This is a genomic window from Methylobacter sp. (assembly GCF_004322395.1).
GTDB lineage: Bacteria > Pseudomonadota > Gammaproteobacteria > Methylococcales > Methylomonadaceae > Methylobacter_A.
In genome coordinates, this window is record NZ_SCTW01000008.1 from 1 (window position 1) to 57,671 (window position 57,671).

Consider the following 57,671-nt stretch of genomic DNA (forward strand, 5'->3'; position numbering starts at 1 on the left):
TTTTCCAGCATTAATTTTAAATAAGGTGTCAGGCTCATGAATGTTCCCTTTATATATTCTTGTGAAAAACGCCCATGCCGTCCTCGTCACTGCCGTCATCTTTCGATTGCAGCGAAAGTCCGCCGGTCGACCGGTCTTCGCCGGATGCCAACTTAATCTGCAAGCGCAACTCATTTTGAGAGTCGGCATTTCTTAAGGCCTCTTCATAATCTATTTTGCCCGCCTGATAAAGTTCCAATAAGGCTTGATCAAAGGTTTGCATACCTAACTCACGAGATTTGGCCATCAGCGGCTTGATACTGGAGGCTTCGCCTTTGGCAATATAATCTGAAATCAACGGTGTATTTAATAAAATCTCAATAGCTGCACAACGTCCGCCATCCACAGTTTTAACCAGACGCTGAGAAATAATGGCGCGTAAATTGACCGAAATATCCTGCATCAATTTTGTCTGAGCCTCCATGGGGAAAAAACCCAAAATCCGGTCGATTGCTTGATTCGCATTGTTTGCATGCAAAGTAGCCAACGCTAAATGGCCGGTCTGGGAAAACTCCAGTCCATAATCCATAATCTCGGCGCTACGAATTTCGCCCAACACGATAACATCAGGGGCTTGCCGTAAAGTGTTGTGTAGCCCTGCCTCCCAGCTCTTGGTATCGACACCGACTTCTCGTTGCATGACAATGCAATTTTTATGAGCATGCACATATTCAATGGGATCTTCCAGAGTGATAATATGCCCGTAACTGTTCGCATTACGGTGGTCGATCATTGCCGCCATAGACGTTGATTTACCTGAACCTGTACCGCCGACCATGATAATCAGGCCATTTTTGTTCATCATCACGTCTTTTAAAATAGGCGGCAGACCCAGCTTATCAAAATTGGGTATTTCTGCGGCAATTACCCGGATAACTAAACCCTGGCAACCTTGCTGAACATAGGCATTGACCCGGAACCGGCATAAGCCTGCAGGCGAAATAGCAAAATTGCATTCTTGAGTTTCTTCAAACTCCTTGAGCTGCTTATCATTCATAATGCATTGCGTCAGGGCCTTGGAATCATTAGCTGATAATGCTTGCTGCGAAACCGGCGACATCTTGCCTTTGACTTTTATTGCAGGTGGAAAACCAGCGGTAATAAATAAATCAGACCCTTCTTTATGTAACATAAGTTTGAGTAACTTAATCATAAAGTCCATCGCTTCTTTTCTTTCCATTGACTTCCCCCTGTATTAGTAGCTATATAAAGTTTTATCCGAAATGAGATAAGACTTAATTGATTATAATTTTAATTTTTAAAGTTACCTAAAAAAACACTTTCAAATTGGGTTTCCCAAATGGCATAGGAGCATAGCATAACCGGCAAGGTATTCTTGCAAAGCGCAGGAATTAATCCGGCAGCCAGTGGAAACCCAGCCATAGCCTATTTTAAATTGCGGTTACTCTTACTTTTTTTAATACTCCTGAATTGTCAGTCAAAAGCCAACATTCCGAAGATAGACTAATAACTCGTTTACTGGTACCGTGAATACCGCATAGTATTCATTTTGTGGCGCTATGCACTAAAATGGCTACAAAAAACCTATGGCGTGCTGTGTTTTTTATGGCTGAATACTAAAACCGTTAAAATTACTTGTTTATAAAAGGACAATAGTTAGATGTTTATAGAAGAGACTCAAGACGATTCAGATGACTGGATGTCGGCATTATTGAGATCACCTATTTTTCAACGCCTACCACCTACCAACTTACAAAAAATCTTAATGAGTCTGGAAGCAGTCCATTTTAATAAGGGTGAAGTGATTGTCGATCAAGGTACAATGGGAGATTACTACTACTTAATAAAAAACGGCCACTGCGAGTTAACGCGTAAGCCATCGCCTAACGCAAAAGAAATTAAATTAGCCCGGATGTCTGCCGGCGATACCTTTGGCGAAGACTCGCTGCTTTCCGATGCACCCAGAAACGGATCGATTAGAGCGCTAACCGATATCTCTTTATTACGGCTTAACAAGCCACAATTTGTTTCTCTAATAAAAGAGCCGTCGCTTGCGTTTGTTAACTATACAGAGATGCAGGAGGTTGTGAAGCAGGGCGCTATATTGCTGGATGTACGCACACCTGACGAATATGAGAGCAACCATATTGATGGCAGTATTAATGAGCCTTTTTTTTCATTAAGAATGCAGCTTAAAACATTAGATAAGGAAAAGCCTATCATTGTAGTTTGCAGTGACGGCAAAACCAGTGAGGCAGCGGTATTTTTATTGCTCAGGAATAAAATCAACGCAATGATCTTGAAAGGCGGAATGGCAGGCATTAACCCCGAGCCGAAGCATGATGCCACCCCCTCCGGTACAACTGATGATATTGAGGTTGTTCTTGATCGTCCCGAAATGATTCATCAGGAATGTGCAGTAAAACAACCCGATAATAACGTCAGTGCCTCCAACAACGCTCAGGACGAACACATAAGATTGCTTCAATTAGAAATTGAGGCACTTAAAATGACAAACCAGCAGCTCAATGATAAGTGCATGAAACTGGAGTTTGACAAGCAAAATGCCGAAAAACAAGCCCGGTTAATGCATAAACAATTGGAAAAATTAACCCAGGTGTTGGATAAACTTAAAGCAGGGGAATAACTTGCATAAAAACTGCCCTCGAGCTACCGCCTTCAGCTTATAATCAACCTTTAGGATTAAGAAAACACCACACAGCCTTGTATGACGACATCGAAAAATAAACAATGATGAAGAGCGCTAACCTTATACTCAGATTAATGTTGCTTGGCATTCTTGGGCTTGGGATGGGAACTACAGTTGCGGCCTCGGACCGAACTTACATGAACAAAGCAACTTTCGCCGGCGGCTGTTTTTGGTGTATGGTGTCGGCCTTCGATAATTTACCTGGAGTAGTTGAAGTTATTTCCGGCTACACAGGCGGGCATACGAAAAATCCGACTTACGAAGAAGTCTCAGCAGAGGAAACAGGCCACGCCGAAGCCGTGCAAATATTCTACGATCCAGCTAAAATCAGTTATGCACAATTGCTGGATGTCTTTTGGCACAACATTGACCCTACCGTGAGTGATCGTCAATTCTGCGATGTCGGTTCCTCGTACCGTGCAGAGATTTTTTACCATGACGAAGAGCAGCAGCGCTTAGCCGAACAATCAAAGGCCGAACTGACGCTATCCAAACCGTTCAAGGAACCTATCGTCACCAAAATCACAGCCGCTTCTGTATTTTATCCAGCAGAAGAATATCACCAACATTACTATCTAAAAAATCCGGTGCGTTACAAGTTTTACTATTACAGCTGCGGCAGGGCTCAACGTTTAGAAGAACTATGGGGGGATACGCTCGAACACTAAGCGCTTAAAGACCAAGCCGCTCTCTAGTTAATCTGTTCCCCAAAACAATAGACGATTCTGGTTTTTGACATCTAACGCATTGCTTATGCTTCCAGACAAATCCCGCCATTTCTGTTTTAGATTATTCCTGACCTGTTCCTCGCCGTAAACCAATCTGATTATTTCACTTTTTGCTTCCAGCCAATCCCGAAGCTCATTACCTGGCCTAAAACCGCGTTTTTCAGCTTTGTAATAGGCCGCTTCAGCGATCATTACCTCAAGATTAACAGGGTGGACGGATGGACTGCTCGTAAAACCGCCTTTCACCAAACTTAACAGGTCTTGCGGAGAGCTTCCGTTAAGGCCTATTGCGGCTGGTTTCAGCTCTGCCAGAGTGCCAAACAGGCGATCCCATATTGACAAAACTGCGCCATAATTACGGTCATGTTCATGACGTTGAGTCGAATGGTGAACTCGGTGCAAATACGGCGTAATAATTACCCGGCCAAGAAATTTTTCACCTCGAAATGAGATATTAGAGTGATGCATCATGGTGAAGGAAGTAATTATCATCTCATTCACGAATAGCAATGACCCTTTTATTCCTAAAGCGATAATCAGCATCGCCTTCATAGCGTTGATAATTAATATTTCCAGAAAATGTATCCGAAATGCCGTAGAAACATTTAAATATGGATCATTGTGATGCACCTTGTGAAACACCCACAAGCAATCGAAGCTGTGACTGGCTTTATGCAAAACATACAGCAACAAATCGATCGCTAAAAACGAAAGAACCGGTTTCCATATCGGATTCGGGATATAGTTGAGCAGCCCATTATCAGCATATTTTTCAGCCAAAACCAGTAATGATGGAATTGACAATAACGATATCAAAACACTGTTAAATACAAACAATTCGATGTTTATTCGATAGGACTGCCGCAACTGTTTTGTGAGCAGCTTTTCTCTGGGATCGCAAAACTCAAAAATCACGAACAGGACAAAAAACAGGATCAGAACATAGGCGGCCATCCCTTCTGACGGCATGTTTATGAGCCACATTAGATAGGATTGAAGTAGAGTAGTTAAAGATTTAAGTTCGTTTAACATTGTCATCTCCTCATTACAAAACTGGCGTAAATAATTAGAGCAAAGTTATCTTAACTAGAGATTATTAACTGATGTTACGCAGTTAACTGAATTTAGATCGTTTTAATATAAAGGTGCCGCTAGCGCGACGCTTAATTGAATCAGCTTCTCGCATCTGAAGGCGAGATACTTTCTTTTGCGTCGCCTCGGCAATAGCTCCTGCATTGCTCTACTTCCTGCGTCCATGCAGTCATAAAGCACCTACTGTTGGTGCTCTCGGCAACCGCTCCCTGCGTCGCCTAAAGCGCCTACTGTTGGTGCTCTACCTCCCTATCCGTGGGGTCGTACCTCCTGCATGACCCACAGGGATGTGGGGGCCGCGATTGTTCCATACAATCTTGCGGTATTTCCTCCATCCATGGAGGTCAATGCAGAGAAATAACTGGATCATTTCCTGTCCATGCAATCTTAGAGGCGTTTACTTTGGGCATTCACGTTCTATTTTTCTAAATGCCGAATAAAATCTAAAAAAATCCCAGCGGATTAATATCGTAGCTGACCAGCATATTTTTAGTTTGTTGATAATGATTTAACATCATCTTGTGGGTTTCACGACCCACGCCCGATTTCTTATAGCCGCCGAAAGCCGCATGAGCCGGATAATGGTGATAACAGTTAACCCATACGCGACCGGTCTGAATGCCCCGCCCCATACGATAAGCGCGATTCATATCATGCGTCCAAACACCCGCGCCCAAACCAAACTGAGTGTCGTTGGCAATTTCTAACGCTTCGGCCTCATCTTTAAATGTGGTGACCGATATGACCGGACCGAAAATCTCTTCCTGAAAAATACGCATCTTATTGCCGCCTTTCATGATCGTCGGTTCGATATAGTAACCTTCAGAGAACCCGCCGCCTAAAGACTCGGCCTTGCCCCCGATTAAAACTTCAGCACCCTCGTCTTTACCAATTTGCAGATAACCCAGAATCTTATCAAACTGTTGTTTAGAGGCTTGCGCGCCGACCATTGTCTCGGTATCCAGCGGATTGCCGCGTTTAATCTGCTTAGCACGTGCAATAACTTTAGCGATAAAAGCATCATAGATGGATTCTTGAACCAACAGCCGCGACGGACAGGTACAAACCTCGCCCTGATTGAAGAATGCCAGCACCGCCCCTTCTATGCATTTGCTGACAAAATCATCTTCTTGATTTAATACGTCTTCAAAAAAGATATTCGGTGATTTTCCGCCCAGCTCAACGGTTGACGGAATGATGTTCTCTGCCGCGCATTTTAAAATATGCGAACCGACAGGAGTTGAGCCGGTAAAGGCTATTTTTGCAATCCGCGTGCTGGTCGCCAACGCTTGGCCCGCTTCCGCACCAAAACCATTAACAATATTAACTACGCCTGCGGGCAGTAAATCGCCGATTAATTCCATCAGTACCAAAATAGACGCGGGAGTTTGTTCAGCCGGCTTCATGACCACGCAATTGCCTGCGGCCAACGCCGGAGCTAATTTCCAACAGGCCATCAGCAGCGGAAAGTTCCACGGAATGATCTGCCCGACCACACCCAATGGTTCGTGAAAGTGATAAGCGACGGTATTTTTGTCGATTTCACCGATTGAGCCTTCCTGAGCGCGAATGCATCCGGCGAAGTAACGAAAATGATCGACGCACAGCGGAATATCCGCTGCCAACGTTTCGCGCACTGCTTTGCCGTTATCCCAGGTTTCGGCAACAGCCAACGTTTCAAGATTCGCTTCAATCCGTTCGGCTATCTTTAATAATATATTTGATCGTTCAGTGACCGAGGTTTCTCCCCAAGCCGCTTTGGCAGAATGAGCCGCATCTAGGGCCAGCTCAATATCTTCGGCACTGGAGCGCGGTATTTCACAGAAAACCTTGCCGTTAATCGGGCTTGAGTTTTCAAAGTACTGACCTTTGACTGGATCGACCCAACCGCCGCCGATGAAATTTTGATAACGGGATTTAAAGTTAACTTTACTGCCTGACTGGTTTGGTTCGCTATAAAGCATGGCTTTCACCTAAATATGGATGTGGAGGTGATTGATTCTATCATTGTTACCCTATGTCGAATAACCTTACTTGTTATTACATCACGACGATATAAAAATCATAGGCCATCATAAAACTTGACCCGATAATATGATGATGACTGCGTAACGCATGGCTTTGCCAAATCCCACCAGAACTACAAAGATACCCAGATTTACTTTCATGACGCCGGCGATAAATGTTAAGGCATCTCCGCCAACCGGCAACCAAGCCAATAATAATGACCAAACGCCGAAATGCTGGTACCAGCGCTGGTAACGATGCAACTTTGAGGATGGGAATGGAAACCAGCGTCTATGTTCAAAATGCACTAGATAACGGCCTAACAGCCAGTTGACGACAGCGCCTAAAGTATTGCCTGTCGATGCAAACAACCAAAGCAGCCAAGGATCATAGCCCGCAGCCAACAAACCGACCAGCGCCACTTCCGAATAAAACGGAATCAACGTAGCGGCCAAAAAGCTCACTCCAAATAAACTCAAATAAGCGGTCATATTACCTGCCGTGCGGATTGAACCAGCGCGCGAAAAAGATTACGTTGATACGATATATAAAGTAAATATTCAGGATGCCATTGAACCCCGATCAAGAATAATCGCGACGGGTCTTCTACCGCCTGCACAATATTATCCAAATCGCGGCCGGCAATTCTTAAGCCGCTACCCAACTGATCGATGGCTTGCGAATGAAGGCTATTAATCTTGCAACGGCTGGTTCCCAGCAGTTCCTCAAGACGGCTATCCGGTTCTACCAACAGGGTTTTCACCGGCAATACCGTCCAGCGGTTACGTGTATAGCAGCGCAATTTACGTAGGTCCTGATGTAAATTGCCGCCCAGATAGGTGTTAAGCAGTTGTTCGCCGCGGCAGATAGCCAACATAGGTATGTCCTGTTTCAAGGCTTTTTCGATATAAACTAATTCGAACATATCCCTTTCCTTGTCATAACGTGTATTGGGCAATATCTCTGATTCATAAAGCGATGGATAAATATCATCGCCGCCGCCGATTACGATACCGTTTAATTTCTCATGCAGATGCGAGTTCTTTGGTGTGAGCCGTAAGGGTTTGCCTCCGGCCCAGATAATCGCATAACGAGTAAAATACCAGGCGCGATCCCCACCTTTATCGGGCCCTGTTACGCCGATTAAAGGCCGCGATAATGTTTCAGGCATATTTCAGCCGTCTCCGTCCAATCCTGAAACAGTTCGGATAAAGACCTGTTCAGGAAACTCATATACGCCAAGCATATTGCATTCAAGCATTCGGGATTACAGGCCAGCCTTTCGACCATTAGCCAGTTATGCCAATCGATATCAATATTCCAGCCGGGCTGATCAATTAGGCAGTTGGGTAACCGGTAATGCAAAGTGGGGCGGGCGTGAACACGATCATCGTTAATAACCGACAGCGTCCTGCTTTTATCGAGATAGGCAAATAACGGCAGCATATCCAGAGCCCGGTTGCGGGTAGGATTAGCTATCAGGTAATCATCAATTAACCTGTCCTGATCGGGATGGTAATCCAAATCAATCACCTGCCGGATATAGTCACTTGGAAACGGGGAAATATAACCGGTCATCGAGCGGGTCAAATCGATATTGCTACGTTGAACCAACCAATCATAAAGACAAAGAAAAGCTTTTAAATAAGAAACGATTGTTTCAGGATCCAGGCTAGGCAATTCCGGATTGAAATGCAGGCCAAAAGCATACAATGCCCCCATCTCTGTGCCTTGCGCGCCCGATTGCCGTAATCGCCGAATCAATAGCTCCAGTTCGCCGAGACGATCCATAGGAATTGGCGGCGAGACAACTTCAAAAGGCACCAGTTGCTCGGCCGCCATACGCAAAATCACCTCGGACCATTCATCAAGCTGGGCTAGGAAATCCTCAGGATTCTGCTTGTAACGGCCTTTTTCCTTCAGATATTGAAAATCCAGTTCAACTTTAAAATCGCCCAAACTCGTGTTCGTAATCGTACTTTCATAAGCAGTGTTTACTATGATGGTACCCCCGAACTGTTCGTGAATCAGCAGGGCAATGTTTTCGAGAGTCAGCCCGGAAAATTCAAGCTCTACGCCTACACGCCTCATTTCCCCTGATGTTTTGATGCTGATCGGCGGAAGAAGGAAATTGGAAGTCTGATGCATAGCTGCCTTTTTTTAATGGCTATTGATGGAACGGAAACCGAAATGCGCCAATCTTAATCGCCGAAAGAGCAGCTCATTATCTCCTGAGCTTAATAAAGATCAATAAGTCTAAATACTTAAGATGAATGGCTAAGAAAGCGGGCAATTACATTAACCATTTAAAAACTGGCCATCTTGCCGCTGCACTCGCTCTGAATCGAGGTCTCGCCGCCAAACTGGAACAACGCGACAAAGCGGGACTAAAAATTCGGCAATCATTGCGGTTATTTTTAGCGTCCGCCACATTAAAAACACTCATTTACTGCTGAATAACTGCTGATTATTCTGTTGTTTTTACGCAAAAATAGTAAGCAATCTGGATTCATCTATTCGTTTATTTATACGCGGGATCAGTGGCAAATACCCAGCACGTAAACTTGCAAAAAAACAACTTGTTGTGGACTAACCACTGGTTATTTAAAGCACCTAAAAACCGGAACCAGCTCTCATTTAATTGATAATTAAATTTCTTGTTTTACTTATTTAATGGGTGGAATATCACGCTTAAATCAAACAAATATTGGATGACTAATCATGAAAATTTTAAACATACTGGTTTTACTGGCCTCTCTTTTTGCGATAGCCGGCGCTGCTTTTTTCCAGTTTTTGGTTTTACTGACAAATGCACTATTTGCTCAGCCGGTTCATAATCGGCATTCCTCCTGGCTTGGCTAGGGAAGTGCTGAACAAATCATTTCCGTTCATGGTCCGCAAGGCTCTTCTAAGCGCATCCGTATTAGCGCTCCGATTCTTTTTTTGCGACCTTATCCCGCAAATAAACCGGCATGGCCTGTTCTACAACAACGGCCAAGCCCTGTTCAAAACCTCGCGCGCCTAATCGGGCAATCGCCCCGGCTTTGGGAAGCATATCGGCTTTATAGCGACTGACTCGCCCTGCCAAACGGTTCATCAATTCCTGAGGGTAAACGCTCCAACCTGAACCGATGCCTACGCCGGCCAGCTCGGGAAATTCTACCTGCTCAGCCGGAGTCACAACTTCTTCGCCAACCAGTTCGGCATAGCCTTGAGCCTCTCGCCGATAAACGCCCCAGAAAATCTCGCCCATCCGCGCATCCATCGCAACAAAGGCTACGTTCTCATCATTGTGATCGAAAAAATCCTGGGCTATGGCCGCCAAGGTGGATACGGGGACTACCGGCAAATCGGCGCCCAAGGCGATACCCTGAATTACGCCGGTGGCAATCCGTACGCCGGTAAACGAACCGGGGCCGCGACTGAACGCCAGCGCATCAAGCTGTTGCGGCTTTAAACCCGCCTCTGTCATCAACGAATCAATCATCGGCAAAATCAGCTTGGTATGTTCTTTGGGAGTCAGCTCAAAACGTTCTTTTATATCGCCATCAATAAACAGCGCTGCCGAGCAAGCTTCGGTCGATGTTTCTACTGCCAATAGTTTCATTATTTGGTCTCTGTGGTAATTAAGAAACGTGCGTGAATGATTTTTTTAAACCATGAAAAGCATGAAGGACATGAAGACTTAAATCCTCCATGTTCTTCATGCTCTTCATGGTAATTGCTTAAATAAATTTAGGCAGGTCCTAAGCTAATTTCATGATTTGATGCGTAGGGGGGTACCATGCGCACCTTAGTCTTCGTCCTGAAAAAACGCCCGTACATCCTCTATATCGCGGGTGCGCTTCATTGCCGGTACGCTGTCTAAAAATATTTGCCCGTACGACTTTTTTAACAAGCGAGGGTCGCAGACCATCAATACGCCTCGGTCTGTTACGTCGCGGATCAATCGGCCTATGCCCTGCCTTAACGCAATCACGGCGGTAGGCAACTGGTATTCGAAGAACGAGTTCCGCCCTTGTTTGGTCATCGCATCCAATCTCGCTTTTAATACCGGATCGCCGGGCGAGGCAAAAGGCAGTTTGTCGATAATGACGCAAGATAAGGCCTCGCCCCTGACATCTACGCCTTCCCAAAAACTTGATGTGCCCAGCAGCACGGCATTACCCGCCGCTTTAAACTGCTCCAGCAACAAAGCTTTGGGGCGGCTGCCCTGAATCAGCAACGGGAAATCGACTTTTTTCTCCAACAATTCGGCAGCCTCTTTCAGCGCGCGATGACTGGTAAACAGGAAAAACGCCCTGCCCTTGCTGGCCTGCAACACCGGCACGGCAAACTCAATAATCAGCGGGATAAACGAAGGATCATTGGGCTGTGGCAAGCCTTTAGGATGATAAAACAAGGATTGGTTAGCATAATCGAAAGGACTGCCCCAACTTTCGCTGGCTGCGTTGCTCAGCCCCAAGTTATTGGCGAAATGGTCGAACCTGTTCGCTACGCTTAAAGTCGCCGAGGTAAAAATCCACGCTGCTTGGTGTTGCTGCATGAAAGAACGGAATTCCGCAGCAATATCCAGCGGTGTCCGGCTTAAGGTAAAGGTGCTTTTATAGGTCTCATACCAGCGTATCCACTTGCCACTGTTGTCTTCGAGAATAATTTTTAACTGTTGCAGTAGTTCGTCGGCGCGCTTGAAACACGAGTCCAAGCCTTTGGTTTTAACCGATGCCAGCTCCAGTTGATCAGCCAAGCGCTGTAACTGGTCTTTAACAGCAGTCAACGATCCGGAAATTTTGGGATTGTTTTCGATGTCCTGCCAATCGCCGCGTTTAAGCTCAATGCCGAACGCCAGCCTCATGTCTTTGACCTCGTGTTCCAGGTCTTCGCAGGCGGTACGCAAGGCGGGCATGTCGGTTGCGTCTTTAAAATATTCCATCAATGCGTCTTTGGCCAGATCATTCATCTGCTTGGCGCTGACGGTAATGCCTAAAAAGTTGGAGGCGGTATCGGCCAGTTGATGCGCTTCGTCGATAATAACAACTTCGGCATCGGGCAATAATTCGCCGAAACCGCTGTCGCGTATCGACCAGTCTGCGCACAGCAAATGATGGTTAACGACCAATATTTCGCTTTCCTGGGCTTTTTTCCTGGCCTTAACCAAAAAACAATCGGCGTAATCCGGACAATCCTGTCCCAGACAATTATCCAGCGACGAAGTCGCCTGATACCAGACCGGGTCGGCTTCTGCTACTTCGGACATTTCCGAAACATCGCCTATTTTGGTTCGTTTTGACCAGGATTGGATTTTTGCCAGCGCAACGGCATCTTCCTTACTGAAACCCAGCGTGGAAGTTAATGCGTTTTTCAGCCGATAGGTGCATAAATAATTGCTGCGGCCTTTTAGCAACGCGGCGATAAACGGCATTTTGATCGCCTTGCGGATCACCGGCAAATCCTTGTTAAACAGCTGATCCTGAAGATTTTTGGTGCCGGTCGAGATAATGACTTTTTTGCCGGACAAAATGGCGGGTACCAAATAAGCAAAGGTCTTGCCGGTGCCGGTTCCGGCTTCGGCGATTAAATTCTGGTTTGCTTCAATGGCACGGGCAATCGCCTCGGCCATTTCAACCTGGGCGGCTCGTGGCTGATAGCCGGGAATGACTTCCGCCAATCCGCCGTTGCTACCGAAAAATGCTTCCAGTTCTGTTAATTGATTCTCTTGCACTGTTTTTTGTTTGCTATTTTAAAGTCGACCGGCACGAGCGGTTCACTTTTTATCCTGATTAAAATATGAAAACTTGCCGACTTGAAAGCTTGAAAATAAGGGAAAGAAAAAATCAAGGAAAGAGACATTTGAGCAATTCGTGACGAGTAAGCTTAAAGTGTGCCTCGATGTCCGTAAGAATAGCCACCAATGTACCTATTTTTAAAGGGTTATGAGCAGGAATAGTTATGTGATGTTCGCCGTTTTCAAAGGTTGTTAGTCGTATGTGGCTGCCGGTCTGACGCGTAACATGGTATCCGAGTTCCGCAAGTGCTTTTGCAAGCCCTGTTCCGGTAATGTCGCGAGGGAGTTTCAAACTGCAAGGACTTCTTCGCGAACGAAATGCAGGCGAATCATCTTTGGCGCTTTCTCTCCATCGAAGTGGCAGCGAACAGCGTCCTGGACATTGGCGTGGAGTTCTTCATGGGTATCCGCATCGATAAAAATAGATTCGCCGAGCGCCTTAGCCGTATACCCCCCTTCCGGAGCGTCTTCTACAATAAAGAAAATTTCGTTCATGGTTTACTCCTTACGGTCGGGAGTAAATACTAACAAAGTATCAGTAATCATGCAAAAACCATAAGTTAAGCGTTTTTACCAAATTTAAAGGATGGCCTGTTTTCTATAAGCCTTTGGTGAATCACTGCTCCGGCAGCCTAAAGATGAATTCACTTGCGTCAGCAGCATTGACTAATCATTGCTTATGTAGTCTGATCTCGTTGCGAACATCCTGACACAAAGCCGCATATTCCAACGTGCCAATATCAATTGAATCGAGGTAAATCCAGATGAAAAAGACTAATTTGCAACGCCGCAAGCTATTAAAATATGCCGGAATAGGCATTGCCGGAGCGGTCACTTACCCGAGCTGGACGCAGGCAGCTAGCGAACTTGTCAGGGTCAACAGGCCGTCTGCCGATTTTCTTCCCGACGTTGAAATCGAACTGACCATGAACACGGCTGACGTGGCCGTCTTACAAGGTGAAAAAACCCATATCTGGAAAATTACCGGCAAGGTCATAAAAGGCCCTTCAGGCGTACTCGACAATAATGAAGGCACCTATCTGGCTCCTACCCTGAGCTTTAAAAAAGGCCAAAAAGTCAGGCTGATTCTTAACAACAATTTGCCGGCCCAATCGATCCTGCACTGGCATGGTTTGCATGTGCCCGCCAACATGGACGGCAATCCGATGTATGCGATCGATCGAGGCGAAACCTATGTCTATGAATTCGAAATACTCAACCGGGCGGGCACCTATTTTTATCACTCCCATACCCACAGCGTCACGGCCCGGCAAGTCTATTCCGGCTTGGCAGGCCTGTTAATCGTCAGCGACGACCAGGAGCAGGCGCTGAATTTACCGAACGGCGATTTTGATGTGCCGCTGGTAATTCAGGATCGCAGCTTTGACGACCAGAACCAACTGGTTTATTCAGCCCACATGATGCAGCGTATGCAAGGTTTTCTGGGCGATCAGATTCTGGTCAACGGTAAGCCTAATTTTGTGTTGCCGGTGGCGACACGCGCCTATCGTCTCCGGCTGGTCAACGGCTCTAATTCCCGTATTTATAAACTGGCCTGGGATGACGGCACTCCTCTCACTGTAATAGGCGTTGACGGCGGCTTGCTGGAAAGTCCCGAGCAACATGCTTACGTAATGCTGTCTCCAGGAGAAAGAGTAGAAGTTTGGATGGACTTTAGCGGACGGGCGGTAGGCAACGAGCTGACCATGCGCAGCCTCCAGTTTGATACTTCCGCGCATGGCGCCATGGGTATGATGGGAGGCGGACATCGAGGTATGATGGGCGGTGGAATGATGGGGGGCCGGCATCGAGGCATGATGGGAGGTGGAATGATGGGAGGCGGTATGATGTCGGTCAGCGCCTTGCCTTCAGGATCGGACTATCCCCTCTTAAAAATCCGGGTCGCCAAAAAAGAGCAAGGCAATAATACTTTGCCAAAGATCCTAACTCCGATCACCGCACTGCATGTCAAAAATGCTGCAAACGCGGCCAATCCCAGAACCATCGCTTTATCCATGGAGCATATGTCAGCCTTGCTGAATGGCCGCTCTTATAAAATGGACGATGTTCAGCCGGATGAAATTATCCCGGTTAACAGCCTGCAATTAATCGAGTTCGATAACGGTTTCGGCGGCGGGATGCATGGCATGATGAACATGCCGCATCCAATGCATTTGCATGGCGAACAGTTTCAGATCGTCAAGCGGGAAATCAGCTCGGGTTCCAGCGATAACTACGCCACCGTCGCATCAGGATTTGTCAACAGCGGCTGGAAAGATACGGTTCTGGTGATGCCGGGCGAAAAGGTCACGATATTAAAACCGTTTAACGATTTTAAAGGCCTGTTCATGTACCACTGCCACAACCTGGAACACGAAGATATGGGCATGATGAGGGATTTTCTTATTAACTGATGTTACGCAATTAGTCGAATTAAGATCTTATATTTTAAGGTGTCGCTAGCGCGACGTTTATTTGAATCGGGTTTATCGCACCCGAAGGCGAGTTACTTTCTTTTGCGTCGCCAAAAGAAAGTAACCAAAGAAAAGGCGACCCGGTTGCCGCTTCTCTCCTGCGCTCCTTTGAGCATCCTACACCCTTACTAGCGAACGTAGCTGGGAATCTTCAACCAGAATATGTTTCACCAACCAGTCGCGCAAATAGGACAGGACGTCAAACTGCGCGACCAACGGATTGGCGTGCAACTCTTCGTAAAACTCGCGGATTTTTGCTTCAAAAGCATGATGTTGATACTGTTGGCGATAGGTACCTTCAAATTCATAGTGCGTCATCATCAGCTCTTCGGCACGAAAATGCACTTTGGCATAAGCATCCAATGCCTTGATTAGTCTTGCCACTTCGCGGATTCCGAGCTTATTGATGACAACATCGTATAAATCGTTGATCAGATCGAACAAGTAACGATGATGCTCGTCGATAATATCAATACCCACACTGAGACTCTCATTCCATGGCGCCCACACATCTTCTCTCGGTTCAATCGGAGGAAGCGTCAACACCTGTTTAGGGTCGATAATGTCATCGCGATATAACTCACGCACCCGTAAAATTTCGGGCATGGCAGTCTTAAACGCCTCCACGATTGCCGGATCAAAATGCTTTCCCGATTCAGAAATAATCCAGGCAGTCGCGTCCTCGACGGTCCAAGGTTTTTTATAAGGACGTGTGGAAGTTAATGCATCAAATACATCAGCCACAGAACAAATCCGCGCCAAAATCGGGATTTGTTCGCCCGCCAACCCCTGCGGATATCCCGCTCCATCCCAGCGTTCATGGTGTGACCCGGCAATATCCCGCGCAGCGGCAATTAATGCGTCATTACCCATCAAAATGGAAACACCGATATTGGTGTGCGTTTTCATGATTTCAAATTCTTCGTGAGTCAGCTTGCCCGGCTTAAGCAATACCGCATCTGCGATGCCGATTTTTCCCACGTCATGCATGGGGGCCGCGACATAAAGTAATTCTCGCTGATCCGTTGGCAACCCCATCGCCTTGGCAATCGCTTGCGCAAAATTGGCCATGCGCATGATGTGCCAGCCGGTTTCAGTGTCACGGTATTCCGACGCCAAACCCAAGTTGCGGATCGCATCCGCGCGCGCTTCCTCTAGTTCCAACTCCCGGATACGAAGTGTTTCATTGGTAAGTACCCGATGGACCAAGCCGGAAAGTGCATACGCCAAGTCGTTCATAAAGTCGAGATGAATTAATGACGATTGATAATCGAGCGGAACAAACAACACGGTGTAGCCAATTCCTTGACCATCAATGCAAAGCGGCAAAAGAAATAATCGTTGCGGCAGCTTCTGTTCATCACCATCGCCGGATAAGAACGAAACAGTTTCGACCTGGCATGTTTGAGTAATTGCAGCAGAAGAAAATATTCCGGAATCCCAACGCAAGTGCGACTCCCATGCCGGCTCCATGCCAAATTGCGCGACTTGAAAATAACTCCCCCGCGGATTAAGCAAAACTATCGCTCCTCGAGATTCCAACGGCAAATCGTGATAGTCGCGCAATATTGCAAGCAAGCGTTCAAGCATCAAATCCAAATTCGATGCGGTAGTGCTGGTAACAGTTAGCTCAAACACCCGTTTTCTGATGGACCGCAATTCTTCTTTGTACATAATGAATCCCGCCGATATTAATAGTTATAGGATGGAGTTACGAAGGAAGTTCATTGTTCTCTAATTGGTGAGCTTCGTCCCTAGCATCCTATCAAGCTTCGTAGTCAGGCCGAATCATAGAGGCTAATTGTTAAAATCTAACGGACTGGACATTTGTGCGGGCTGGGTCTGTGTTTGATGCGCGCGCTTAATGTAATCCTGATACGCGGGCATTGCAATTGCAGCAAGTACGCCTATTATCGCCACCATCGCCAGAAGCCCGCCCATTCCGCCACCAAAGCCAAAGCGGGGTATGAACAGCGCGAGCAGCCACGCTAATGGGTTGCGCATCGGCGAAGAATAAGCGGGATTATCGAGACGAGCAGCACGTTTGACCAGCCAAGGATAATCCGCCACCAATTCATGGAAAGACATCCAAAAACCGCTACTGTCTTTAGTTTGCTCGAGATAGGCCGGCACGCTCAGCGTGGCCCAGCGTTTTTCCCCAGCAGCCAGAGCAACCAAACCCTGCACAGCTGGTTGCGATCCATTGCAGCAGGCCAGGCCAAACTGGTCGCAAGTGTATTCACGGGCTCGAGAGTATGCTGCGCCAAGCAACGGAAGAATACTCGCCGGCCAAATATACGGCCCCCATTCAAGATGTTTTCTTTGAATATGGCCGAGTTCGTGGCCGATGTAGAAATTGATAGCCTCCGGGCTGCCTTCCATCGCGTCGACTACATTGGAATACAAAACCACAAAATGTCGACCAAGAAAACGTGTCGCAAAGGCATTTAATATTCCTCCACCATTTATCAGATAGGCATCCGGGTATGGTGTTACGCCCAGCGTTTCGCAGCAGCGTGTATAGCGGTCATGAAGGTCAGGAAACTGATCGGCGCTGATTTTCACGCCATTGCCCTTAATCCAGGCTATCAAAGCGGACTGTGCAAACAAATAACTGATGAACAAGGCGAACATGTAAAGTAACGCTACGCCCATGGTGCCAACGATCAGTAGCAGCCAGAAAATAGTCGCCAGCGCGAAATGGAGCGTAAATAATATTTTTTCGTTCTTATAGACCAGCTCACCGATATTAGCCAAGCGATTGATTGCTTGCATGTTTTTCTCCAAAAAAGGCTAATTGCCTGACGTAAAGCTAACCGGGCGCAAACCAGGTAGGCATAAAAATAGAAGAGCGGCCCTATGGACCACGCGCCGGTCGAAAGCTATAGGATACTAAGGAAGCGCACGCTATCGTGCTCTTCATTGGTTCATATGGTTATGTTTATGTGTTCCCACGTGCTCATCATTGCCATTAAATTACGGATTTAATTATTGTGGGCGCGAATTTATTCGCGCGGTAGTGTAAAACGCGAATAAATTGGCGCCCACGACATTCAACCATACTATTTTCGGCTTAGAGCTTACGGGCAGCGATACGGCGCGCGTTGCCATCAAAATAGACATAGCTTATACACTAGAAATAATACTCTAACAATAAAACTTAAGGTTTTTATTTCTAAACCGAATAGCTCATATTTTTCGTTCCCACTCGTCGAATTGAAATGCTATCAAGGCTCGCTACGCAAAATGTGCTTAAAATGAAGGACGAAGGCAATGCTCGGCACTGATAATTCCGACCCGTGTTAAACCCCATAAATCTTACGCTTACGCCAGAACGTCGCCCGGCTCATGCCCAGCGAACGGGCAGCCAAGGTAACCTTGCCATTGCTCTGCTCCAACGCCTGACGGATTGCGGCTGATTCTTCTGCTGCCGACAGCGACGTATTTTGCACAGCTTGCTGCTCAACGGTGCGCGGCTCCCTAAACTCAGGCGGTAATTCAGACCAGCGCAACGCCGTTCCTCTGCCTACAGCAAAAGCATATTCCACGACATTATGCAGCTCCCGAATATTGCCCGGCCAGGCATAGTCCAGCAATGCCCGCATGGCCTGCGGATCGATTTTTTCGATTTTCCTGAAATTGGCGGCATTATGCTGCTGGATAAAATGCCAGATCAGTAAACTTATATCTTCGCGGCGCTCCCGCAACGGCGGAATAAAGATAGGTACGACCCTGAGCCGGTACATCAGGTCTTCCCGGAAACGCCCCATTTTCACTTCTTCGCGCAATGACCGATGAGTCGCGGCGACAATACGTACATCGACATCGATTGAACGGTCGCCGCCTACAGGAATATAGTTTCTTTCTTGTATAACCCGAAGCAGTTTGGCCTGCAATTCAAGCGGCAGTTCAGCGACTTCGTCCAGAAACAAGGTTCCGCCGTGCGCGCGTTGAAACAGGCCGCTATGATCCTTGACTGCGCCGGTAAATGCGCCGCGCACATGGCCGAATAATTCGCTATCCAACAAGCTACTGGACAAGGCCGCGCAATTGATCGCCAAAAAGGGTGCGTCGCGGCGGGCGCTCAAATCGTGAATGGCCTTGGCAACCAGTTCCTTGCCGGAACCGCTCTCGCCTCTTACCAATACTGTAGCTTCCGTTTCTGCGGCATTTCGAATAATCTGAAAAACCGCCTGCATGGCCGGTGAGCGGCTTAATAATCCTTGAAAACCCTGCTTTTCAGACTCAGGCACTCCGCCTACAGGAGATAGGCGATGGGCGGTAGCGAGAGCTTCGCTTGAGTCCTTCGGCAAAATCGTATCTGCCTGTTGTGCTGAAACGAGAAGCAACAGTCCCAAGCCACCGGCAAAAATGCCCTCTTGATCATACAAAACCTGGGTAAACTTATTCAGCTCAATTTTATGACCATCAATCTTAAGTGATTTTATAAGTTGCTTTTTATAGTCATCGCCCTCAGTAATAGCGTATTCTTGCAAACAAAGTTTGCCTGTGATATTCGTAGCTTTTAATCCCGATAACTGCTCTGCACCTTGGCTCCAATGAATAACCTGTTGATCCCGGTCAACAATGTACAGGCCAACAACATCGCAAAGAGCTAACAGTTTTAAAAATAAAGGCTGCAATGGCTGCCGCGTCAGCCAACTTGATAAGAGCTCGGGAATCTGTTTCATTTGTTTCATGAATGTCTCACTGAATCGAATATATGTTTCAATGAAACAATATATGAAACATAAAAAAGACGCAAGGCAAAAGGCGAAAGGTGCTCACTTTAGCTATGCGCCCTTTGCCTTTGCCTTTAGCCTTTAGCCTTTAGCCTTTAGCCTTTAGCCTTTAGCCTTTAGCCTTTAGCCCTTCGCCTTAACCTTTTGGCACAGGCCTTGCTTTAACCCGGATATATTCCATAACCAAAGCCGGAGAGACATCATGCTATTCAAACAATTATTCGATCAGGAAACCTGGACTTACACTTATTTAATTGCTGATCCGATCAGCAAAGACGCTGTCCTGATTGATCCGGTCAACACCCATATCGATGAGTATATTGAGCTGCTGGCAGCACACGGCCTGCAACTGAAATATTCCCTGGAAACGCATGTTCATGCCGACCACATCACAGCAAGCGGCCTATTACGCCAACGCTTGGGCGCGCAAACCGCGGTGAGCGGACTGTGCGGGGCCGAATCGGCCGACATTCAAATTCAGGACGGCGATATTTTTAAATTTGCAGTCAACGAACAAATCAAAGTAATTGCCACGCCGGGACATACGCGCGGCAGTATTTCTTTTTTATGGCGAGACCGTTTGTTTACCGGCGACTCTTTGTTAATCGGCGGTTGCGGACGCACCGATTTTCAAGGCGGCGATGCCGGTGCGCTTTATGATTGTATTACCCAACGCTTGTTTACACTGCCGGATGAAACATTGGTCTATCCGGGCCACGACTATCAACAACGCTGGGTGAGCTGCATTATGCAGGAACGCACGACCAATCCGCGTTTGGCAGGCAAGACTCGCGAACAGTTTATCGAAATCATGCGTAACCTGAACTTACCCAAGCCCCGGTTAATTGATCAGGCGGTGCCCGCCAACCGTTATTGCGGCCTGGATGAAAATGAGCGCCAGGATGCCGTATCGCTTAGGGACGCAACACCCCCGGTTCGCGCTACGACAAAAACCGAAGAGATGGTGGCCGCTACCAAGCAACAGATAGTCGAAATTGATGTCGCAAAATCCAAACAGCTGATTGCGGAAGGCAATATCGTGCTGATCGATACCCGCGAAGAAAGCGAATATGCGGCTGGGCACATTAACGGGGCGCTATTGGTACCGCGCGGCATGCTGGAATTCAAAATCGGCAACATGCCTGAACTGGCCGACAAGTCTAAAGCGGTGCTCATATACTGCCGCTTGGGCAATCGCTCGGCATTGGCGGCGCAGACCATGCAGCAATTGGGTTACACTAATGTATTATCTATGGCCGGCGGATTTGAAGCCTGGAAAAAAAGCCAAGAAGCAGAACAATAAAAACAGGTGGATGACAAAATGTGTGTTGCTTTACACTTTTGTCGTGTATCAGAATCTTCCACTAACTACATGCCTGAGAGGAATTTATGTCAAACCAACACCATACTTTGCTAATCATAGGAGGAGGCGCCGCCGGCGTTTCCGTTGCCAACAACATGCGTCGCCAAAACGCCGAGATTGATATTGCAATCGTTGAACCGTCCGAGGTCCACTATTACCAGCCGGGCTTCACTATTGTAGGCGGCGGCGCTTATACTTTAAAAGAAACCGCGCGCAATGAAGCCGACTTGATCCACCCGACCGTTATCTGGATCAAGGATTATGCGGAAACCTTTCAACCGGATGACAACAGCGTCACTTTACGTTCCGGCGATACGATCAGCTACGACTACCTAGTAGTCTGCCCCGGCCTGCAACTGGATTGGGACAAGATTGAAGGCTTGAAAGAAACGCTGAACAAAAATAATGTTTGCAGTAATTATTCCGCTGAGACCGTGGAATACACCTGGGAATGTATCCAGAATATCAAGGAAGGCACGGCGCTGTTCACCCAACCGCCGATGCCCATCAAATGTGCAGGTGCGCCGCAAAAAATCATGTATCTGGCGGCAGACCGCTTCCGTAAAAGAGGCACACTGGACAAATTTAATATTGAATTTTTCAATGCCGGCCCTGTCCTGTTCGGCGTGCCGTTTTTTGCCAAAGCATTAAGTAAAGTCGTCGCCGAATACGGCATTAAAACCAATTTCAACCATAATCTGGTTGCTATTGACGGCCCGGCCAAAATCGCCACTTTTGAAACTACCGACAGCGAAGGCAACAAGCAACGCGTTACCAAAGCGTTCGACATGATTCATGTCACGCCGCCGCAAAGTGCACCGGATTTCATTAAGAAAAGCCCTCTGGCTAATGCCGCCGGCTGGGTTGATGTCAATCCGAACACATTGCAGCATACTAAATACAGCAATATTTTCGGCTTAGGCGACGCTGGCTCAACACCCAATGCCAAAACAGCAGCCGCAGTGCGCAAGCAGGTGCCAGTCGTGGTCGACAATATTCTTAGCCTGAAGAACAGCAAGGATGTCCAAGGAGGCTATGACGGCTACGGCTCGTGCCCATTAACCACCTCACTGAGTAAAGTGATGCTGGCTGAGTTTGCCTATGACGGCAGGGTAACGCCTTCGTTCCCTTTGCTGGATCCAAGAAAACCTCGTTCTATCTGGTGGTGGGGTAAAACTACCGGCTTCCCATGGCTGTATTGGCATCTGATGCTTAAAGGCTATCGCATCGATATTCCTCATTTGGAATGCTATGCCAAAAAGTTTTTGAACGAAGAATAAATTATTAGGCGAAAGGCGAAAGACAAAAGGCTAAAAACTCGCTACACCCTGCGTCCTTCACCTTTCGTCTTTTGCCTTTCGTCTTTCGCCTTTTTTCCCATGCCCCACTCAAAATCCAATAACTCGCGATTAACACAGTTATTTCCGATCATAGGCTGGCTAAAATCCTACACTCGCCAGGAATTTAACAGCGACTTGTTCGCCGGCATCATCACCGCTATTTTGCTGGTTCCACAAGGTATTGCCTACGCGATTATGGCCGGCTTACCGCCTCAACTTGGGCTCTATGCCAGCATTCTGCCGCCAGTATTGTATGCCCTGTTCGGCACCAGTCGCACCTTGTCGGTCGGGCCGGTTTCAATAGCTGCTATTATGATTGCCAGCGCCTTGACCGCGCCGGAAATCAGCGTACTAGGCAACCCTGTGCAAAGTGCGCTGATCTTGTCGGCAGAAAGCGGAGCTATTATGTTGCTGATGGCACTGCTGCGCATGGGTGGACTGGTGAATTTCATCAGCCACCCGGTGCTTACCGGCTTTACCAGTGGCGCCGCGCTACTGATTATCGGCAGCCAATTACCCCAGTTGTTCGGCTTAAAAACGCCGTCATGCGGTTTTAATGTTAGCTGCTACAGCCATTATTTTTCAGGCATAGTGTCGGCTACCTTATTCATCGGCCTTATCGCGATTGGCTTATTGGTGTTTTTCGGCAAACCGCTGGTTCTTATGCTTAAAAATTCGGGTATGCAATCTTACCTGATCGCTGCAATCAGCAAATGCGGGCCATTGTTAACCATAATATTGACAACCCTGGCTGTTGATTATTTTGACCTGACAAGTCAACAGAACGTGGCGGTTGTAGGTAAAGTTCCGTCCGGCTTTCCCGTATTAAATATGGACCTTTCCCCTATCGAAAAATGGTCCGTATTACTGCCCTACTCCGGCTTTATCGCGTTAATTGCCTATGTAGAAAGCGTTGCCATTGCCAAAGTCACCGCCAATTTCAGGGGCGAGAAAATCTTTCCTAACCAGGAATTGATTGCATTGGGCGTCGCCAACGTGGCCGCCGCTATTTCCGGAGGAATGCCGGTAGCAGGTGGGTTTAGCCGTACCATGGTGAATTTTTCCGCCGGTGCGCGAACTCAAATGGCCATGCTGATCGCAGCTGGTATTCTTGCCCTGGCAGTCATTTTCTTTAGCCCGTTATTTGAAAACATTCCCAAAACGGCGCTGGCTGCGATCATTCTGGTCGCCATCGTTCCTTTGGTAAAACTGAATGACATTGCCCACACCTGGCGTTATGATCGCGGCGATGGCATAGCCGAAATCGCCACCTTGCTGGGTGTTTTAGTTTACGGCATTGAAGAAGGCATCACGCTGGGCATTATCCTCACTCTGATCAGTCATTTGCGTAAAACCAGCCAACCGCATATTGCCGTGGTCGGGCGCATCCCCGGCACTGAGCATTACCGCAATATCAAACGCCACAATGTGGAAACTTGGTCTCATCTGTTGTTACTGCGTGTCGATGAAAGCATCACCTTTGCCAACATCAATTATATCGAGGAGTTTATTAATGCCGAGTTAAGGCAGCAGCCGGACATTAAGCATGTAGTGCTTATTTTTACGTCAATCAGCGACATAGACACCACCGCCCTGGAGGTACTGGAAAACCTGAATCATACATTGCAAACAGCAAAAATGACCTTACATATCTCGGAAGCAAAAGGCCCTGTACTCGATAAACTTGAAAAAACCGATTTTCTCAAGCAACTGCAACCCGGCAAGGCATTTTTCCATACCGAAGATGCGGTTAGGGAATTGGCTAAAGGCTAAAGGCTAAAGGCTAAAGGCTAAAGGCTAAAGGCTAAAGGCTAAAAATTGAAAAAGTTCTTGATACTCAAAGCAAGCTTTTTTTGCCTTTCGCCCTTTGCCTTTCGCCTTTCGCCTTTTGTCCTATTTCGAAAACGCAATAAACCGCCGATAAGGCGAACCCTGCTTCCAGGTAAAAGCCTCGGTGTAATAATGCATTAACGCCAGATAACCCAGCAGGCCTAAGGTAACCGCTTTATTGATTTCCACGCCGAAAAAGAACTCGATGACCGCATTGACCGCACTGTCTCCGTATGACTGCAACACAAATGCCAGCGCAAAGGAACATAGCGGCAATACGACAAAAACAGGCAGATGGCAACGCGCCGCATAGCGGTACATAAAATTCTGCGGATGCTTATGATGCTTGTTGTAATCATGCACCACATAAAAAATATAGGCTGTCGCATCATGCACCAACCTGGGCATCAAAATTGCGAGAAAATAATACTGCTGAACAAAAAGATAGAAACTGCTTAATACCAATAAAACATTGGACCACAAAAAATACCTGCCTGATTGTATGGTCACATAGCGTTGGCATAACAACGCACCGCAAAACAGTCCCGCACATAAACCGCCCGCAATAAGTTTAATCCATGACAGCTGTTGCACATCCAGACTATTTTTCAGGAAGATGCCGATGTAAACGAAAAGGCCCGCCGTCACGCTCAGCCACAGCAACAAATAAAAAGCCCAATCAGGCAGGCGATACAGGCTGCGGCCCACTCCCAGCTGCTGTTTGAGTACATGATATACGGTCCAGGCCGCTACCGTTACGTAAAGTACGGTATAAGAAATAAACAAACTGCCTATACCGAAAACTATTGCAATAGCGACCGTCATCAAAATGATTTTCAGCTTATAGAATTTCAGGTATTCGGTATTGCTCACCAGTAAAATGGAACTTGCGACGATGTGCGGCGTTCCAAAAATGATTTGGAACAATAAGAACTGCTTAGGACTACTCGGTAAATTCTGCTGTAAAAACCCGTTCCAAAACCAACCATCAGATAGCTGTAGCAGCAAACACAAGGGAATGATTGCATACAGTCCCAGCAATAACCGGAACGAGACGGTCAATTGATTATTATTAGGTATGTCTTGAGCTGAGATGGCTTGGGCAGACATAAAACTATCCTCCTGTTATCGTTGTTATATTCTCAGTCAAAATATTAAGTTAAACTGATTATTCAACCATTTTCAAGCATTGCTTTTAGTTTTTTTAGGATAAACAGAATCATGACATTTCAGCTACACTCACGCCTGAAGCAGGATTGCATAATCATTGGCCGTTTTGAGTTATGCCGGTTATTAATGATGAACGACAGCCAATATCCCTGGTTTATACTGGTGCCGGAACGAGCGGATATACAGGAAATTTATCAGCTGAACAAAACAGAGCGTGAACTACTTACCGAGGAATCAAGTTATCTTGCCGAAAACCTGGCCATAATTTATGAAGCGGACAAAATGAATGTTGCTGCAATAGGCAATATGGTTCCGCAACTGCATATCCATCATATAGTCCGCTACCGGACCGATAAAGCTTGGCCTGCGCCGGTTTGGGGGAAGTTTGATGCTGTGCCTTACACTGAACAACAGATTGCGGATAACGTGATCTACATTAAAGAGAAATTAAAAATACAACCCTTAGCTTAGCCTGATCAATCAACTAAGAATTCAGTAAAATAAGCTTCTTTAAAGCCTTCTTTATGCTCGGACTTATCATCCTCGGAATGACTTTCCGCTTTATGTTTTTCGGAATGACCTTTTTCATCTGATGCATTATGCTCTTTGGCGCCTTGCATCCTTGCCAGCGTCTGACGAATCACGATAGTCGTTTCTTTCCGCAACGCTTCACGCTGTTCCATAGTTTGAAATTCATCAGACGGCCTGCCGCTGTAAAGCATGATTAATTCGTGCCTTAATGCAGGCATGTGTTTCTTTACCACTTCAATGGATTCTTCCCCATCAACCAATAATTGCACATTTACCACCAAAAGTTTTTTTGGTTCCGCCAAATTAACGGTAAACTTAGGAGACATTTCTATATATTTTGCACCTGATTCCGACTCCGACTCTTTTGCCCCCTCGTTAGCAGCAGCAACAGACATGAACAGAAGACTTAATAACACACCCCATAAACGCATAACAGACTCCGTGTAACTAAAAATAGGGACTTAGTATAGGCCCAACCTCATCAATTTTAAAACGAATCCATAATGATAACCAATCTCCCCATCGGCCCTATAATGCTTGATGTTGCAGGCTTAACCCTGACACAAGTCGAAAAGGAAAAGATAAACCATCCCAATACCGGGGCGGTCATTCTTTTTTCGCGTAATTATCAAAACCCCGAACAAGTTACCGAGCTGATTAACAGCATTCGTGCGGCGCGAAACGGCGATATATTGATTGCTGTAGATCAGGAGGGCGGCAGAGTCCAGCGATTTCAACAAGGTTTCACTCGCTTGCCGCCTGCGTCAAGCTATACACAAGAGCCCGAATTAGCAGAGTCAGCCGGCTGGCTAATGGCCGCCGAATTATTGGCAGTCGGCGTTGATTTCAGCTTTGCGCCGGTCTTGGATATCGACTGCGGCGTTAGCGAAATCATTGGCAACCGTTCATTCTCAACTGATCCGACACTTGCAACACGTCTTTCCAGTTTATTTAGAAAAGGCATGGATGAAGCGGGTATGGCCGCAACCGGCAAGCATTTCCCCGGTCATGGTGCAGTCGCGCTTGATTCACACCTGACCCTGCCGGTAGACGAAAGAGACTTGGACAGCATCAGGGCAAAAGACCTGTTACCTTTTAAACAACTAATCGCAGAAGGTTTGGAAGGCATTATGCCTGCGCATGTGGTCTATCCTAAAGTTGACCCGAATCCGGCCGGCTTTTCGCCGTTCTGGATACAGCAGATTTTGCGCAAAGAGTTAAAATTTAACGGCACGGTGTTCAGCGATGACTTAAGCATGGAAGGCGCGGCATCGGTCGGCGACTTCCCGGAACGCGCCAGACTGGCGAAGCTTGCCGGCTGCGATATGATCTTGGTTTGTAATAACCCGGCTGCCGCCGAGCAAGTACTTGATGCATTGCCGATAATCCCGGATCCAATCAGAGAACAACGGCTCAAGCGGATGCAAGGCAAACCGCAGATGGATCGCAAACAGCTGATGCAAACCGAAAAATGGCAACAACTATCCACTCTGATCAATCACACCTATAACTATGCTTGAAGAAATAAGACACGTTCAGACAACTTCAGATTTGCTGTACAGCGAGCAGGAAGTTGAAGCCGCCATTGATAAAATGGCTCAGGAAATCAACCTTGCGCTTGCCGATCGCAATCCGCTATTGCTCTGCGTCATGAACGGTGGCGTAGTCATTTTCGGCAAGTTACTGACCCGATTAACCATCCCGTTAACCATCGATGCGATCAATGCCAGCCGTTATCAAAACCAGACATCAGGCGGCAAAATCGAATGGCTGGTTAAACCGGAAACACCGCTTAAAGATCGGACGGTGCTGATCATTGACGACATCCTCGACGAAGGCATTACCCTTCAAGCCCTCTGTGAATATTGCCGGGAACAAGGTGCGGCAAACGTCTACAGCGCCGTGTTGGCGGATAAAATCCTCGACCACGAAAAACCTTTAACTGCCGACTTTGTCGGATTGAAAGTGGAAAACCGTTATTTGTTCGGCTACGGCATGGATTACAAAGGTTATTTACGTAACGCACCGGGCATTTATGCCTGCAAGGAATAAACATCATGACTCAATTAGCCATCATTGGCGGCACTGGCCTGACACAACTTAGCGACTTAAAAATCATTAAACGCGAACAGCTGAGCACGCCTTATGGTTCGCCCTCCGCTGAATTTATCACCGGCGAATTGAACACAAATAAAGTTATATTCCTGGCCAGGCACGGCAATCCGCACACCATCGCCCCACACAAAATAAATTACCGGGCCAATATCTGGGGACTTAAACAGCTGGGCGTTGAACAAATTATCGCCGTCGCCGCTGTAGGCGGCATTACCGACGAGATGGCTCCTGCACATATCGCCATCCCCGACCAGATCATTGATTACAGCTATGGCCGCTTGCATACATTTTTCGAAGATGAAGCAGTCACTCACATAGACTTTACATATCCGTACAGTCAAAAACTGCGCTCCCGCTTAATCAGCGCCGCACGCGACGCCAATATAAAAATCAGCCCACTAGGCACTTACGGTTGTACCCAAGGTCCCCGCTTGGAAAGTGCCGCAGAAATCCTGCGCATGGAAAGAGACGGCTGCGATTTGGTCGGCATGACCGGTATGCCGGAAGCGGCTCTGGCCAGAGAACTCGATATGGATTATGCTTCAATCAGCGTAGTCGCCAACTGGGCAGCAGGAAAATCGGAAGGTGAAATAACCATGGAAGAAATTGAGCGGCACCTCCATAAAGGCATGGCAAATACCGCTGAATTACTCAAAGCTTTTGTAGCAGGGTTAGCTACTTAACTTTTATTTAATGGTGACAACCTGCGCCATGGATATGTCCATGCGCAGTTTCTTCTTCAGTCGCAGGTCTAACAGCCACGACTTCCACATCAAAAGTTAAGGCTACTCCTGCCAGCGAGTGATTGCCGTCTATAGTAATATCATCGCCATCAATCTTAACGATGGTGACCTCGCCGGAGCCGGAACTAACGTCGGCATGAAACATCATGCCGACTTCAAGCTCATCTATACCTTCAAACATAGCGCGTGGAATGACCTGAATCATCGCGTCGTTTTTCTCGCCATAAGCATCTTTAGGGGCAATGCGCACATTAAATTTATCGCCGACGGTTTTACCATGCAACGCATCTTCCAGGCCGGGTATAATATTTCCTGTGCCGTGCAGATAAACCAAGGCTTCACCACCTCTCGAACTATCCAACACTTCGCCGGCATCATTCGTCAAAGTATAGTGAATTGAGACAGCCATATTGTCAGCTACTTGCATGATAAAACCTTTTTGGTAATTTAAAAGGCGACTATGATAAAGAGTTGTAGCTCTTTTGTCTGAAAATTATTTATATCTACAGGAAATCATCATGTCGCGCTGGAGACCGCCAAGCCCCAAATCATCCCCTTACATCACCCCGGAAGGCTATCAGGCGCTGGAAACTGAATTGAAAGGCCTGTGGAGCAAACGCAAAGAAGTTACCCAGGCTTTATCCGCCGCAGCAGCGGAAGGAGATCGCTCGGAAAATGCCGAATATATTTACCGCAAAAAAGAATTACGCGGCATCGACCGGCGCATCCATTATCTGCAAAAACGGCTGCCCAGCCTTAGCATCGTATCCCAACCGCCTGATGATCAGGACAGGATTTTTTTTAGCGCCTGGGTAACCTTGGAGAATGAAGCAGGTGAGGAGCTGACTTACCGCATTGTCGGAGCTGATGAGCTTGATCCTAAAAAACAATACATCAGCCTCGATTCGCCCTTGGCAAGGGCATTGCTTAAAAAAACGTTTGACGATGAAGTCGCCATTAAAAACGAGCTTAAAGAGACGCGTTATACAGTCGTTGACATTAATTACCGAAAAATCTAAAACACTATCAAAAGTTTAGAGTACTGCGACGCAAACAATGCATTTTGCTATGCAGGGGGATGAGTATTCTATAAAACACCTCATGTTCGCCTTAAATAAAGAATTAATATTGCAATAAATGCAGCACCCTATATAATACGCCGGGTGTGGAGAGGTGGCTGAGCGGCCGAAAGCGGCGGTCTTGAAAACCGTTGAGGGTTGATCCCCTCCCAGGGTTCGAATCCCTGCTTCTCCGCCATACAATAAAATTCATTAAGAATCAGCAACTCCATGATTCTCAATTCAAAAAAGTTAACAAATTTGTTAACCGTTTCCTGAGTAAAAAAATCGATAAAGCTCAAGCGTAAACATTCGCTCAGACATGCTCTTTATCGCTGCCTAGAAGCCTTTAGACGATGGCTTTACTTAGGCCGTACCAAAAAAAGCGTAAGTTCTTTAATCTTTATACCTGAAGTGCGCTTCTTGCGGAGCCCTGTTCATCTTCAAGCTTGGCTTTTTCAATTCCTGATAGTCGCCTTTCTTTTCAGATCTCAGTTTCAAACTCAGCTATGATTATAAAGTGACTAGTTGAGCGCGCCATCCTATCGAGCTTGGTTATCATCATCTTGTGGCCTTTTCTAAGATAACCCAGACGGTTTTAAGCCCTGACCTATCGGCTGTGTGCCTGATTTCTTTTCTCAGTAAATTTAGTACATCCATACTGGTTTAACTTCTCCAATTAAACCGCCAATGATTGACCTTTACGGCTTACTCTTGCGTAACCTATTGCCTGACTCATACATCACCTCAATGTCTTATTAAGTCTTAATGTTGTGAGATTTAATTACAAGCTATAAATCGAGGGCCGAGATCCTTCAAGGGCGTACCCTACCGTTGAGTAAAAAACGCTGCCTTAGTACATATGCATTATTTACACGGCTTGTTTATCGTATGTATATCTCATTTTCGTAAATATTAATTCTTTCTTAATCTATGTTTAATGCTGCACGAATTCGTTTGTTGTAATATTATGCTTACATGTCACGATTTGTTTTGTTCGAGTGTATCTATGAAAAAATTATCAATAAGCCCTATCACGTCAAAGGAATACGATAGATTAGTAATGTATGGCTCAACCGAAGTGTTCCATTATCATGATGGAACGATAAGTTCTACCTATGCGACTCATCCTGAATATGGTGATGTCATCCTTATTTCAGCTTTTCATGGCAGTTGTTTGATGATTCATCGATTAGATGCTACGTAATATAAAAGAGCTAAACAAGATGGTCGCTATTCCGGTTAAGGGTGAGCTTTATACGTGAGGAAAGAGTTACCGGATCAAGATAAGTTAACGAATTTAATCCAACCCTTGTTTGGTTTCATTCCGGTTGATTTTTTCTTTAATTAAAAGCTGGAGATTTTTAAAACAGCTAACACTCTACGTTAAAGCGGTCAGCCTTTATTTTTTCAAATTTCCCGCATGCAATCCGCATTCTTTTTTCGCTTCCGACTCCCACCACCAGCGACCGGCTCTTTCATGCTGATTGGGCAGCACAGGCCGGGTGCAAGGTTCGCAGCCTATGCTGATAAAGCCTTTCTCGTGCAATTCGTTATAAGGCACTTGATAGGCTTCAATATAATCCCAGACTTGCGCGGAACTCCAGTTGAGCAAGGGATTAAATTTAACCAATTGATGCTCGGCATTAGAAAATGCGGTGTCTAACTGCACTTCAGGAATATCTTGCCGGGTATCAAGGCTTTGATCTTTACGCTGACCGGTAATCCAGGCGTCTAAATGGACCAGTTTGCGTTTTAGCGGTTCAACCTTGCGGATGCCGCAGCATTCCTGATGCCCGTCTTCATAGAAACTGAACAGGCCCTTCTTTTTAACGAAGCTATCCAGCACGTCTCGGTCCGGCGTCAATAGTTCAATATCTATCTGGTAATGTTTCCTGACTTTTTCTATAAAACGATAAGTTTCAGGATGTAAACGCCCTGTATCCAAAGAAAAGACCTGAATGTCTTTTCTGATAGACACAGCCATATCGATCAGCACCACATCTTCCGCACCGCTGAAAGAAATGGCTATGTTATCGAACAACTCCAGCGCTTTTTTCAGGATGACGCGCGGGTTCTTATGCTCTAGCTCGGTTTGCAGTTGCTTTATATCGAAGGTTGTCATGATGTGCTTTTCCTCGTTTCTACGCCGTGCGGCTTTGTAGCTCGGCCCGCGCAGTCATTAAATTATGCTTGCAAAAAATACTGCTTCAAGAAATCGTCAAAAGGGAGCTGTTTTTTGCTTTCGATTTCCTGCTGTTTATCAAGAGACCCTGCCGCCATTTCATTAAACTGCTGCTCTTTAAGCTTATCGAGTTGATTGAGTCTGAAATATTGTTCATGCTCGGTCGAGATATTTAATGCAAAACGGGAAAACGGCTGCCGCAGTTGGGTCATCTGCTCCAGCATTCGCGCCGATGCGGTTAAATCGGGGTTTTCGACTAACACCAGCTGTTTTTCCAAGGCGGTGCTATAGGGTTTGCTCGCATTATCCTGATCGAGAATCGCACACACTGGTTCCATGGATTCAAGAATTTCAGCCGCCCAATCCTTTAGCAGAATTTTCTGATTATTTTTATTCAGTTCCAATCCCGGTTTTCGGCCAAAGTTAGCGACAGCCAGTTGATTGGCATTATTAACCTGCTGCTCCTGATCTGAAGTTTTCGGGCTGTCTTGCAACAGACACGTGAGCAGCAGCGCCTCAATAAAACGGGCTTTATCTTCGTCAATGCCGATAGGATTAAATAAATCCAAATCTAAAGAACGCATCTCTATATAACGAACACCGCGACGCTTCAGCGCCAGGGTCGGCTTTTCGCCGGACTGGGCAATTTGTTTAGGCCGCATAGTGCTGTAAAACTCGTTTTCAATTTGCAAAATATTGCTGTTCAGTTGACGGTATTCACCATCAACCAGAGTGCCGATTTTTTCGTACTCAGGATAAGGCGTGTTAATGGCCGCGCTTAAACTGCTGACATAACCGTCTATAGAGTTGTAATCGATTTTCAGATTAGCCTGATTTTTACTCTTGTAACCGATATCACTCATGCGTAATGAAGTCGCATAGGGATGATAAAGCGTACCATTGTCAAATTCTTCAAATTGCATCATCAATGCCGGACGGCTCTTGAAGAAGCTTTTGCAGATGGCCGGTGATGCGCCGAACAAGTACAGAATTAACCACCCCATACGTTGGAAGTTCCTGATTAAACCGAAATAGGCCTCGTTAGTAAACTGCTCCAGATTGAGTGAGCTGTTTTTTTCTTTGTGCAAAACTGGCCACAACGCTTTCGGCACCGAATAATTAAAATGAATCCCGGCAATAGACTGCATGGTCCTACCGTAGCGATGCCATAAACCGTGCCGATAAATGTGCTTCATCCTGCCTATATTGGACGATCCGTATTCGGCGATGGGAATACTCTCATCCCCGTCGATGCCACAAGGCATACTTGCGCCCAACAGGATTTCATTGTCCAGATGCTCATAAACAAACCGGTGTATATTGCGCAAATAGTCCAGCGAATCTTTAACGTCATCAAACGGCGGGGTAATTAATTCAATCAAGGCTTCAGAATAATCCGTGGTAATACACGGATGAGTCAGTGCTGCACCTAATGTTCGAGGATGAGGTGTTTGGGCGATGAATCCGTCTTTGGATATGCGCAGGCTTTCTTTCTCAATCCCTTTAAGCCCTCCGCAAAGCAGTTGCTGATGGCCGTTTGCATTCATTTGATCCAAACGTGTTAAAAGCGCGCTATTCAAATTAGTCATAGAATGGATACATGCCCTATAGTCCTTGTAAAATCCGACTATTATAAAGGGTTTTACTAATTGAATAAATATTATCGCTGATATGCAAATGAAGACGGAAGTTTATTTCCGCTTATTTGATGTCGAAAAAAGAATTTTCTGCACCGGCTTATACTTTATTCTTCGTTACAAATAGAGTTGGGCAAATACATCTTGTATTCTTCCGCTGAGAAAAAGATTGTTCCTCATTTGCTGAACGAAAAAGGACGTAAACATGTCGATTTTGATCGGTTTTTTATTACTAAAATTATTAATTACCTAATTCTGAATATCAAATTAAGCTACATATGGAAAACCAACCACCAAACAATCTTCTTTATAACCAATAAACCTATACGATCTATACTTAATATTTCTATTTTTAGGGTTACTCCAGAGAGATCGTCATGTTTGAATCAGCAGAGCTTGGACACAAAATAGACAAAGCCATATACGATACAGAAGTACCCCGGTTGCGCGAAGCATTACTGGAGGCACAGATGGATTTGGCAAAATTGGCCAAATTTCCAGTCATTATTTTAATCGGCGGCTTGGATGGCGCGGGACGAGGCGAAACCGTCAACTTGCTCAATGAATGGATGGATCCGCGTTTTATTCAAACCCACGGCATGGGCGACCCATCCGATGAGGAGCTTGATCGCCCGATGATGTGGCGGTTCTGGCGCGAACTTCCTCCAAAAGGCAAGATAGGCCTGTTTCTGGGTTCCTGGTATACGTGGCCAATTCTCAATCGTGCCACCGGCCACACCAATGCGGCTGAATTCGATCAGAGCATGGAACGCGCTAAACGCCTGGAAAGGATGCTAACCGACGAAGGCGCGCTGATCCTCAAATTTTGGATGCATTTATCTAAAGACAGGCAAAAAAAACGCCTTAGATTGCTTGAAGAAAATTCGAAAACCCGCTGGCGTGTGACCGATCGCGATTGGAAACATTTCAAGCAATACGATAAGTTCCGCGTTGTATATGAAAGCGTAATACGCCATACCAGCACTGCTGAGGCTCCATGGACTATCGTCGAAGGCTACGATCCGCATTACCGCGGCTTGACCGTGGGCAAGGTGATTCTCGAAGCCATACGCAAACGCTTGGACGATGCAGATACCAAAATAACGAAAGTTCATGCGCCCCCCTCGCCGCTGCCTTCGATTGACCAACTCGACATCCTAAAAACGTTGGATCTCAATCAGAAGATCGACAAGAAAGAATTTAAGGCTGAACTGGAAAAATATCAGGGCAAGCTCGCTTTGCTGACTCGCGAAGACAAATTTAAAGACATCACCGTAATAACTATTTTCGAAGGTAATGACGCCGCCGGCAAAGGCGGCGCAATTCGCCGCATCACGAGCGCCCTGGATGCTCGCTGGTACAATATCATTCCAATTGCCGCCCCTACCGAGGAAGAACGCGCTCAACCTTATTTGTGGCGTTTTTGGCGGCATATTCCGCGGCGTGGACGGTTGACTATTTTCGATCGTTCCTGGTATGGCCGCGTATTGGTCGAACGCGTTGAGAGTTTCTGCTCAGAAGTAGACTGGATGCGCGCTTATAGCGAGATCAACGATTTTGAGGCGCAACTGGTGCGTCATAATATTGTGGTGGTCAAATTCTGGCTCGCGATCAGCAATGAAGAACAACTTGCCCGCTTCAATGAACGCGAAAAAATCGGTTTTAAACGATTTAAGATTACTGAAGAAGACTGGCGCAATCGCAATAAATGGGATGAGTATGAGCACGCCGTATGCGACATGGTAGATCGTACCAGCACCGAAATTGCGCCGTGGACGCTGGTGGAAGCCAACGACAAGAACTTTGCCCGTATCAAGATATTAAAAACGTTGTGCAAACAAATTGAGGCGGCTATGGCTAAATCATAGCTTGGAAGTCCTAGATCGATATATACCTAAGCATTAAGCGTCTTCCTTAAACACTGCAATCCTTTTTAAATAGTATTGGAGTGCACTTGGATGCCTTGCGACCAAGTTAAGTTTTTGGTAGATTGGTCGGCTTTGACTCTCAATACTGTCCTTTCTCGCTTTCAAAATAATGATCAATTCAACCGCAGAAAATTCCTCGACAACCAAAACAGCAGTCACGTGCATAAACTGTAACTTGGATAATTTGTGCATTCCGAAAGGGCTGCCTCGGTCGGAAGTCGGTGAACTCGCATTATTGGTTAATCGCAACAATATCCGCCAAAAAGGCGAGGCTATATACCACAGCGGCAGCCCATTCAGAGGAATCATTGCGCTCCGCTCCGGCAGCGCAAAATTATTGAGCTTTGACCAAAATGGCAATGAGCTGGTTGTTGATTTTATTTTTCCGGGTGAACTATTGGGATTTGACGGCTTGTCCTCGCAAATCCATAACTGTACTGCGATAGCATTGGAACCGGTAAATTATTGCCATTTGCCGACCTATAAAATTGAAATATTGGCCGTCAATACCCCTGCCTTAAGTCAAGTGTTATTGCAAAGATCCTGCAACCAGTTTGATACCCAAGTACAAAAGATGATGTTAAGCCGTCGGCCGGCTGAAGAGCGTGTAGCTTGCTTCATTCTGCATATTTCAGACCGCTTGAAAATACGAGGCTACTCTGAACTGGAATTTCGCCTGAGCATGTCACGGGAAGAAATAGGAAATTATCTTGGGATCGCGCATGAAACGGTTAGCCGAATCATCCATCTCTTTCAAGAACGAAAGCTGATCGAGGTTAAATCCAAGCAACTGAAAATACTGAATAAAAAAGGGCTGTTTAGCTTCTATACAACTTAATCGCTAAACAACCCTGAGTAGAGGATAGGATTGAACATCCGCATACAACAGTATGCTATATGCGGCAAAACGAAAATTCCGGACCAGAAGGGAAAGTCTTTTATTTTCTATACGCTGAACTAGAGTAATCTTCAGCGATTTCTTTCACTGAATACCTACTTGATCATGCTCACCGATAACAATTTCGCATCTCATTAAAAAATCGATAATTGATTTGTATCAACGCATGTCTATTTAAACAAAAATGCGAAATAAAAAATTGAGCCAGATCAACAAATGTTTCTTTATGAGGCTGGTATTTCAATCGGAGCATAAATCAAAGATAAAAACCACCCAAGTAACTGGCAATGAACGGTTTCAACAGTTAATAGCTATTAATGCTGTAACGGTAATCTGCTGATAGTTTGCAAATCCCAAGGCATCGGATCAACAGCCGATTCCAGATGCGCCTCAATGTGATCATTCAGCTCACTAAAAAAGTCCAAGCCTGCTTGCGCCTCTATATTATCGATACTGGTTACGAACTGCGCCAACGGTTCTTTTCCTTTAACGGTCTGCGGTATTAAAAAGCCCAATACAATAGGCGATCCTCCTGGGGTGGGTTCTGTAATATAGATTTTGTAAAAAGCATCGGGTATTTCCACCGTCCAGTCCGAACTTAGCCGCTCGACCGTACCGCTAAAAACCGGTCCGGTGATCACCCATACTTTGCCGAACATTTTGGCAAAATGCTTTATTTCCGCCTCCTCCAAACGCTGCCACAGCTTTTGATTAAGATTGGATTTGCGGGGTGATATTGGTCATCAAAAAACTGTCTGACTGCCCTTCCCTGCCGTATAGACGGCTCATCGCATAATTTGGCGCCATATGCCCGCGGTCATAACCACTGTGCTGATAGCTGTCATGACTGACCCGATTGATGCTGCGCCAGTCGGTCTCAAAGCGATTGGGACGTTTTAAGGAGCGCCCATTTTCTTTAGCGGCAGTCAGAGCATACTCCACCCACAGCGGGTTGCCACGTAAATCAGAATAACCCAGAATAAAGCCATCATTACGTAATATGCGAAACCAGGTATCGATGTTTTTAGCATTGGAGGATTTTGGCGTCTCTTGGTAAAGCAACGCGGGACGCCCAATTTTAACTTCGTATCCATAACCGCCCAAACCCAGGACGAGAATAACCAGCAACAATACCGGATGCTTACGACTTAGACGAAACAATTCCGTCAGTAATTTAAAAAAGCTTAGTACGTTTTTTTTTGCGCATAGCGAATGACTATACAAAATCAACAGGGTTCGACAGGACGCTTTCAAGCGTAAAAGGATGGACTGAAGATTTAGTTTGAAAGAGACATTCCCAATATATTAAGCCCAAGCTTCTGTTTGCAGTATGTTAGAGCTGAACAAGTAGTCTTTTTTTAAGCAGTGATCCAACCATTTTTGCAAAAAATAATTTAATCGCCATTTGTAATTCATAATTTCACGGCTTAGTCCGGGATCTTTAAAAACCTCAGACACACCGGCACGTGCATGATCGCTCAATACTTCAGCCAAATGCGCATCCAGGTAAACCCTTATTTTTACAGCGGGCGCCAGAAATTCTTCGTTATTTTTATTGAAGCAATGGCTAAGCTCCAAAGTCATCGTGTACGGTGTGCGCTCAATGATCTCAAGGTGCAACATGGTATGGTGTGGAGCGAAGCCAATAGCGGTTGTTTCTTTAAACGCCATCAAATCCGGAATTAACTTAAAAAGCTTTTGATAGTTTGATTCACAGACTTGTTCGAGACAAATTGATTTATTGACCGGATTTACAAAACTCATAACTGCTCAGTTTTCTCGGTAGCAAGCGTGGGCGCTGGCGGTCTCCCACAACACCACCTGAACAACGTTAAAGCCGGACTGTTTGAGATGCTGATAAATCATTTTACTCAAAACCTCTGCGGTGGGATGTTCGTCAAGGGCAAGAAAGCGCTCCTTGTTCGCAGTAAGCATAGGGATGATCGGATCATCTTTATGCAACAAAAAATTGTGATCGAGATGCATATCTATAAAATCTTCAACACAGTCTCTAATATCGGAAAAATCGCAGACCATGTCTTGGTCGTTAAGTTGCTCATGTTCTATCGAAACTGAGGCCTTAACGCTATGCCCGTGCAAATTACGGCATTTGCCGGGATGATTCATTAACCGGTGCCCGTAACAAAAATACACCTCTTTGGTAATCGTATACATAATAATTCTGTGTTTAATTAAGGAGCGTCGTCTATGGCATAGCAAGGAGGAGACAAGACAACGCAGAAGAAGCCGATGAGGCTTAGTCTCCCTTTATGCTCTTTATGGTAGCGGCAACCTCGTAGCTGCCGTCGTCTTGCCGAGTGCTTCTGATAACCTCAATAAAAGCAGTCATTGAGGGAGTGATTGTATTTTTGGGAATGACATTTATTTCCATCGCTTTGCCGGCATCGAAAAAACGGTCGGAAATAAATGAAACTCCGGCGCCGCTGATTGATGAACAGCGGCCATGGTGTAATTCATCTGAATCCACAAGTCTGTAGGTGACATCACAGTCTATTTCCATTCGAATATAATTACGTTTTTCATCATATTCCAGCATGTTTTTCCCCTGTCAAGTTTACAGTTGTTACTTTTATTTGGTTGGACCGCACGGCCTTAGCTGCGAAGTTTACTATAAAAGCACAATAATAGAGCATGATTTGCAACAGCGCGCTTAAACAAGCCGGTCGCGCATAAGCTATAGTGTTTGGCAACTGATTGCCCGGTTCGAAATACAATCAAAAGAGGCTTAATACTTTTAAATTAGATTTTTGATTAAGCTAGGTTCAGTTTCAAGGCTCATTGTATAATTCAAAGCAATGTTTTTTACTGACCTCCTAAAACTTAAGGATTAATTAAAATATGCTCCCAGAAAAACACTCAACTCGCCGTCGTGGAATTTATTTGCTACCTAACTTATTTACCACGGGCGCCCTGTTTTCCGGTTTTTATGCTATTACTTCAGCGATGGGAGGGCGTTTTGAAACCGCTGTTATAGCCATTTTTGTAGCAATGATTCTGGACGGTATGGATGGACGGGTGGCAAGGCTGACTAATACGCAAAGCGAATTCGGCGCTCAATACGACAGCCTTTCCGACATGGTTTCATTTGGCGCGGCCCCCGCTTTGGTCATGTATTTATGGGCGTTTTCGAGCCTCGGTAAATTGGGCCTGTTTGCTGCATTTGTCCATGCGGCGGGCGGCGCATTACGGCTCGCGCGTTTTAATACCCAGCTTGCAACGGCCGATAAAAATTATTTCCAGGGACTTCCCAGCCCTGCCGCCGCGGCTATTCTTGCCGGATTTATATGGATTTGCCTGGAGTATAAATACGACATTGAGCTGTTCAAATATTTTGCACTCGTCTTAACGGTCAGCACCGGCTTGCTGATGGTGAGTAATTTCCGTTATTGGAGTTTCAAAAAAATCGATCTAAAAGGCAAAGTGCCTTTTATTGTCACCATTGCCGTGATGTTGGGCATCGCTTTTGTGATGGCGCAACCGCAAACAATGTTGTTCCTGTTGTTTTTAGGTTATGCGATTTCCGGCCCGGTTATCACGTTGGTCATGCGCAGACGCCGGTTGCAAGGGCGTAAAGCGTAAAATCTGCTTGAGGCAGCGCAGCCATTGGCGTATAGTCGCAACCATGTTTATTCAAGTCAGTCCTGCATTTCAAAAACCTTTTTCTGCCGCAATGTCCGCCGGAACAGCTTTGCGTGCGTGGCTATGCCTGCCTTTAAGATTCCTGCCCTGATGGGCGCATAATCTTTTTCTACTTAAAATTATTTATATTCTAATATCCCGTATCAACCTGACCGTTGATAGTTCTCCATGAATGGAGTGAGTTTTCTATGAAAGACAAATTAATAATTTTCGACACTACTTTGCGCGACGGCGAGCAAAGCCCCGGCGCATCCATGACGCGCGACGAAAAAATCAGGATTGCCAAAGCCCTGGAACGTATGAAAGTTGACGTGATCGAAGCCGGGTTTCCTGCGGCCAGTCCCGGCGATTTTGAAGCCGTTCAGGCGGTAGCCAACGTCATAAAAGACAGCGTGGTATGCGGGTTGGCCAGAGCCTTGGACAAGGACATCGATCGCGCAGGCGAAGCGCTTAAAGGCGCTAGGCAGTCACGCATTCATACCTTTATCGCCACCTCGCCGATACATATGCAAATGAAATTGCAGATGCAGCCGGACCAGGTTATCGAATATGCGGTTAAGGCGGTCAAGCGCGCACGGCAATTTACCGATAACGTCGAATTTTCTCCGGAAGATGCCGGGCGTTCGGAAGAAGACTTTTTGTGCAGGATTCTTGAAGCCGTTATCGACGCCGGAGCCACAACACTGAACATTCCAGATACCGTAGGCTACAGCGTTCCTGAGCAATTCGGCGCAACTATTGCCAACTTGATCCGGCGTATCCCCAATTCAGACAAAGCAATTTTTTCCGTGCACTGTCACAATGATTTGGGCCTTGCGGTTGCCAATTCGTTGTCGGCAGTTATGAACGGTGCACGGCAGGTTGAATGCACCATTAACGGCCTAGGCGAGCGCGCCGGTAATGCATCATTAGAAGAAGTGGTGATGGCGGTGCGTACTCGTAAAGATGTGTTTACCTGCCAAACCGGCATAGATACCCGCGAAATTTTGACCTGCTCAAAACTGGTCTCGTCAATTACCGGTTTTCCTGTGCAGCCTAACAAAGCTATCGTCGGCGCAAATGCTTTCGCGCATGAGGCGGGCATCCATCAGGACGGCGTATTAAAAAGTCGTGAGACCTACGAAATCATGCGTGCGGAAGATGTAGGCTGGACTACCAACCGTATGGTGCTGGGCAAACATTCAGGCAGGAATGCCTTTAAAAGCCGCATCGCCGAATTGGGCTTTGAGTTTGGATCGGAAGAAGAGCTGAACGAGGCTTTTTCGCGCTTTAAGCAATTGGCCGATAAAAAACATGAAATCTTTGATGAAGACTTGCAAACATTGATTTCGGAAGCCGGTTTTGAGGCGGAAGATGAGCATGTCAAACTGATAGCCCTGAAAGTGTGCTCGGAAACCGGTGAAATACCCAACGCAACCGTTACGCTACGAGTAGCCAATAAAGAAGTCACCGGCAATGCCGACGGCGGCGGCGCAGTGGATGCCAGTTTAAAAGCCATTGAAAAGCTGGTGCAGACCAACGCCACGTTGGAGCTTTATTCGGTTAACAGCATCACCAACGGCACCGATGCCCAAGGCGAAGTCACTATCCGCCTTGAACAAGCAGGCCGGATTGTTAACGGCTTAGGCGCCGATACCGACATTGTCATCGCCTCAGCCAAGGCTTATATCAATGCCGTGAATAAACTGCAAAGCCCTGACCAACGCCAGCACCCTCAGAAAGGGGATGTTTGATTAAGGTGAAAGGCGAAAGGCTCAAGACAAAAGACCCATCGTTCCCATGCTCCGGCGCGGGAACGCATCCGGCAACGCTCCAGCGTTGCGAATAACCGGCTGACTCCGCTTTGGATAACGCAACACGTCTGCAATACCTGGAAGCCATGGGCATTGATGTCTGGTTGTCCCGAACTGCTCCTGATCAAGAGCAGCCGTCGGTATCCGATCCCGATGCTATAGCTGAAAACATCCAGCCAGAACCGGAATCGATTGATACTTGGGAAGCGTTACAAGCCGAAGTTGCCCCCTGCACTAAATGCGATTTATGTAAAACGCGCACTCAAACCGTTTTTGGCTCGGGCAATAAAAAAGCCGAGTGGATGATCATCGGCGAAGGGCCGGGGCAAAACGAAGATTTACAAGGCTTACCTTTTGTCGGCAAGGCCGGTCAATTGCTAACGGAAATGCTTAGAGCCATAGGCCTTGATCGGGAAGAGGTCTTTATCGCTAATATCGTCAAATGCCGCCCTCCTTCCAACCGCGATCCCAAACCTATAGAAATCGAAACCTGCAAGCCTTACCTGCTGCGACAAATAGCGCTGATCAAACCAAAAATCATCGTAGTTTTAGGGCGTGTTGCCGCACAGGCATTGTTAAACACGGAAGAGCCGATCGGCAAATTAAGAGGAAAAATACACGCTTTAAATGACACGCCGGTTGTTGTAGTCTATCACCCTGCTTACTTGTTAAGATCATTGCTGGACAAGCGCAAAGCTTGGGCGGATTTAAAACTCGCGCTGCAAATATATAAAAAACATTAAAGGTTGATCATGTTGGAAATGATGTTAGAAAAAATAAAAGACTTTGTGGTTTACGATGCCGATAGAGAGTTTTACGCCAAAATATTTCCTGACTCAGTGGGTAGAAAAGATTTAATGCGCCTAAGAAAAATGAGAAATTCCGATTTACCCGGCGTTATGGCGATTGAAAAAGCAAGCTATCAATTTCCGTGGGAAGAAGATATTTTCAGGGATTGCTTTAAAGCCAACTATAGTTGCTGGGTCTGTGAAGAGAACGACACCGTGTTGGGCTACAGCATACTTGCCATGGGTGTAGGCGAAGCGCACATTTTAAATATCTGCGTGGCCCCTGCCGAACAGGGACAAGGAATAGGCCGCAAAATGCTGGAAAATCTTATTGGATCAGTCAGAGGAAAAGCAGAAACCATGTTCCTGGAAGTCAGGCCGTCCAATACCGTTGCAATAGCACTTTATCATGATATGGGCTTCAACGAAATCGGCGTCAGAAAAGGTTATTACCAATCGGAAAACGGCCGGGAAGACGCCATCATGCTGGCGTTGCAGATTTTCTAAAGTCATTTGAAGTAGAACGCGGATGACACGGATTAGGCTGATAATCACTGATAAAAAAGCATAACAAACTTGGCTTCAGCTTTTTAAAAATCCGCGTAAATCAGTCCAATCCGCTTCATCTGCGTTCCATTTGTCGAATCCAATAATTATTTCAAATTATCGGTCACATGCGGCTCGATCAGCTGGTACATAATTTGATGCATTTTCGGACTTGCAGCAATCAGGTTGCCTGTTTCCAGGTACTTATCATTAAAAGAAAAATCGGTAACCACGCCGCCAGCTTCTTTTATCAATAAAATACCTGCGGCCATATCCCACTCCATCAAACCAATCTCCCAAAAGCCATCCAATCGGCCGGCAGCTACATAAGCCAAATCAAGCGCCGCAGCGCCGGCACGGCGAATTCCCGCAGAATCGGTCGCCAATGCGCGGAACATGCCCAAGTAAGCATCCATATGCAGACCGGTTTTAAACGGAAAGCCGGTGCCGATTAATGCGCCTTTCAGACTGGTTTGCTGAGTCACCCGAAGACGGCGATTGTTTAGCATGGCGCCGCTACCGCGTTTGGCAGTGAATAGTTCATCGCGTAAAGGGTCGTAAATAACGCCGACCTCAATCCTGCCTTTGTGTTTTAAAGCAATGGAAACGGCGTATTGCGGAAAGCCGTGCAGAAAGTTGGTAGTGCCGTCCAGCGGATCGATAACCCAAACAAAATCATTACCTTGCTGCGCGCCGCTTTCTTCCGCCAGGATGCTGTGATCGGGATAGGCCGCCTTGATAATATTGATAATTTCCCGTTCGGCCATACGGTCGACTTCGCTGGCGTAATCGTTTTTGCCTTTTTGGTCGACCTTTAGGTGACCGATATTATCGGATGAGCGGAGGATCAAGTCGCCGGCGGCTCTCGCGGCTCGGACGGCAGTATTTAACATGGGTTGCATAGGCGGATTTCGATTTATATAAGCACAGACGACTGCATGGATGCAGGAGGTAGAGCAATGCAGGAGCAATTGCCGAAAAAGACATATAATACCAAATCTTTTGCTAAACTTAGGCTCTTTTTTTAACCAAGGACAACGTCTTGCTGTCTACTATAAAAATTGTGCTGGTCGAAACAACGCACCCGGGAAATATAGGCGCCGTTGCCCGTGCGATGAAAAACATGAAAATGCATAACCTCTGGCTGGTCGCACCTAAAATATTCCCCAGCGCCGATGCCACGTCCAGAGCTTCCGGCGCCGATGATGTGTTGGCAGGCGCAACCGTTTGCGAGACTTTGCAAGAAGCTATTGGCGACTGCCAAATTGTGTTTGGCGCCAGTGCCCGAGGCCGAACTATCAGCTGGCCGGAAATAACGCCTAGGGAATGTGCGGAAAAAGTGTTGATCAAGGAACCGGGTAACAAAGTAGCTATTGTTTTCGGCCGCGAAAATTCAGGCTTAAAAAACCACGAACTGGATCTGTGCCAGTTTTTACTGCGCATCCCCTGCAACAGCGAGTACAGTTCCCTAAATATCGCCGCCGCCGTGCAGGTAGTTTGTTATGAATTGTTCGTGGCATCCGGGCTGGCCGCCGAGGAACAAATTATTGTCGGCGACAAAGGCGAAGAGTCTTTGGCTACCGCGGCGCAAATGGAATCTTTTTATACTCATATGGCTGAAGCCTTAACCGACATAGGTTTTATGCATCCCGCTAAATCAAAATCCATCATGCGGCGTTTACGCCGGATTTATAACCGGGTACAACTGGACACTAAGGAACTGGACATACTCAGGGGCATCTTGCGGATGTCTCAAGGCCACAAGAGGAATAACGATGCTTAACCGAATAAAAGAGGATATTGCCTGCGTCTTTGACCGTGACCCGGCAGCGCAATCAGTTTTTGAAGTGATTACCACTTATCCGGGATTTCACGCCGTATTAATTCACCGCGTCAGTCATTTTTTCTGGATAGCCGAATTCAGATGGCTGGCTCGGTTTATTGCTCATATAGGCCGATGGCTGACCGGAATCGAAATCCATCCCGGCGCAGTCATAGGCAGGCGTTTTTTTATCGATCACGGCATGGGGGTGGTGATTGGAGAAACCGCTGTTATCGGCGACGATTGCACTTTGTATCACGGCGTAACCTTGGGCGGAACCAGCTGGGATAAGGGCAAGCGTCATCCGACCTTGCATAACGGCGTAGTGATAGGTGCGGGTGCAAAAGTTTTAGGACCTATCGATATAGGCGAAAACGCCCGAGTAGGTTCAAACTCGGTAGTCTTAAAACCAGTTCCGCCGGATGCAACCGCAGTTGGTATCCCTGCTCATATCGTCGACCCTAAAAGCAGAGCCGTAACAGCCGAGCGTGACAAGATTGCCTACAAAATGGGCTTTCATGCCTATGGCGCAACAACCGATGTGCCCGATCCAATCGCCTATGCGATCAACCATATGCTGGACCATATCCATGAAATGGACAGACAGATAGAAACCATGCAAAAAGCGCTCAACGATGCAGGTATAAAATACACAGAGACCCCTATCTCTAAATTGGACGGCTGTGAAATTGAAGATGGTTATGGAAAAGATAAACCGTAAGGCGCAGCTGGCAGCACTCGCTCAGTGAAAAAACGGCCTCATTCGTATAAATACCTACTTTAATTAAAGGTATAATAGTTGACTATTTTGCTGGGTTAAGTATAGTAACAATATCTTAACGGTATTTATAGAGGATACTACTTTGCGTTTAACTACTAAAGGTCGCTATGCGGTCACTGCAATGCTTGATTTGGCTTTTCATAGTCAAATCAAGCCGGTAACCTTAACCGAGATTGCAGCTCGTCAAACTATCTCCCTGTCTTATTTGGAACAGCTATTTGCCCGCCTGCGCCGTGCCGGCATGGTAAAAGGTGTGCGCGGGCCTGGAGGCGGTTACAAACTATGTCGAAAGGCCAGCGATATTCATATTGCTGAGATTATCGCTGCTGTTGATGAACCGCTTGACTCGACCAAATGCGGCGGCGAAGCCAACTGTCAAAAAGATCGCGCCTGCTTAACGCATAACCTGTGGATGGGATTGAGCGAGCAAATCAGAAATTACTTGGAGGGAATCTCTTTAGCTGACTTACTTGAAAAAAATCAGGTTCAGGAGGTTGCCAAAAGACAGTATCATGATGCACAGCAAACTATTGAAATACATCGTCATCCCGAATAACATCCGTCCTGAATGATCTATTTTGATCATAACGCGACCACGCCTATAGATGATCGCGTTCTGGATGCGATGCTTCCCTTCCTGAAAACATTCTACGGCAATCCTTCCAGTTTATATCGTCTCGGCAGAGTCGCAAGCAGCGCCATAGATGCAGCCCGCGAGCAGCTTGCAGCCCTGCTTGGCGTCCAGCTAGGGCAAATTGTTTTTACCGGCGGCGGCACAGAAGCGAATAATCAGGCTTTGGCAATACTAGCGCCGAAGGCAGGACTTGCCATCTCAGCCATTGAACATCCGTCGGTTATTGAACCCGCCCGGAATTTAAAAAACCTGGGGCATGAGCTTACCCTGCTCGATGTCGATGCAAACGGCCAAGTGACGCAGGATGCTATCGACGAGGTTATCCGGCTAAGGCCAGATCTTGTTTCGATCATGCTGGCCAATAATGAAACCGGCGTAGTGCAAAATATCTCGCACTATGCCGATCAGCTAAGAGCCCAGGATATCAAGGTCCATACCGATGCCGTACAGGCGCTGGGGAAAATCCCGGTAGACTTTAACAGTCTCGGAGTGCACTTAATGTCGCTGTCCAGCCATAAAATTTATGGACCCAAAGGCTGCGGTGCATTAGTATTTGATAAATCCGTGACGGTAAAACCCATCTTGCTGGGAGGCGGTCAGGAACAAGGTCTCAGGGCAGGGACTGAAAACGTCGCCGCTATCATAGGCTTCGGCATGGCTGCAGAACTTGCCAAAGCCGAACTTGCCGAACGCCATGCGCATCTGCTAAAACTTAGAAAACTGCTGGAGCACGGCTTAAGCACCATTCCCGGCCTGATTATTTTTGCAGAGCAGGCGGAAAGGCTGCCGAATACCGTCCAGATAGGCATCCAAGGCCTGGATGGTGAAATGCTGCTGATGCAGCTGGATCAAAAAAGCATAGCTATTTCCAGCGGCTCGGCCTGCGCCAGCGGCATGAGAGAACCCAGTCCGGTGTTGGTCGCGATGGGTATTGATCCTGCTCTGGCAAAAAGTGCAATCCGCATCAGTTTGGGAAAAGCCAACACTGAAGCTGAAATTATTGAATTTATTAAACAATTAAAATTGTTAATCGAAAAAGGATAAAGAGGTTATATGTCTGTCTCATTAACTGAAAGTGCCGCTCGGCAAATCAAAAAACAACTGGAAAAACGCGGCAAGGGTCTAGGTTTAAAGCTAGGCGTAAAACAATCCGGCTGCTCTGGGTATGCTTACACTATTGATTACGCCGATGCGCTTAATGAAAGCGATGCGGTATTTGAGAATTTCGACGTAAAAGTCATCGTCGCCGCAAACGATCTGCAATTTGTTGACGGTATAGAACTGGATTATCGCAGAGAAGGCATTAATGAAGCTTTCCAGTTCAACAACCCGAATGTAAAAGGCACCTGCGGCTGCGGCGAAAGTTTTTCGGTTTGATTAGAACTATAGGGCGCAATAGAGCTTCGTCGCGTATTGCGCCCTCTGATTGAGGCTTATCGAGTCGGATTCCGCAAGTTCTATCCAGGCCCAGCGCTTTACCTATCCTAGCGCCCTTCTTGGGAAGAAGTGTCACTCATCATTAATTTGACCGCCTCTTTTCCCTCTTTCGTCAGGAATGGCAGTAGCGTTCTATAGGGAATTTCAACGTCGTAGTCACAAGCCTGCACCACATGAGCGAAAGATGAGTGAAAAACCAAACCTTTTTTACCCAAGCTTAGTTGGTATTCGGTATTTTCCTTTATAATGCTCAGGCACTCGTCTTCTGTGTCTCCTCCCAGTTGTTTAACCGCCTCCTCAGTAATAATCTTGTTTAACTGATCAGGAGCGGAATAATTACCGTAGAATGTATCAATATCTGAAATAAGCTTGCCGTTGTTTTGTTCTATCCAAGTCCATAGCTTTACTTCTTTCCCGATAGTTAAGTCCCAAGTGGTGTAATAAAATTCACTGAAGGGATGATTGCCACCACAATCCCCCCCAGTTCTCCGCACAAATGTTATCCAGTGCGCATTCCAAAATGCCAGTTCTATGCTGGCGCTGTAGTTATGCAATACTTCATCAGATGAAGTATTGCAACCATAGTATTCCGACATTTCAACAGCCAACTCATTTTTTAGTCGCTCATTAAGTGCAATGCTAGCCTCGCTCTTGTCAATTAACTCAAGCGTATTTACCTCTTCGAGAACGCCAAAAGTCCGGTAACGCTTTCCGTCAAAAGTTAATGTCTTGCCAAAGGATATTTTTTCTTGTTGTAAACGCGCATTTATCGCCGCGTTAACTAACTTAACAACCTCAGGATTACAGCCAATAGGGGATGAAGTGGGGTCGCCCATAGATAAGGTTTTAAATCGCTTTAAACGGATGGGCAAAATATGGCTTCCTGCCGCGTCAGACCAATTGCCCTTCAGTAGATCACCATGCCGTTCATTGATCGTCCACATTCCCGTTGGGTTCTGGGAATTGCCTTCGTGCCAAATTTTCGTATTTTCTGGGCGAGGTGCAAGGGGAATGCGCTGAGAGTGCCGCAAATAAAAATAGCCAGAGTCATTTTCATAATTAGGGTTGTCGAAATGAAAAAAACATGCCATTACTTCCTGATTACCGATAGTTCCAGTCCATATTCCATTTTCTGGATTGGCAAGTTGTGCGATTCGTGACCAGAATGCATTCATGAGGCAAGCATAATCGTCGCAACGCTGTGCGTTTATTAGCCACTCGCGCTGTTGTTTTTTGATTGCCGCTGGATCGGAGGCTTCTTTTAAAGCATTGGCGTAAACCGCCGCCAAATCCTCGTCGCCTTTAGAAAGTTGCGAATTGCTACAGATCAATCTTTCCATTTTCGTCGCGGCGCGGGCGCAATCGAAGCTGGCCGCAAATGCCGATGATGGAAAGAGAATGGCCAGAAGCAGGATAATGAATTTCGGCATAATTACTCCTAAAATTTTATGATGTAGGGTAAACTTGTTCTCAGCGAAAATGTATTTTTGGTTTTTGCATTTCCGAGAAAATAGGGAGCAGATCAGCGCGTAGGATGGGTAGAGAGGTAGTACGCGGACACACTGTTATGCCCGACAGCACTAACTGGCGTCAAGTGTGCCTTACAAATCTTGCAACAAATTACTTAAAAGAGCAAACTCAGCCAGCGATATGCTTTCAGCCCTGAGCGTTGGATCAATCCCCAAAGCGACAATCTCTTCCTCGGGAATCAGTTTTTTCAATGAATTACGCAACGTTTTGCGCCGCTGCGAAAATGCCTGCGTGACTACCCGGTTGAGCTTGGCTACATCATTAACCGCAACAGGCGGTTGCCTGTGCGGCACCAATCTGACAATAGCCGACATCACCTGCGGAGCCGGATCGAAGCTTTCCGGCGGCACATCGAATAACAGCTCGGTTGCGCAATAATATTGCATCATCACGCTAAGCCTGCCGTATTTCTTGCTGCCCGGAGCCGCGCAAATCCGGTCAACCACTTCCTTTTGCAGCATGAAATGCATGTCTTCAATGCAATAAGCGTTATCCAGTAGATGAAACATCAGCGGCGTTGAAATGTTATACGGAAGATTACCGATCACGCGCAATTTTTTATTCTCTTCAGCCAGCACCGAGAAATCAAACCTTAACGCATCGGCGCTGTGAATTTGCAGATTAGGATATTGCTTGAACTTAACTTTCAGCAATGCCACCAAATCCCGATCAAGTTCAACCACATCCAGACGCACTCCTTGAGCTAACAAAGGCTCGGTCAATGCGCCCTGCCCCGGGCCAATCTCAACCCAGTGCTGATCAGGCTTGGCCTGAATGCTGGAGATTATGTTGTAAATAATATTGTGGTCATGAAGAAAATTCTGACCGAAGCGCTTACGCGGAGTATGTGCCATTTTATCTATTGTGCAGCCATTGTTAATGCGGTTTGCAACGCGAACTGTAGACTGCCTAAATCGGCTTTGCCGCTACCGGCAAGATCCAAAGCAGTACCGTGATCAACCGAAGTGCGGATAACCGGCAGCCCCAGCGTTATATTGACAGCCTGCCCAAAGCCCATATGTTTAAGCACCGGCAAGCCTTGATCATGATACATCGCCAATACCGCATCCGCAGTAGCCAAATGCTTGTCGGTGAACAGCGTATCGGCCGGTAACGGCCCATGCAGATTCAAACCCTGTTTACGGAAAGTATCGAGCACCGGCATCATAATGTCGATTTCTTCCCTGCCCAAATGGCCGTTTTCTCCAGCATGAGGATTAAGCCCGCAGACCAGTATTTTCGGGTGAGTTATGCCAAAGCGCGTTCTCAGCTCATGATCCAGTATCCGGATCACCATGCGCAGCCGGGTATGCGTAATAGCTTGGCAGACTTCCGACAACGGCAGATGGGTAGTCGCCAACGCCACTCGCAAGCCCGGCGTTGCGAGCATCATCACAGGATGCCCGCCGGTAATATCGGCAATGAATTCGGTATGCCCGCTAAAAGAAAAACCCGCATCGTTGATAACGCCTTTATGAACCGGGCCGGTGACCATCGCATCGAAAACCACGTCCATACAGCCTTTTGTCGCTTTGGTGATGGTTTTTAGCACATAGCGGCTGTTGGCCGGATTCAGCTGTCCGCATTGAACGGGTTCCGACAGTTCCACCGGCAAAACCGTCAGGTATCCGGCAGTTTGGGCGACGGCAGGCTTGGCGCTGTCAAACTCATTTATCTGAAGCGGGAGACCTAATTGCTTGGCGCGTTCTTCCAGTAATTGCGGACTGGCGATAACTATAATTTCGCAAGGTAAATCCTGCTGTGCAAGCTGAATGCAAAGATCGGGGCCTATGCCTGCCGGTTCTCCGGGTGTTAATGCGATACGCGGTACGGGTAGCCTGATGGTCATCTGAAAGCGGGGATAAAAAAAAGGCAATTTTACAGCATAACTATCGGATGATTTTAAAAAAAGCTGATCTAAAGATAGTGGGCTGATGAAACAGCAGCAATTATCGAAAAACTTAAAACAGTTTGCGGTGGATTTTTTGAGTCGACAGTAAAAATCTGCCTGAAGAAGATTGGCGGAGCGGACGGGGCTCGAACCCGCGACCACCGGCGTGACAGGCCGGTATTCTAACCAACTGAACTACCGCTCCGTAATTCGAGCCGCGTATTCTATAAGATCACACCGTTCTGTCAAGAATAAAGATCCCACAGTTTCACTTTATGCCGTAACACTAGCAAATCCAGAAATAGACTAAACTTAAAATCAGTGTTTCAGGTATAAAACTGTATTCAATACAGAGATTAAACCGGGGCAAAAAAGGCCATCAAATGTGTGACTCTCGTCTTTCCCATAGTGAAAATTAATTCGGCCCAAGCAATGCATTATATAATTTCTTCGCTTCTTTTCATTTTATTATTAAATGTTGCGGCGGCAAGTGATTTTAGCGACATAGTTTCGACCAAAAATAAACCTGATCCCGTAGTTCAGCTGACACCCCAAGAACAGGCATGGTTAGCGAATCATAACAATATCCGGATTGCTTTTGACAGTTCACTGCCACCTTATAGCTTTATCAACGATTCGGGACAACTTGAAGGCATTGCCGTCGAAGTCATGAACATCCTGAGCAAGCGGCTAGGCATTAAATTTGAGACTTATCCCAATACCAGCTGGAACAAACTATACGAAGCAGCAGTTAATCATAAAGTTGATGTTGTCGCTACAATGGTCAATCGGCCGGATCGCAGACAGTGGTTTATTTTCACACAACCCTACCTGATCAAATCATTGGTTATCATGACCAAAAGAGATAACGTCACAATTAAAAATCAAACCGACCTTGCGGGAAAAAAAGTCACGGTGGTTAAGGGTTATCAGTTTGTTGACCGGATTATCAAAGAATTGCCTTCAGTCACGCCCTATTTTGTGGATTCTATGCTCGACGGGCTAAAGACAGTCAGTACAGAAAAGGCCGATGCAGCCATTACTTTTATGGCCACTGCCAGTTATCTACAAACAAAATATCTTCTGACTGACCTGAAAATTGCGGCCTTTTACGATCTCAATAGCGCCAATGACAGCATTAACGAAAGCATCGCTGTACGTAATGACTGGCCGATTCTGGCAGACATTTTACAAAAAGCGTTGCTTACCCTAAGTGAAGAAGAAATACAGAACATCCACGCTAAATGGGTTCCCGGCATTAAACCCTTAATTGACTATGAACTGATTTGGAAAATTGTAGCTGCCTTCGTAACCGTGTTGGCCTTGTTACTATTATGGATTGCCTCGGTTCGTAGACAAAACAAAAAAATCAAACTGTCAAAATCCGAAGTTCAGACCACCAACAAAATCCTATTGGCATTGAAAGACGACCTTGAACATCTGGTCGTAAAGCGCACCGCCGAACTGAATTCCAGCGAGTATAAATTCCGCAGTCTGGTTGAAAATTTGCGTGATAAATACTTTTTTTATCAGCGTGATTGCGAAGGAATATTCACTTACATCAGCCCATCAATAACCAATATACTCGGATACACTGCGGCTGATTTTATGGCTCATTACCATGATTATCTTACTGATAACCCAATAAATCTTAAGATTGATGAGCACTTCAAATCGTGTACCCAATGCCAGCATAATCCGCCTTACCAGTTAGAAGTATATAGCGCACAAAAAGATATCTATTGGCTCGAGGTGACAGACACCCCTATCTATGACGAATACAGCAAATGCATAGGCGTTGATGGCATTGTGCATGACATCACATTACGTAAACAAACTGATGATCGCTTACTTTGGCTATCTCATTACGATGAGTTAACCGGCTTGGCTAATCGCAGGCTATTTGCCGATCAGCTTCAACATGTCATCAATATGGCGCGTCGCACCCACGAGTCGGCTGCACTTTTTTATCTGGACCTGGATCGCTTCAAGTTCGTCAACGATACTATGGGACACGCTGTTGGGGACGAGGTATTAAAAGAAACAGCCATAAGAATTTCCTCCACTTTGCGCGATTCCGATATAGCCGTCCGTCTTGGCGGCGATGAATTCGCCGTATTATTACCGGCAACCGATGCTGCTGGGGCGTCGCCTGTTGCCGAAAAAATCCTGAAAAAATTACGCGAACCTTACATTTTTGATGAGCTGGAATTTACTTTGGGCGGCAGTGTTGGTATTGCCGTTTACCCTCAAGATACCAGTAGCAGCGAAACCTTGATTCATTTTGCCGATACTGCAATGTATCATGCAAAACAGGGGAAGCTTGGTGTTTCTTTCTATTCAGAAAGCATGGAGCAAAATAAAACAATTGCATGATCAAGGGCTTGTTAAAAAATCTTATGGCGGACGTGCCGTTACCCTTTTCGGCGTGAGTGTACTCGGCATAGCCGAATTTCATGCGCAGTTTTTCCGCCTAAGCCTCTGCTTCCGCTAATATAATTGCGTCATCAAATCTTCAGCCAAGCCTTTTACTTCACCCTGGGTAATAATAACCAGCCGTCCAATACCGTCATCGGAAGTTCTTACCGGCAACCGCGTTGTAGGATAAAGCCTTCCGGCGACTCCTTGCACCAGCAATGGCTCGTTTTGCTCAGGCGTATAAACCATGCCTTTTAAGCGGACCAGCTGTTTGGAATAACGGGCAATCAGGTATTCCAACGCTTTTTGTAGCCGCTCCCACTGTAGTGGATGCTCAAGCTGCAAGGTGATGGTGTTAAATCCATGCTCAGGTAAATCGGGCAGTTTAGTATCACGCAGCCGCCAGAATTTCTTCGGACAGTTCAGTAGTGCATCGGGGTCAAGCTCGCCTTGCACAGCGGTCAGCCGGGTCGCGGCGGGAGCTAAGACCGACAAGCGTGCGTCCAGTTTTGCGATCGCGTCAGCTGTTGCCAAGTCGGTTTGCGTCATTACCACCGTATCCGCCCAGGCAATTTGAGCTTGCGCTTCAGGAAAAGAGTCGAAATGATCTTTATCCATGCTCGCCGAAACCGTGGCAATAACGCCTTGCAAGCTATAACGCGCAGCCAACCAACGTTCTCTTAACAAAATATCCAGCACCGGTTCAGGATTGGCAACGCCGCTGGTTTCGATAATCACCCGCTCGAACGATTTATCCCCGGAATCCCAAGCCATGCGTAGATTTTTAAGCAACGGTGTTAACGAACCGCGCACCTGACAGCACAAGCAACCGCCAACCAAGGTCGATAAAGGCACTTTATGCTCGCGCAGCAATTGTTGATCGATCGGCGTGGCGCCGAATTCATTGATAATCACGGCAGATTTGGGCGCATGGTTCAATAAACGATTCAGTAAAGTCGTTTTTCCGCTGCCGAGAAACCCGCTGATGATGTATACGGGTATGCGTTCAATGGCTTTAGCTGATGGGGACAAGTTGTAATGGTTCATATTGGTTATTAATGAGCGTTGCAGGCCGGACAACAGTAGGCGCTTTGGACGACATCTTTTCGTTGCCCTACATTCGAAATTCGTGAATGTCGGGCATAAATAGTATGCCCGACGGGTTATAATACAACCACTCGATCCCGCAACGCGCCCTCGGCCACATCACGCCAACCCAGATCTTGAAGAACTGGCGTGAAAAACAACCGGAATTGTGTCACTAAACGCGTTTATAATCAGGCGGGACTTGAACATTTTCCTTAAATTCGAAATCTTGTGAAAAGTACGTAGGAACACTATGACTGTCGAACTCTTGATTAACTTTGCGGTGCAGTTTCTTGGAACTGGCGCCGCATTCTTTCTCGCCTATCGGTCCTTTCAAAAACGCCGGATTCAGTTAGGCACTGAACCGACGCTACCCCAATACTTTAGCCGCAGAAGCACCTACTGGGTAGGGATCGCATCGTACTGCACACTTATAGCCGCACTTTATTGGCTGCTTACTTGGCAGTGGCTGCCCCTGGAACCGCTGGTAACGCTGATCGTGAAGAACCTCCGCTCAGGGGAATTAGTGAATCTTCTGAATGGCTTGGACGGACGCACGATCATACCTTTGATTGCCGCCGGCTTGTTTCTTTTTTTTATTGCTTGGGAAAGCAAGTTCAATCCCTTACTGATATTGAGAGACAGCATCCACGATGCTTTCGCAATTCCGACCAAAGCGGTAGAGGTTTATAACGCTCTGATTACATCAAGATTATCGGCGGTCGACGAAAGCCTAAAAGCACAAATCGACAATCGCCTGCTGGTGCCGAGCATCGACCCCGGCGATTTCGAAAAATCCAGCGCCACGGTCGAGTATAAATGGGCTCATAATTGCCTTCTTTTCGACCGGATACAGAACTACGCCAACCAACAATCCTATCGCCGTTTTTTTAACGAGCCGTCCCTGAAATGGGGAGAAATTTGTATCTCCTACAATGCGATGTCGGAAAAAGTGGCCGTCTGGAAAGAAGCGGAACCGCACTATACCAAGACCGTAAAATTGCTCAAGGAGTTGGACCAACTCACCGGCCTGCTCTGCCGCTTACTCGCCTCTTTGGTCGTGTTCGGGAGCGCAAGCGAGGATGAGATTTGGACAACCGTGAAGCAGCTCGGCGGCAACGTCCACGAGGCCCGCCTCAAACACACCTATAAATATATCCTGCTATTTACGGCTGCCACCGCCATCGGGATCATGTTGGGCCGGGAGATTTCAGTCTCGCTACACAATGCATTCCTGTTTCCCGACAAACCGCTGGCGCACTTTGAATACACCACGCTCCGCTGGGTCGCTTATGCCATCCTGATCTATGTCCTTCCGATAGCGCTGGTCTTTATTTCACGGACGTTCGCCTTCAGGTACCATCGGGAGCAATCCGATCGATACTATGGCTTCTATATGGCAGTGATGATATTGGGGTTCATCGTCAGCACCACGGCATCGGCGCTTATTCTCGAGTTAACTTACTACAAAGATCACTTCAAATTTCTGGAAAGCTTCATACAGCATATGCGCTGGGGCATTCTGCCGGCGCTGATGTGCGGTTTTGTGGCTTACCGAATGGACACGCCGGTTAGCGAATCGGAAGCGCTAGGTAAACTCATTATGGCCGCCGTGTTGCGTTTTATCGGCTGGGGATTGGTCGCCGTCATTATTATGCTTTATGCGACCGGCGACATGAGCATTCAGGAGACGAACCTGCGTTTCACCCTGGTCGGCACGGCCTTCTTCATGGTCGGCCTGCTGGGAGCGTCTGCCAGTTTCAAAACGGCTAGGACGGATGATTAGCTATTGCATCCGGTGTGATTAAATTTTGGAAAGGAATTTGCCGGTAGAGCGAGGACTGGAAACCCCTGTAGTTGTAGGTCGTGCAACGTCTTTTTGTGGCACGACATTTGATGCTCGTGAATGTGTCGGGTATAAACAGCATGTCCGGTCTACTGGCCTCAAACGTTATCACTAGTAAATTCACTATCCGGTTTGGATTAAACTCAGTTTTTCGCGAATGGCGTAGTTTGGTCAAAACCAGACGGTCAGTTAAATATACTTTAGAGTATGTTGTGTAGAAACAATTAAGAATAGATATGCCAAAAATCGGACGCAACAATCCTTGCCCCTGTGGAAGTGGGAAAAAGTACAAACGCTGTCATGGTTCATGGGAGTCATTGGAGCAAATTGAGCGCGAAACGCATGAGACAATGAAAGCCCGTACAGCGGCGAAACGTGTGCAACAGGAGCGTCAGCAGGGGCTAGGGAAACCAATCATTGCAGCCGAAGCCTTCGGGCAACGCTTTGTCGCAGTGAAGAATCGCCTCTTGCACTCACAGACGTGGCGAACGTTCCACGACTTTCTCTGCGACTATATCAAAATGGCAATTGGCCCAGACTGGGGCAATATAGAGCTAGCCAAACCTCTTGAACAGCGCCATCCAATTTTGGTCTGGTATCATTTTATTTGCGAGCATCAGCAACGTTTCATAAAGGAGGTGGGTAAGGTGCATTCAGCGCCTATGAACGGTGCTGTTGCTGCTTACATACAACTAGCCTATGACCTATACGCCCTCGATCATAACGCTGAGCTACAAGATAAACTGATTGGTCGCTTGAGAAATCATGACAACTTCCCTGGCGCTCGCTATGAGGTATACGTTGCCGCAACGTTGATTCGTGCCGGCTTCGAGATAGAATTCGAGAACGAGGACGATCGCAGAACCTCACATTGCGAATTCACTGCAACCTTCACTCGCACAGGCAAACGTTTTTCTGTTGAGGCTAAACATCGTGCAGGCTACAAGTCCAGGCTTGGTCAAAAGCTAAACCGAGCACTGGCCAAGCAAGCTAATTACACGCGAATTGTCTTCATCGACATCAACATACCTGACGACACTATCGATGATGAAATTTCCGCACACTTGAGTACTGCTGTTACTGGTTTACGAGCTTTTGAAGGC

Annotated in this window: 52 protein-coding genes, 2 tRNA genes and 2 pseudogenes (1 of these 56 running past the window's edge); 28 read left to right on the forward strand and 28 right to left on the reverse strand. The window is 46.6% G+C overall.

The window, feature by feature from the left end; genetic code table 11:
- Positions 1-49: 49 nt before the first annotated feature.
- Positions 50-1,219 carry a PilT/PilU family type 4a pilus ATPase gene (locus EPO18_RS00605; protein WP_292429066.1) on the reverse strand — a complete coding sequence of 390 codons (1,170 nt, stop codon included), beginning with the start codon at positions 1,217-1,219 and terminating at the stop codon, positions 50-52.
- 441 nt (positions 1,220-1,660) lie between these two features.
- Here EPO18_RS00605 and EPO18_RS00610 point away from each other — a divergent pair, with 441 nt between their 5' ends.
- Both EPO18_RS00610 and msrA read left to right on the forward strand, forming a co-directional pair.
- Complete coding sequence (locus tag EPO18_RS00610) at positions 1,661-2,647, forward strand: cyclic nucleotide-binding domain-containing protein (protein WP_292429069.1); 987 nt, start codon at positions 1,661-1,663, stop codon at positions 2,645-2,647.
- Between the two features lie 200 nt (positions 2,648-2,847).
- Positions 2,848-3,378, forward strand: a complete 531-nt coding sequence (msrA, locus tag EPO18_RS00615) for a peptide-methionine (S)-S-oxide reductase MsrA (protein WP_292429072.1) — start codon at positions 2,848-2,850, stop codon at positions 3,376-3,378.
- A gap of 27 nt (positions 3,379-3,405) precedes the next feature.
- On the opposite strand, the gene EPO18_RS00620 is transcribed toward msrA, so the two are convergent.
- From EPO18_RS00620 to EPO18_RS00640, 5 genes are all read right to left on the reverse strand, one after another.
- Complete coding sequence (locus EPO18_RS00620) at positions 3,406-4,407, reverse strand: sterol desaturase family protein (RefSeq protein WP_292429075.1); 1,002 nt, start codon at positions 4,405-4,407, stop codon at positions 3,406-3,408.
- A gap of 566 nt (positions 4,408-4,973) precedes the next feature.
- On the reverse strand, positions 4,974-6,494 hold the full coding sequence (gene exaC, locus EPO18_RS00625) for an acetaldehyde dehydrogenase ExaC (RefSeq protein WP_292429078.1): 1,521 nt from the start codon (positions 6,492-6,494) through the stop codon (positions 4,974-4,976).
- A gap of 108 nt (positions 6,495-6,602) precedes the next feature.
- Entirely contained in the window at positions 6,603-7,028 is a 426-nt protein-coding gene (locus EPO18_RS00630) for a YqaA family protein (RefSeq protein ID WP_292429081.1), read from the reverse strand.
- On the reverse strand, positions 7,025-7,708 hold the full coding sequence (locus EPO18_RS00635) for a gamma-glutamyl-gamma-aminobutyrate hydrolase family protein (protein WP_292429084.1): 684 nt from the start codon (positions 7,706-7,708) through the stop codon (positions 7,025-7,027). Before EPO18_RS00635 ends, EPO18_RS00630 begins: the two co-directional genes overlap by 4 nt.
- Entirely contained in the window at positions 7,681-8,685 is a 1,005-nt protein-coding gene (locus EPO18_RS00640; protein WP_292429086.1) for an amidoligase family protein, read from the reverse strand. Before EPO18_RS00640 ends, EPO18_RS00635 begins: the two co-directional genes overlap by 28 nt.
- Before the next feature lie 573 nt (positions 8,686-9,258).
- Between EPO18_RS00640 and EPO18_RS00645 the strand changes: the two genes are divergently transcribed.
- Positions 9,259-9,399 carry a hypothetical protein gene (locus EPO18_RS00645; RefSeq protein WP_292429089.1) on the forward strand — a complete coding sequence of 47 codons (141 nt, stop codon included), beginning with the start codon at positions 9,259-9,261 and terminating at the stop codon, positions 9,397-9,399.
- Positions 9,400-9,460: 61 nt separating this feature from the next.
- Here the strand turns inward: EPO18_RS00645 and tsaB are convergent, their stop codons facing one another.
- The 4 genes from tsaB to EPO18_RS00665 all read right to left on the reverse strand — a co-directional run bounded on the left by tsaB (position 9,461) and on the right by EPO18_RS00665 (position 12,817).
- On the reverse strand, positions 9,461-10,144 hold the full coding sequence (tsaB, locus tag EPO18_RS00650; protein ID WP_292429092.1) for a tRNA (adenosine(37)-N6)-threonylcarbamoyltransferase complex dimerization subunit type 1 TsaB: 684 nt from the start codon (positions 10,142-10,144) through the stop codon (positions 9,461-9,463).
- 186 nt (positions 10,145-10,330) lie between these two features.
- Positions 10,331-12,259: an ATP-dependent DNA helicase gene (locus EPO18_RS00655; protein WP_292429095.1), complete on the reverse strand. Its 1,929-nt coding sequence runs from the start codon at positions 12,257-12,259 to the stop codon at positions 10,331-10,333.
- A 112-nt stretch (positions 12,260-12,371) separates the two neighbouring features.
- Entirely contained in the window at positions 12,372-12,614 is a 243-nt protein-coding gene (locus tag EPO18_RS00660; protein WP_292429098.1) for a type II toxin-antitoxin system HicA family toxin, read from the reverse strand.
- On the reverse strand, positions 12,611-12,817 hold the full coding sequence (locus tag EPO18_RS00665) for a 2-oxoisovalerate dehydrogenase (RefSeq protein WP_292429101.1): 207 nt from the start codon (positions 12,815-12,817) through the stop codon (positions 12,611-12,613). Before EPO18_RS00665 ends, EPO18_RS00660 begins: the two co-directional genes overlap by 4 nt.
- Positions 12,818-13,086: 269 nt before the next feature.
- Here EPO18_RS00665 and EPO18_RS00670 point away from each other — a divergent pair, with 269 nt between their 5' ends.
- Positions 13,087-14,736, forward strand: coding sequence for a multicopper oxidase family protein (locus EPO18_RS00670; protein ID WP_292429104.1), 1,650 nt, complete (start codon positions 13,087-13,089; stop codon positions 14,734-14,736).
- A gap of 177 nt (positions 14,737-14,913) precedes the next feature.
- Here EPO18_RS00670 and EPO18_RS00675 read toward each other — a convergent pair whose 3' ends face one another.
- From EPO18_RS00675 to EPO18_RS00685, 3 genes are all read right to left on the reverse strand, one after another.
- Positions 14,914-16,470 carry a bacteriohemerythrin gene (locus tag EPO18_RS00675; RefSeq protein WP_292429107.1) on the reverse strand — a complete coding sequence of 519 codons (1,557 nt, stop codon included), beginning with the start codon at positions 16,468-16,470 and terminating at the stop codon, positions 14,914-14,916.
- 123 nt (positions 16,471-16,593) lie between these two features.
- Complete coding sequence (locus EPO18_RS00680) at positions 16,594-17,571, reverse strand: M48 family metalloprotease (RefSeq protein ID WP_292429110.1); 978 nt, start codon at positions 17,569-17,571, stop codon at positions 16,594-16,596.
- Between the two features lie 527 nt (positions 17,572-18,098).
- Complete coding sequence (locus EPO18_RS00685; RefSeq protein ID WP_292429113.1) at positions 18,099-19,496, reverse strand: sigma-54 interaction domain-containing protein; 1,398 nt, start codon at positions 19,494-19,496, stop codon at positions 18,099-18,101.
- Between the two features lie 244 nt (positions 19,497-19,740).
- Between EPO18_RS00685 and EPO18_RS00690 the strand changes: the two genes are divergently transcribed.
- From EPO18_RS00690 to EPO18_RS00700, 3 genes are all read left to right on the forward strand, one after another.
- The gene (locus EPO18_RS00690) at positions 19,741-20,841 is read left to right on the forward strand and encodes an MBL fold metallo-hydrolase (RefSeq protein WP_292429115.1); all 1,101 of its coding nucleotides are present in this window, start codon (positions 19,741-19,743) and stop codon (positions 20,839-20,841) included.
- An 86-nt stretch (positions 20,842-20,927) separates the two neighbouring features.
- A complete protein-coding gene (locus tag EPO18_RS00695) occupies positions 20,928-22,181 on the forward strand; it encodes an NAD(P)/FAD-dependent oxidoreductase (RefSeq protein WP_292429117.1) in 1,254 nt (417 codons plus the stop codon).
- A gap of 99 nt (positions 22,182-22,280) precedes the next feature.
- Positions 22,281-24,014: a SulP family inorganic anion transporter gene (locus tag EPO18_RS00700; protein ID WP_292429119.1), complete on the forward strand. Its 1,734-nt coding sequence runs from the start codon at positions 22,281-22,283 to the stop codon at positions 24,012-24,014.
- 120 nt (positions 24,015-24,134) lie between these two features.
- Here the strand turns inward: EPO18_RS00700 and EPO18_RS00705 are convergent, their stop codons facing one another.
- On the reverse strand, positions 24,135-25,181 hold the full coding sequence (locus tag EPO18_RS00705; protein WP_292429121.1) for a hypothetical protein: 1,047 nt from the start codon (positions 25,179-25,181) through the stop codon (positions 24,135-24,137).
- A 111-nt stretch (positions 25,182-25,292) separates the two neighbouring features.
- On the opposite strand from EPO18_RS00705, the gene EPO18_RS00710 reads away from it, so the two are divergent.
- Positions 25,293-25,712 (forward strand): HIT domain-containing protein, encoded by a 420-nt coding sequence (locus EPO18_RS00710; protein ID WP_292429124.1) that lies wholly within the window; start codon positions 25,293-25,295, stop codon positions 25,710-25,712.
- 5 nt (positions 25,713-25,717) lie between these two features.
- Here the strand turns inward: EPO18_RS00710 and EPO18_RS00715 are convergent, their stop codons facing one another.
- On the reverse strand, positions 25,718-26,203 hold the full coding sequence (locus tag EPO18_RS00715; protein WP_292429127.1) for a flagellar basal body-associated FliL family protein: 486 nt from the start codon (positions 26,201-26,203) through the stop codon (positions 25,718-25,720).
- 72 nt (positions 26,204-26,275) lie between these two features.
- Here EPO18_RS00715 and nagZ point away from each other — a divergent pair, with 72 nt between their 5' ends.
- The 3 genes from nagZ to EPO18_RS00730 are packed head-to-tail and all read left to right on the forward strand — an operon-like array spanning position 26,276 to position 28,570.
- Complete coding sequence (gene nagZ, locus EPO18_RS00720; protein WP_292429130.1) at positions 26,276-27,292, forward strand: beta-N-acetylhexosaminidase; 1,017 nt, start codon at positions 26,276-26,278, stop codon at positions 27,290-27,292.
- Positions 27,285-27,824, forward strand: coding sequence for a hypoxanthine-guanine phosphoribosyltransferase (locus EPO18_RS00725; RefSeq protein ID WP_292429133.1), 540 nt, complete (start codon positions 27,285-27,287; stop codon positions 27,822-27,824). The genes nagZ and EPO18_RS00725 overlap by 8 nt, the downstream gene beginning before the upstream one ends.
- A 5-nt stretch (positions 27,825-27,829) precedes the next feature.
- On the forward strand, positions 27,830-28,570 hold the full coding sequence (locus EPO18_RS00730; protein WP_292429136.1) for an S-methyl-5'-thioinosine phosphorylase: 741 nt from the start codon (positions 27,830-27,832) through the stop codon (positions 28,568-28,570).
- A 7-nt stretch (positions 28,571-28,577) separates the two neighbouring features.
- Here EPO18_RS00730 and EPO18_RS00735 read toward each other — a convergent pair whose 3' ends face one another.
- The gene (locus EPO18_RS00735) at positions 28,578-29,057 is read right to left on the reverse strand and encodes an FKBP-type peptidyl-prolyl cis-trans isomerase (RefSeq protein WP_292429139.1); all 480 of its coding nucleotides are present in this window, start codon (positions 29,055-29,057) and stop codon (positions 28,578-28,580) included.
- Between the two features lie 91 nt (positions 29,058-29,148).
- Between EPO18_RS00735 and greB the strand changes: the two genes are divergently transcribed.
- Positions 29,149-29,649, forward strand: coding sequence for a transcription elongation factor GreB (gene greB / locus EPO18_RS00740; RefSeq protein ID WP_292429142.1), 501 nt, complete (start codon positions 29,149-29,151; stop codon positions 29,647-29,649).
- A gap of 148 nt (positions 29,650-29,797) precedes the next feature.
- Positions 29,798-29,887: transfer RNA gene (locus EPO18_RS00745), tRNA-Ser, on the forward strand.
- A gap of 1,203 nt (positions 29,888-31,090) precedes the next feature.
- On the opposite strand, the gene EPO18_RS00750 is transcribed toward EPO18_RS00745, so the two are convergent.
- A complete protein-coding gene (locus tag EPO18_RS00750) occupies positions 31,091-31,816 on the reverse strand; it encodes a phosphoadenylyl-sulfate reductase (RefSeq protein ID WP_292429428.1) in 726 nt (241 codons plus the stop codon).
- A gap of 59 nt (positions 31,817-31,875) precedes the next feature.
- Positions 31,876-33,462, reverse strand: a complete 1,587-nt coding sequence (gene gshA / locus EPO18_RS00755; protein WP_292429144.1) for a glutamate--cysteine ligase — start codon at positions 33,460-33,462, stop codon at positions 31,876-31,878.
- A gap of 425 nt (positions 33,463-33,887) precedes the next feature.
- On the opposite strand from gshA, the gene pap reads away from it, so the two are divergent.
- Entirely contained in the window at positions 33,888-35,378 is a 1,491-nt protein-coding gene (gene pap, locus EPO18_RS00760; RefSeq protein WP_292429147.1) for a polyphosphate:AMP phosphotransferase, read from the forward strand.
- Positions 35,379-35,547: 169 nt separating this feature from the next.
- Complete coding sequence (locus EPO18_RS00765; RefSeq protein ID WP_292429149.1) at positions 35,548-36,276, forward strand: helix-turn-helix domain-containing protein; 729 nt, start codon at positions 35,548-35,550, stop codon at positions 36,274-36,276.
- Positions 36,277-36,650: 374 nt separating this feature from the next.
- Here the strand turns inward: EPO18_RS00765 and EPO18_RS20640 are convergent.
- From EPO18_RS20640 to EPO18_RS00790, 4 genes and pseudogenes are all read right to left on the reverse strand, one after another.
- A pseudogene (locus EPO18_RS20640) lies at positions 36,651-37,278 on the reverse strand (DNA/RNA non-specific endonuclease).
- A gap of 363 nt (positions 37,279-37,641) precedes the next feature.
- A complete protein-coding gene (locus EPO18_RS00780; RefSeq protein WP_292429159.1) occupies positions 37,642-38,100 on the reverse strand; it encodes a DUF1249 domain-containing protein in 459 nt (152 codons plus the stop codon).
- Between the two features lie 6 nt (positions 38,101-38,106).
- A complete protein-coding gene (locus EPO18_RS00785) occupies positions 38,107-38,511 on the reverse strand; it encodes a 6-pyruvoyl trahydropterin synthase family protein (RefSeq protein ID WP_292429162.1) in 405 nt (134 codons plus the stop codon).
- Positions 38,512-38,593: 82 nt separating this feature from the next.
- Complete coding sequence (locus EPO18_RS00790; RefSeq protein ID WP_292429165.1) at positions 38,594-38,893, reverse strand: PilZ domain-containing protein; 300 nt, start codon at positions 38,891-38,893, stop codon at positions 38,594-38,596.
- 302 nt (positions 38,894-39,195) lie between these two features.
- On the opposite strand from EPO18_RS00790, the gene pssA reads away from it, so the two are divergent.
- The 4 genes from pssA (at position 39,196) to rimI (ending at position 43,084) form a co-directional block, all read left to right on the forward strand.
- Positions 39,196-39,936: a CDP-diacylglycerol--serine O-phosphatidyltransferase gene (pssA, locus tag EPO18_RS00795; protein WP_292429167.1), complete on the forward strand. Its 741-nt coding sequence runs from the start codon at positions 39,196-39,198 to the stop codon at positions 39,934-39,936.
- A gap of 248 nt (positions 39,937-40,184) precedes the next feature.
- Positions 40,185-41,729, forward strand: a complete 1,545-nt coding sequence (locus tag EPO18_RS00800) for a 2-isopropylmalate synthase (protein WP_292429170.1) — start codon at positions 40,185-40,187, stop codon at positions 41,727-41,729.
- A 110-nt stretch (positions 41,730-41,839) separates the two neighbouring features.
- On the forward strand, positions 41,840-42,532 hold the full coding sequence (locus EPO18_RS00805; RefSeq protein ID WP_292429173.1) for a uracil-DNA glycosylase: 693 nt from the start codon (positions 41,840-41,842) through the stop codon (positions 42,530-42,532).
- Positions 42,533-42,541: 9 nt separating this feature from the next.
- A complete protein-coding gene (rimI, locus tag EPO18_RS00810; protein ID WP_472850867.1) occupies positions 42,542-43,084 on the forward strand; it encodes a ribosomal protein S18-alanine N-acetyltransferase in 543 nt (180 codons plus the stop codon).
- A gap of 146 nt (positions 43,085-43,230) precedes the next feature.
- Here the strand turns inward: rimI and EPO18_RS00815 are convergent, their stop codons facing one another.
- Positions 43,231-44,025, reverse strand: a complete 795-nt coding sequence (locus EPO18_RS00815) for an inositol monophosphatase family protein (protein ID WP_292429176.1) — start codon at positions 44,023-44,025, stop codon at positions 43,231-43,233.
- Positions 44,026-44,165: 140 nt separating this feature from the next.
- On the opposite strand from EPO18_RS00815, the gene EPO18_RS00820 reads away from it, so the two are divergent.
- The 5 genes from EPO18_RS00820 (at position 44,166) to EPO18_RS00840 (ending at position 47,737) form a co-directional block, all read left to right on the forward strand.
- Positions 44,166-44,906, forward strand: a complete 741-nt coding sequence (locus EPO18_RS00820) for an RNA methyltransferase (RefSeq protein WP_292429179.1) — start codon at positions 44,166-44,168, stop codon at positions 44,904-44,906.
- Positions 44,899-45,666: a serine O-acetyltransferase gene (gene cysE, locus EPO18_RS00825; RefSeq protein ID WP_292429181.1), complete on the forward strand. Its 768-nt coding sequence runs from the start codon at positions 44,899-44,901 to the stop codon at positions 45,664-45,666. Before EPO18_RS00820 ends, cysE begins: the two co-directional genes overlap by 8 nt.
- 142 nt (positions 45,667-45,808) lie before the next feature.
- Entirely contained in the window at positions 45,809-46,282 is a 474-nt protein-coding gene (gene iscR / locus EPO18_RS00830) for a Fe-S cluster assembly transcriptional regulator IscR (RefSeq protein ID WP_292429184.1), read from the forward strand.
- 12 nt (positions 46,283-46,294) lie between these two features.
- The gene (locus EPO18_RS00835; RefSeq protein WP_292429187.1) at positions 46,295-47,404 is read left to right on the forward strand and encodes a cysteine desulfurase family protein; all 1,110 of its coding nucleotides are present in this window, start codon (positions 46,295-46,297) and stop codon (positions 47,402-47,404) included.
- 9 nt (positions 47,405-47,413) lie between these two features.
- The gene (locus EPO18_RS00840; protein WP_292429189.1) at positions 47,414-47,737 is read left to right on the forward strand and encodes a HesB/IscA family protein; all 324 of its coding nucleotides are present in this window, start codon (positions 47,414-47,416) and stop codon (positions 47,735-47,737) included.
- A 107-nt stretch (positions 47,738-47,844) separates the two neighbouring features.
- Here EPO18_RS00840 and EPO18_RS00845 read toward each other — a convergent pair whose 3' ends face one another.
- The 4 genes from EPO18_RS00845 to EPO18_RS00860 form a co-directional block, all read right to left on the reverse strand.
- Positions 47,845-49,227, reverse strand: coding sequence for a lysozyme inhibitor LprI family protein (locus EPO18_RS00845; RefSeq protein WP_292429192.1), 1,383 nt, complete (start codon positions 49,225-49,227; stop codon positions 47,845-47,847).
- 171 nt (positions 49,228-49,398) lie between these two features.
- Entirely contained in the window at positions 49,399-50,181 is a 783-nt protein-coding gene (gene rsmA, locus EPO18_RS00850; protein WP_292429194.1) for a 16S rRNA (adenine(1518)-N(6)/adenine(1519)-N(6))-dimethyltransferase RsmA, read from the reverse strand.
- Positions 50,182-50,186: 5 nt separating this feature from the next.
- The gene (gene pdxA, locus EPO18_RS00855) at positions 50,187-51,176 is read right to left on the reverse strand and encodes a 4-hydroxythreonine-4-phosphate dehydrogenase PdxA (protein ID WP_292429196.1); all 990 of its coding nucleotides are present in this window, start codon (positions 51,174-51,176) and stop codon (positions 50,187-50,189) included.
- Positions 51,177-51,346: 170 nt separating this feature from the next.
- A tRNA-Asp gene (locus EPO18_RS00860) sits at positions 51,347-51,423 on the reverse strand.
- A gap of 227 nt (positions 51,424-51,650) precedes the next feature.
- On the opposite strand from EPO18_RS00860, the gene EPO18_RS00865 reads away from it, so the two are divergent.
- Complete coding sequence (locus EPO18_RS00865; RefSeq protein WP_292429199.1) at positions 51,651-53,594, forward strand: diguanylate cyclase domain-containing protein; 1,944 nt, start codon at positions 51,651-51,653, stop codon at positions 53,592-53,594.
- A 114-nt stretch (positions 53,595-53,708) separates the two neighbouring features.
- On the opposite strand, the gene EPO18_RS00870 is transcribed toward EPO18_RS00865, so the two are convergent.
- Complete coding sequence (locus EPO18_RS00870) at positions 53,709-54,683, reverse strand: CobW family GTP-binding protein (RefSeq protein ID WP_292429202.1); 975 nt, start codon at positions 54,681-54,683, stop codon at positions 53,709-53,711.
- Between the two features lie 122 nt (positions 54,684-54,805).
- Between EPO18_RS00870 and EPO18_RS00875 the strand changes: the two are divergent.
- From EPO18_RS00875 to EPO18_RS00885, 3 genes and pseudogenes are all read left to right on the forward strand, one after another.
- Positions 54,806-54,941, forward strand: a pseudogene (locus EPO18_RS00875) (IS481 family transposase); the annotation flags it as partial.
- A gap of 34 nt (positions 54,942-54,975) precedes the next feature.
- Positions 54,976-56,508 (forward strand): hypothetical protein, encoded by a 1,533-nt coding sequence (locus EPO18_RS00880; RefSeq protein WP_292429204.1) that lies wholly within the window; start codon positions 54,976-54,978, stop codon positions 56,506-56,508.
- Between the two features lie 296 nt (positions 56,509-56,804).
- A protein-coding gene (locus EPO18_RS00885) for a YecA family protein (RefSeq protein ID WP_292429206.1) crosses the window boundary here: on the forward strand, positions 56,805-57,671 show its 5' portion. 714 nt of this gene lie beyond the right edge of the window; only the first 867 of its 1,581 coding nucleotides appear in the window; it begins with the start codon at positions 56,805-56,807; its stop codon lies beyond the right edge, outside the window.

Bases quoted from the DNA above. Each gene is read 5' to 3' on its own strand.
- EPO18_RS00605 (WP_292429066.1), bottom strand. From the start codon at position 1,219: ATGGAAAGAAAAGAAGCGATGGACTTTATGATTAAGTTACTCAAACTT.
- EPO18_RS00610 (WP_292429069.1), top strand. From the start codon at position 1,661: ATGTTTATAGAAGAGACTCAAGACGATTCAGATGACTGGATGTCGGCA.
- msrA (WP_292429072.1), top strand. From the start codon at position 2,848: ATGAACAAAGCAACTTTCGCCGGCGGCTGTTTTTGGTGTATGGTGTCG.
- EPO18_RS00620 (WP_292429075.1), bottom strand. From the start codon at position 4,407: ATGCCGTCAGAAGGGATGGCCGCCTATGTTCTGATCCTGTTTTTTGTC.
- exaC (WP_292429078.1), bottom strand. From the start codon at position 6,494: ATGCTTTATAGCGAACCAAACCAGTCAGGCAGTAAAGTTAACTTTAAA.
- EPO18_RS00630 (WP_292429081.1), bottom strand. From the start codon at position 7,028: ATGACCGCTTATTTGAGTTTATTTGGAGTGAGCTTTTTGGCCGCTACG.
- EPO18_RS00635 (WP_292429084.1), bottom strand. From the start codon at position 7,708: ATGCCTGAAACATTATCGCGGCCTTTAATCGGCGTAACAGGGCCCGAT.
- EPO18_RS00640 (WP_292429086.1), bottom strand. From the start codon at position 8,685: ATGCATCAGACTTCCAATTTCCTTCTTCCGCCGATCAGCATCAAAACA.
- EPO18_RS00645 (WP_292429089.1), top strand. From the start codon at position 9,259: ATGAAAATTTTAAACATACTGGTTTTACTGGCCTCTCTTTTTGCGATA.
- tsaB (WP_292429092.1), bottom strand. From the start codon at position 10,144: ATGAAACTATTGGCAGTAGAAACATCGACCGAAGCTTGCTCGGCAGCG.
- EPO18_RS00665 (WP_292429101.1), bottom strand. From the start codon at position 12,817: ATGAACGAAATTTTCTTTATTGTAGAAGACGCTCCGGAAGGGGGGTAT.
- EPO18_RS00670 (WP_292429104.1), top strand. From the start codon at position 13,087: ATGAAAAAGACTAATTTGCAACGCCGCAAGCTATTAAAATATGCCGGA.
- EPO18_RS00675 (WP_292429107.1), bottom strand. From the start codon at position 16,470: ATGTACAAAGAAGAATTGCGGTCCATCAGAAAACGGGTGTTTGAGCTA.
- EPO18_RS00680 (WP_292429110.1), bottom strand. From the start codon at position 17,571: ATGCAAGCAATCAATCGCTTGGCTAATATCGGTGAGCTGGTCTATAAG.
- EPO18_RS00685 (WP_292429113.1), bottom strand. From the start codon at position 19,496: ATGAAACAAATGAAACAGATTCCCGAGCTCTTATCAAGTTGGCTGACG.
- EPO18_RS00690 (WP_292429115.1), top strand. From the start codon at position 19,741: ATGCTATTCAAACAATTATTCGATCAGGAAACCTGGACTTACACTTAT.
- EPO18_RS00695 (WP_292429117.1), top strand. From the start codon at position 20,928: ATGTCAAACCAACACCATACTTTGCTAATCATAGGAGGAGGCGCCGCC.
- EPO18_RS00700 (WP_292429119.1), top strand. From the start codon at position 22,281: ATGCCCCACTCAAAATCCAATAACTCGCGATTAACACAGTTATTTCCG.
- EPO18_RS00705 (WP_292429121.1), bottom strand. From the start codon at position 25,181: ATGTCTGCCCAAGCCATCTCAGCTCAAGACATACCTAATAATAATCAA.
- EPO18_RS00710 (WP_292429124.1), top strand. From the start codon at position 25,293: ATGACATTTCAGCTACACTCACGCCTGAAGCAGGATTGCATAATCATT.
- EPO18_RS00715 (WP_292429127.1), bottom strand. From the start codon at position 26,203: ATGCGTTTATGGGGTGTGTTATTAAGTCTTCTGTTCATGTCTGTTGCT.
- nagZ (WP_292429130.1), top strand. From the start codon at position 26,276: ATGATAACCAATCTCCCCATCGGCCCTATAATGCTTGATGTTGCAGGC.
- EPO18_RS00725 (WP_292429133.1), top strand. From the start codon at position 27,285: ATGCTTGAAGAAATAAGACACGTTCAGACAACTTCAGATTTGCTGTAC.
- EPO18_RS00730 (WP_292429136.1), top strand. From the start codon at position 27,830: ATGACTCAATTAGCCATCATTGGCGGCACTGGCCTGACACAACTTAGC.
- EPO18_RS00735 (WP_292429139.1), bottom strand. From the start codon at position 29,057: ATGCAAGTAGCTGACAATATGGCTGTCTCAATTCACTATACTTTGACG.
- greB (WP_292429142.1), top strand. From the start codon at position 29,149: ATGTCGCGCTGGAGACCGCCAAGCCCCAAATCATCCCCTTACATCACC.
- gshA (WP_292429144.1), bottom strand. From the start codon at position 33,462: ATGACTAATTTGAATAGCGCGCTTTTAACACGTTTGGATCAAATGAAT.
- pap (WP_292429147.1), top strand. From the start codon at position 33,888: ATGTTTGAATCAGCAGAGCTTGGACACAAAATAGACAAAGCCATATAC.
- EPO18_RS00765 (WP_292429149.1), top strand. From the start codon at position 35,548: ATGATCAATTCAACCGCAGAAAATTCCTCGACAACCAAAACAGCAGTC.
- EPO18_RS00780 (WP_292429159.1), bottom strand. From the start codon at position 38,100: ATGAGTTTTGTAAATCCGGTCAATAAATCAATTTGTCTCGAACAAGTC.
- EPO18_RS00785 (WP_292429162.1), bottom strand. From the start codon at position 38,511: ATGTATACGATTACCAAAGAGGTGTATTTTTGTTACGGGCACCGGTTA.
- EPO18_RS00790 (WP_292429165.1), bottom strand. From the start codon at position 38,893: ATGCTGGAATATGATGAAAAACGTAATTATATTCGAATGGAAATAGAC.
- pssA (WP_292429167.1), top strand. From the start codon at position 39,196: ATGCTCCCAGAAAAACACTCAACTCGCCGTCGTGGAATTTATTTGCTA.
- EPO18_RS00800 (WP_292429170.1), top strand. From the start codon at position 40,185: ATGAAAGACAAATTAATAATTTTCGACACTACTTTGCGCGACGGCGAG.
- rimI (WP_472850867.1), top strand. From the start codon at position 42,542: ATGTTGGAAATGATGTTAGAAAAAATAAAAGACTTTGTGGTTTACGAT.
- EPO18_RS00815 (WP_292429176.1), bottom strand. From the start codon at position 44,025: ATGCAACCCATGTTAAATACTGCCGTCCGAGCCGCGAGAGCCGCCGGC.
- cysE (WP_292429181.1), top strand. From the start codon at position 44,899: ATGCTTAACCGAATAAAAGAGGATATTGCCTGCGTCTTTGACCGTGAC.
- EPO18_RS00835 (WP_292429187.1), top strand. From the start codon at position 46,295: ATGATCTATTTTGATCATAACGCGACCACGCCTATAGATGATCGCGTT.
- EPO18_RS00840 (WP_292429189.1), top strand. From the start codon at position 47,414: ATGTCTGTCTCATTAACTGAAAGTGCCGCTCGGCAAATCAAAAAACAA.
- EPO18_RS00845 (WP_292429192.1), bottom strand. From the start codon at position 49,227: ATGCCGAAATTCATTATCCTGCTTCTGGCCATTCTCTTTCCATCATCG.
- rsmA (WP_292429194.1), bottom strand. From the start codon at position 50,181: ATGGCACATACTCCGCGTAAGCGCTTCGGTCAGAATTTTCTTCATGAC.
- pdxA (WP_292429196.1), bottom strand. From the start codon at position 51,176: ATGACCATCAGGCTACCCGTACCGCGTATCGCATTAACACCCGGAGAA.
- EPO18_RS00865 (WP_292429199.1), top strand. From the start codon at position 51,651: ATGCATTATATAATTTCTTCGCTTCTTTTCATTTTATTATTAAATGTT.
- EPO18_RS00870 (WP_292429202.1), bottom strand. From the start codon at position 54,683: ATGAACCATTACAACTTGTCCCCATCAGCTAAAGCCATTGAACGCATA.
- EPO18_RS00880 (WP_292429204.1), top strand. From the start codon at position 54,976: ATGACTGTCGAACTCTTGATTAACTTTGCGGTGCAGTTTCTTGGAACT.